Annotated in this window: 38 protein-coding genes and 1 pseudogene; 17 read left to right on the top strand and 22 right to left on the bottom strand. The window is 50.4% G+C overall.

The window, feature by feature from the left end; genetic code table 11:
* Positions 1-186, top strand: a 186-nt coding sequence (locus tag HMPREF1051_RS09810; RefSeq protein WP_196794306.1) for a transposase, incomplete at its 5' end; no start/stop codon positions are given.
* Positions 187-364: 178 nt separating this feature from the next.
* Entirely contained in the window at positions 365-694 is a 330-nt protein-coding gene (locus HMPREF1051_RS09805; protein ID WP_003767933.1) for a hypothetical protein, read from the top strand.
* Positions 695-1,110: 416 nt separating this feature from the next.
* On the opposite strand, the gene HMPREF1051_RS09800 is transcribed toward HMPREF1051_RS09805, so the two are convergent.
* The 4 genes from HMPREF1051_RS09800 to HMPREF1051_RS09785 all read right to left on the bottom strand — a co-directional run bounded on the left by HMPREF1051_RS09800 (position 1,111) and on the right by HMPREF1051_RS09785 (position 6,938).
* Positions 1,111-2,337, bottom strand: a complete 1,227-nt coding sequence (locus HMPREF1051_RS09800) for an HlyD family type I secretion periplasmic adaptor subunit (RefSeq protein WP_003756845.1) — start codon at positions 2,335-2,337, stop codon at positions 1,111-1,113.
* A gap of 92 nt (positions 2,338-2,429) precedes the next feature.
* On the bottom strand, positions 2,430-4,613 hold the full coding sequence (locus tag HMPREF1051_RS09795) for a type I secretion system permease/ATPase (protein WP_003767962.1): 2,184 nt from the start codon (positions 4,611-4,613) through the stop codon (positions 2,430-2,432).
* 39 nt (positions 4,614-4,652) lie between these two features.
* Positions 4,653-5,954 (bottom strand): TolC family protein, encoded by a 1,302-nt coding sequence (locus HMPREF1051_RS09790; protein WP_050901444.1) that lies wholly within the window; start codon positions 5,952-5,954, stop codon positions 4,653-4,655.
* 198 nt (positions 5,955-6,152) lie between these two features.
* Positions 6,153-6,938: an inositol monophosphatase family protein gene (locus HMPREF1051_RS09785; RefSeq protein ID WP_003767904.1), complete on the bottom strand. Its 786-nt coding sequence runs from the start codon at positions 6,936-6,938 to the stop codon at positions 6,153-6,155.
* 183 nt (positions 6,939-7,121) lie between these two features.
* Here HMPREF1051_RS09785 and HMPREF1051_RS09780 point away from each other — a divergent pair, with 183 nt between their 5' ends.
* On the top strand, positions 7,122-7,937 hold the full coding sequence (locus tag HMPREF1051_RS09780; RefSeq protein ID WP_036492859.1) for an RNA methyltransferase: 816 nt from the start codon (positions 7,122-7,124) through the stop codon (positions 7,935-7,937).
* A 283-nt stretch (positions 7,938-8,220) separates the two neighbouring features.
* Here the strand turns inward: HMPREF1051_RS09780 and thrB are convergent, their stop codons facing one another.
* The 4 genes and pseudogenes from thrB to lon form a co-directional block, all read right to left on the bottom strand.
* On the bottom strand, positions 8,221-9,138 hold the full coding sequence (gene thrB, locus HMPREF1051_RS09775; RefSeq protein ID WP_003756832.1) for a homoserine kinase: 918 nt from the start codon (positions 9,136-9,138) through the stop codon (positions 8,221-8,223).
* A gap of 151 nt (positions 9,139-9,289) precedes the next feature.
* Positions 9,290-9,823 (bottom strand): inorganic diphosphatase, encoded by a 534-nt coding sequence (locus HMPREF1051_RS09770; protein ID WP_003767967.1) that lies wholly within the window; start codon positions 9,821-9,823, stop codon positions 9,290-9,292.
* 279 nt (positions 9,824-10,102) lie between these two features.
* Positions 10,103-10,372, bottom strand: a complete 270-nt coding sequence (locus HMPREF1051_RS09765) for an HU family DNA-binding protein (protein ID WP_003677477.1) — start codon at positions 10,370-10,372, stop codon at positions 10,103-10,105.
* Positions 10,373-10,556: 184 nt separating this feature from the next.
* Positions 10,557-13,021 (bottom strand): annotated as a pseudogene (lon, locus tag HMPREF1051_RS09760) (endopeptidase La).
* A 199-nt stretch (positions 13,022-13,220) separates the two neighbouring features.
* Between lon and HMPREF1051_RS09755 the strand changes: the two are divergent.
* The 3 genes from HMPREF1051_RS09755 to lipA are packed head-to-tail and all read left to right on the top strand — an operon-like array spanning position 13,221 to position 15,092.
* Complete coding sequence (locus tag HMPREF1051_RS09755) at positions 13,221-13,487, top strand: YbeD family protein (RefSeq protein WP_003756826.1); 267 nt, start codon at positions 13,221-13,223, stop codon at positions 13,485-13,487.
* A 1-nt stretch (position 13,488) separates the two neighbouring features.
* Positions 13,489-14,106, top strand: coding sequence for a lipoyl(octanoyl) transferase LipB (gene lipB / locus HMPREF1051_RS09750; RefSeq protein WP_003767980.1), 618 nt, complete (start codon positions 13,489-13,491; stop codon positions 14,104-14,106).
* Positions 14,106-15,092 (top strand): lipoyl synthase, encoded by a 987-nt coding sequence (gene lipA / locus HMPREF1051_RS09745; RefSeq protein WP_003767956.1) that lies wholly within the window; start codon positions 14,106-14,108, stop codon positions 15,090-15,092. Before lipB ends, lipA begins: the two co-directional genes overlap by 1 nt.
* A gap of 59 nt (positions 15,093-15,151) precedes the next feature.
* Here the strand turns inward: lipA and HMPREF1051_RS09740 are convergent, their stop codons facing one another.
* Together HMPREF1051_RS09740 and ung are read right to left on the bottom strand one after the other, a co-directional pair.
* On the bottom strand, positions 15,152-15,649 hold the full coding sequence (locus HMPREF1051_RS09740) for a YbhB/YbcL family Raf kinase inhibitor-like protein (protein WP_003767969.1): 498 nt from the start codon (positions 15,647-15,649) through the stop codon (positions 15,152-15,154).
* A gap of 109 nt (positions 15,650-15,758) precedes the next feature.
* A complete protein-coding gene (ung, locus tag HMPREF1051_RS09735) occupies positions 15,759-16,418 on the bottom strand; it encodes a uracil-DNA glycosylase (protein ID WP_003767966.1) in 660 nt (219 codons plus the stop codon).
* A gap of 180 nt (positions 16,419-16,598) precedes the next feature.
* Between ung and HMPREF1051_RS09730 the strand changes: the two genes are divergently transcribed.
* The 5 genes from HMPREF1051_RS09730 to ruvB all read left to right on the top strand — a co-directional run bounded on the left by HMPREF1051_RS09730 (position 16,599) and on the right by ruvB (position 21,202).
* Positions 16,599-17,006 carry an NfeD family protein gene (locus tag HMPREF1051_RS09730; RefSeq protein ID WP_003767964.1) on the top strand — a complete coding sequence of 136 codons (408 nt, stop codon included), beginning with the start codon at positions 16,599-16,601 and terminating at the stop codon, positions 17,004-17,006.
* 102 nt (positions 17,007-17,108) lie between these two features.
* The gene (locus HMPREF1051_RS09725) at positions 17,109-18,068 is read left to right on the top strand and encodes an SPFH domain-containing protein (protein WP_003767900.1); all 960 of its coding nucleotides are present in this window, start codon (positions 17,109-17,111) and stop codon (positions 18,066-18,068) included.
* Between the two features lie 348 nt (positions 18,069-18,416).
* A complete protein-coding gene (locus HMPREF1051_RS09720; RefSeq protein ID WP_036492866.1) occupies positions 18,417-19,670 on the top strand; it encodes a multifunctional CCA addition/repair protein in 1,254 nt (417 codons plus the stop codon).
* Between the two features lie 120 nt (positions 19,671-19,790).
* Positions 19,791-20,099 (top strand): hypothetical protein, encoded by a 309-nt coding sequence (locus tag HMPREF1051_RS09715; protein ID WP_003767925.1) that lies wholly within the window; start codon positions 19,791-19,793, stop codon positions 20,097-20,099.
* A 71-nt stretch (positions 20,100-20,170) separates the two neighbouring features.
* Positions 20,171-21,202: a Holliday junction branch migration DNA helicase RuvB gene (gene ruvB / locus HMPREF1051_RS09710; RefSeq protein ID WP_003756801.1), complete on the top strand. Its 1,032-nt coding sequence runs from the start codon at positions 20,171-20,173 to the stop codon at positions 21,200-21,202.
* Between the two features lie 172 nt (positions 21,203-21,374).
* On the opposite strand, the gene rpe is transcribed toward ruvB, so the two are convergent.
* Positions 21,375-22,058, bottom strand: a complete 684-nt coding sequence (rpe, locus tag HMPREF1051_RS09705) for a ribulose-phosphate 3-epimerase (RefSeq protein ID WP_036492855.1) — start codon at positions 22,056-22,058, stop codon at positions 21,375-21,377.
* A 255-nt stretch (positions 22,059-22,313) separates the two neighbouring features.
* On the opposite strand from rpe, the gene HMPREF1051_RS09700 reads away from it, so the two are divergent.
* Positions 22,314-22,742, top strand: a complete 429-nt coding sequence (locus tag HMPREF1051_RS09700; protein WP_003767916.1) for a Spy/CpxP family protein refolding chaperone — start codon at positions 22,314-22,316, stop codon at positions 22,740-22,742.
* Positions 22,743-22,919: 177 nt separating this feature from the next.
* Here the strand turns inward: HMPREF1051_RS09700 and HMPREF1051_RS09695 are convergent, their stop codons facing one another.
* From HMPREF1051_RS09695 to hpnD, 9 genes are all read right to left on the bottom strand, one after another.
* Positions 22,920-23,786 carry an ATP-binding protein gene (locus HMPREF1051_RS09695; RefSeq protein WP_003767909.1) on the bottom strand — a complete coding sequence of 289 codons (867 nt, stop codon included), beginning with the start codon at positions 23,784-23,786 and terminating at the stop codon, positions 22,920-22,922.
* Between the two features lie 8 nt (positions 23,787-23,794).
* A complete protein-coding gene (locus tag HMPREF1051_RS09690; protein WP_003767898.1) occupies positions 23,795-24,424 on the bottom strand; it encodes a riboflavin synthase in 630 nt (209 codons plus the stop codon).
* A 19-nt stretch (positions 24,425-24,443) separates the two neighbouring features.
* Entirely contained in the window at positions 24,444-25,151 is a 708-nt protein-coding gene (trmB, locus tag HMPREF1051_RS09685; RefSeq protein ID WP_003767951.1) for a tRNA (guanosine(46)-N7)-methyltransferase TrmB, read from the bottom strand.
* A 517-nt stretch (positions 25,152-25,668) separates the two neighbouring features.
* Positions 25,669-27,456, bottom strand: coding sequence for a dihydrolipoyl dehydrogenase (gene lpdA, locus HMPREF1051_RS09680; RefSeq protein WP_003767965.1), 1,788 nt, complete (start codon positions 27,454-27,456; stop codon positions 25,669-25,671).
* 87 nt (positions 27,457-27,543) lie between these two features.
* On the bottom strand, positions 27,544-29,157 hold the full coding sequence (gene aceF, locus HMPREF1051_RS09675; RefSeq protein ID WP_003767927.1) for a dihydrolipoyllysine-residue acetyltransferase: 1,614 nt from the start codon (positions 29,155-29,157) through the stop codon (positions 27,544-27,546).
* Between the two features lie 240 nt (positions 29,158-29,397).
* A complete protein-coding gene (gene aceE / locus HMPREF1051_RS09670) occupies positions 29,398-32,061 on the bottom strand; it encodes a pyruvate dehydrogenase (acetyl-transferring), homodimeric type (protein ID WP_003767920.1) in 2,664 nt (887 codons plus the stop codon).
* A gap of 432 nt (positions 32,062-32,493) precedes the next feature.
* On the bottom strand, positions 32,494-33,675 hold the full coding sequence (locus HMPREF1051_RS09665; protein WP_003767960.1) for an aspartate aminotransferase family protein: 1,182 nt from the start codon (positions 33,673-33,675) through the stop codon (positions 32,494-32,496).
* A 473-nt stretch (positions 33,676-34,148) separates the two neighbouring features.
* Positions 34,149-35,492, bottom strand: a complete 1,344-nt coding sequence (hpnE, locus tag HMPREF1051_RS09660) for a hydroxysqualene dehydroxylase HpnE (protein WP_003767950.1) — start codon at positions 35,490-35,492, stop codon at positions 34,149-34,151.
* Positions 35,489-36,337 carry a presqualene diphosphate synthase HpnD gene (gene hpnD / locus HMPREF1051_RS09655; protein ID WP_003767946.1) on the bottom strand — a complete coding sequence of 283 codons (849 nt, stop codon included), beginning with the start codon at positions 36,335-36,337 and terminating at the stop codon, positions 35,489-35,491. The genes hpnE and hpnD overlap by 4 nt, the downstream gene beginning before the upstream one ends.
* A gap of 179 nt (positions 36,338-36,516) precedes the next feature.
* Here hpnD and HMPREF1051_RS09650 point away from each other — a divergent pair, with 179 nt between their 5' ends.
* The gene (locus tag HMPREF1051_RS09650; protein WP_003767923.1) at positions 36,517-37,377 is read left to right on the top strand and encodes a tetratricopeptide repeat protein; all 861 of its coding nucleotides are present in this window, start codon (positions 36,517-36,519) and stop codon (positions 37,375-37,377) included.
* 137 nt (positions 37,378-37,514) lie between these two features.
* Here HMPREF1051_RS09650 and HMPREF1051_RS09645 read toward each other — a convergent pair whose 3' ends face one another.
* Positions 37,515-37,952, bottom strand: a complete 438-nt coding sequence (locus tag HMPREF1051_RS09645) for a DUF4124 domain-containing protein (protein WP_003767931.1) — start codon at positions 37,950-37,952, stop codon at positions 37,515-37,517.
* Positions 37,953-38,148: 196 nt separating this feature from the next.
* On the opposite strand from HMPREF1051_RS09645, the gene guaB reads away from it, so the two are divergent.
* Positions 38,149-39,612 (top strand): IMP dehydrogenase, encoded by a 1,464-nt coding sequence (guaB, locus tag HMPREF1051_RS09640; protein ID WP_003767939.1) that lies wholly within the window; start codon positions 38,149-38,151, stop codon positions 39,610-39,612.
* A 65-nt stretch (positions 39,613-39,677) separates the two neighbouring features.
* On the opposite strand, the gene HMPREF1051_RS09635 is transcribed toward guaB, so the two are convergent.
* Positions 39,678-40,670: a WG repeat-containing protein gene (locus HMPREF1051_RS09635; RefSeq protein ID WP_036492851.1), complete on the bottom strand. Its 993-nt coding sequence runs from the start codon at positions 40,668-40,670 to the stop codon at positions 39,678-39,680.
* A 361-nt stretch (positions 40,671-41,031) separates the two neighbouring features.
* Between HMPREF1051_RS09635 and eno the strand changes: the two genes are divergently transcribed.
* The 3 genes from eno to ttcA all read left to right on the top strand — a co-directional run.
* The gene (gene eno, locus HMPREF1051_RS09630; protein WP_003756747.1) at positions 41,032-42,318 is read left to right on the top strand and encodes a phosphopyruvate hydratase; all 1,287 of its coding nucleotides are present in this window, start codon (positions 41,032-41,034) and stop codon (positions 42,316-42,318) included.
* 16 nt (positions 42,319-42,334) lie between these two features.
* Positions 42,335-42,613, top strand: a complete 279-nt coding sequence (gene ftsB / locus HMPREF1051_RS09625; protein ID WP_003743241.1) for a cell division protein FtsB — start codon at positions 42,335-42,337, stop codon at positions 42,611-42,613.
* A gap of 389 nt (positions 42,614-43,002) precedes the next feature.
* Positions 43,003-43,714 (top strand): tRNA 2-thiocytidine(32) synthetase TtcA (gene ttcA / locus HMPREF1051_RS09620; RefSeq protein ID WP_003767984.1); only part of this gene is annotated, 712 nt, incomplete at its 3' end.

The following is a 43,714-nucleotide window of genomic DNA, read 5'->3' as shown; positions in this document are numbered from 1 at the left end:
CGTATGGGTGTCTTACGGAAAATGGCGGAAAAATGGGGACATAAGGTATTGCCTCTTGCACCTTATTCACCTGAGCTCAACCCGATTGAGAAGGTGTGGGCGAATATTAAGCGGTATCTGCGAACCGTATTGTCTGATTACGCCCGATTTGACGATGCGCTACTGTCCTATTTTAATTTTAATTGACTATAATTTATGTAGTTTATTATTTTCTCTGTTTGATAATATGTAATGGAAGATGGGTTTCGTCAAAATGCTTTAAATACCCCGCTTGCTTTTTCAGACGACCCATCCCGCCAAATTTCCTTTTTACAAAAGCCATGAATATAATGAAATGCACCCTTTAAATAAACAGGAGTCCGCCATGTTATTGAGGAAAAGCCTTATTCCCGCCCTGTCTGCAGCACTGATACTGGGTTTTGCAACCCAACCTGCCGATGCAGCCGCCCACAAACACCATAAGCCCCACCACACTCAAACCCAAGCCAAACAAAGCAAACTGCATCCTGTCTGCAAAAAATATCTTGACCGTCGCGCTGCATGGTATAAATCCAAAGGCAACAAAGCCGAGCTGAAAGAAAACGTCAAAGCCCGGAAAGCCTTCCGCCAACTGCCGTATAAAGAACAACGCATCCAATGCCAAGCGGCTTATGAAGCATTTGATGATTTCGACCACGGCAAATTCCGTCGCTAAAACGGATAAAGGTCGTCTGAAAAAACCAAACTGCACCCAAAAGTTGGATATTCCATCCAAACATACGGGTGCAGTTTTTATGACCAAATTTACGCTTCAAATAACAAACCGCATCCCATTATTTATACAGTCTCGCAAGGCAAACTGGTGGAACAATACGCAGATGAAGGGCTTCTTTGCGGTATTAAACGAAATACTCCTACCGTTCAGGAGAATTGACGGTGGACGAATATGATTATCTGGATTACTGCATCTGGGAGCGTTACAGTTTGAAAGTGAAAAAAGCTGGATCCTGTCGTATACAGAATCCAGCTTATATAGAGCGCCTAAATAGGGGTTTATGAACGTCCAAGATTTGGACGCAGCCCGGTTTTTCAGACGACCTTTTGACTGTTAAGCAAGTTTGATTCGGAAAATTAACGCTCGCTCAATGCCTGTTTCATACGGGTAATCGGTTTGATCAGGTATTGGAAGATGGTTTTTTCGCCGGTTTTAATATCCACTGTGGCAACCATACCCGGAATAATCGGCATGTCTTTACCGTTTTTGTCTTTCAGGGCGTTGTTCTCAGTTTGGACAATGACTCGGTAGTAAACTTGGTTGGGGTCGAGTTTCAAGTCATTGGCGCGGCTTTGCATGGAGTTGCTGACGGTATCTGCGCCGACAAGGGTAACTTTGCCTTCCAATCCGCCATAGATGGAGTAGTCATATGCGCTGACTTTGACCAGTGCGGGCTGTCCTGCGCGGACGAAGGCGATGTCTTGCGGACGGATATAGGCTTCGACAAGGAGTTTGTCATCAACGGGGACGATTTGCATGATTTCTTCGCCCGGGTTGACTACGCCGCCGATGGTATTGATTTTGATGTTTTTGACGATGCCGCGCATGGGGGAGCGGATTTGGGAGCGGTCAACCGGGTCGGCGCGCATTGCCATGTTTTCTTTGGATTGCGCCAGCTCGGATTCGGATTGCACAAGTTCGTTGTTGGCATCTGTCCTGTAACGGTTGCGGCGTTCGGCAATTTGCAGGGTCAGATCGCTGGATTCGCGGCGCATTTTGAGGAGCTCGACTTCGGACATGACACCTTGTGCCACCATAGGTGCAGTAATGGCGATTTCGCGATCAAGTGCCGCTTTGCTTTGTACCAGACTTTGTACGGCATCGGTCATGGCTTGGCGGCGGGCGTTATATGCGGCGGTTTCGCGGCGGCGGAGTTCGGGGCTGACGCTGTTGGGGAACGTGAGTTTGCCGCCGTAAGCTTCGGCTTTCAGGCGGGCGATAGTGGCCTCGAGGTTTTGGACTTTGGCCTCGCTCTCGCGCAATACGGCAAGGCTGCGCGTATCGTCGAGCTTCAGCAGGATTTGGTCTTTTTCGACCAAATCGCCTTCCTTAACCATCATTTGGGTAATGACGCCGGCGTCCAGACTTTGGATGACTTGTTCGCGGCTGCTGGGGATGACGTTGCCGTTGCCGCGGGTTACTTCTTCGACGGTGCTGTTGTATGCCCATACGACAAAGACGACGAGCAGCAGGAAAAACAGGATGATGACCCAAAATTGGCCGCTGTGTTTTTCTTTTTGCAAGGCTGCATTCAAATCGTTAATGAGATGCAGGTCTTTGGATTTAACGTTGTTTTCGCTCATAATGATGAATCTTCGGTATCTGTTTGTTGTTTTCAAAGAGGTCGTCTGAAACGCTTTCTGCTTGTGTTTTCAGACGACCTTTTCCCTTTTTGTCATGCTTGCGCCGCTTCGCCAGGACGTTGGTTTTCCTGCGCTTGTTGTGCTGCTTTGACTTTGTTTTGCTCGTTTTGCATCAGTTTTTGCAAGACTAAATCGCGCGGGCCGTCCATAACGACTTTGCCGTTTTCCATTACGATGATGCGGTTAACGATTTGCAGCACTTGCGGACGGTGGGTCACCAAAAGCATGGTGCGGTTGCGTCCCCAGTGGGCGATCGCGTTCAATGCCATGCGTTCAGTACCTTGGTCGAGGCTGGTTGTCGGCTCGTCCAAAAGAACGACTTTGGGGTCGCGCAACGTCATGCGTGCGAGGGCGATGATTTGTTTTTGACCGCCGGACAGACCCAAGCCGTCTTCACCCAAAGGCATATCCAAGCCTCTCGGGTGGTTGCGGATGATTTGGTCCAGACCGAAACGTTTGAGTGCGGTCAGTAGGTCTTGGTCGGTCGAATAGCTGTCGGTACGCGCCAAATCCATGTTTTCGCGCAATGTTCCCAAGAAAAGGCGTGGAGATTGGCTAAACAGAAGGACTTGGTTCCGCAGGAAATTCGGATCAAGTTGGCGCATATCGACGCCGTCGAGGGTTACGTTGCCTTTTTCGGTGTCGTACAGACCGCTCGCCAGCTTCAGCATGGTACTTTTACCGCTGCCGATACGTCCGAGGATACCGACTTTTTCACCGGGTCGGATGTTGATGCGCAACTCGTCAACTGCGTTGTTGCTTTCGTTTTTGTATTTGAACGTTACGTTTTCAAAAGCGATATTGCCTTGAACGTTGTCCAAAGTAATGTATTTGCGTTCGGGGCTGCGTTCGATCGGACGGGAAACAATGTCGTTCACGCCTCTTAACGCCAGCTTCGCCTGTTGGAAGCGGGTAGCAAGGCCGGCAACTTGAGCCAACGGCGCTAACGCGCGGCCGGACAGAATAACGGAGGCAATCAGCGCACCCATGGTAATCCGTTCCGCATGGTTGTCGGCATGAATCAGATAGGTACCGACAACGACCAAAAAGACAGTATTGAGCTGCTGCATGGCAACGGCGAAGTTGACCATGAAGTTGCTGGTATCTTTAACTTTAATGGATGAAGCGGAGGTTTTAGCGGTGTATTCGTCCCAACGTTGTTGCGCCCATGAAGTCGCGTTGTTGGTTTTCAGGGTTTCGATGCCTTCAATGGCTTCTACGGCAAGGCCTGAACGTTGCGAGCTTTCTTTCATGGATTCGTTAATGTGGCGCGACAAGGGGCGCTGGACGATGAAGCCGACAATGACGACAATCGGAATAATCGCCAAAGGAACCAATGCCAGTTTGCCGCCGACTATCGAAATAACAAAGATAAACAGCAACAGGAACGGCAAGTCCACCAAAGTCAACAGGCTCGCGCTGGTCATGAATTCGCGTACGGATTCAAATTCGCGCAGGTTGTTGGCGTATGAACCGGACGAAGCGGGACGGTCAGCGAGACGCAATGCCATCACGCGGCGGAACAAGGCAGAGCTGATAATCAGGTCGGCCTTTTTACCGGCGATGTCGGTCAAATGGCCGCGTATCATCTTGGCGGCAAATTCAAACAAAATGGCGAGGACAACGCCGATACTCAAAACCCACAGGGTTTCATAGGCTTGGTTGGGAATGACGCGGTCGTACACGTTCATGACATACAACGAGCTGACCAAGGCGAGGAAGTTGATGATGACAGTCGCCAAAATCACTTGATAGTAATAGCTGCGGAAACGCCAAATGACTTTCCAAAACCATGCTTTGGGAAGGTGGTATTCAGGCAGTTCGGAACGCGTGTCCGCTGCCATTTTGGGCTTGATAAACCAGCAGTAACCCAGATACAGACCGGAAAGCTGGTCATGATCAAGCTGCTGCTCCAAGCCATCTACCTGACGGATATGATATTTTCTGTTTCGACCCGAACCTTCGATATTAGTAATAACGGCAGCCTCTTCGTTGTGAAGAATGATCATCACAGGAACGGCAAGCGATGGAATGTCTTCCAGATTGCGCTTGGACAATGTGTTTTCAAAGCCGTGGCTGCGCAAGACTTCGACGAGGGAATGATAGTTGACATTGAGTTTTTTATCCCGCACCACCTCTGCCGTCAGCGCGGCTTCTGACACAGGCGCCCCTAAGAGACGGGTAACCAACACAATATGTTCAATAATTGCTTTCATGATAATTCGCGTAATGAGTAATGATGTTAAGATTTTATGTTATTGCTTCAAGCCTGCCCAATTCGCCATTTGCGCCTGCGCAGCCAGATAATCCAACGCGGCATCGCGGAAGTCGTTGCGCGCCGAAATGTTTTCCTGCTCAATGCTGGACAATTCGTTGTATGCGCCCAAAACGTCGGTCAGCGTGCGGCGGGCGATTTTGAATTGCAGCTCGTAAGTTTTAACCACGTCTTTTTGAGCGGCAATATGTTGCGCGGCAATATCAGCACGGCGTTCGCTCTCGCGCATGTCGATTTCGGCAGTTTGGGTTTTTTCGGTGATGTCGCGCATAATCTGCTCGGATTTCGATTCGGCGGCAATCAGGGCATCGGCATTTTTCTGCACATTATGGCGCGCGGCAACGTCTAAGACATTCCATGCCACATTTAAATAAAGCTGTCTGTTGTCGCGGTTCGCATTACCTTCCAGATTCACGGCGGGCAGGCGCTCTGCTTTGGAAACGTCCAAATCTGCCTTCACGCTGTCGCGTTCTGCCACCTGCGCCCGATAGGAAGGATTGGTATTGTTATCGGCTGTTTTGAAACGGCGGACCAATGATTCCGCGCTGTCGTTGGCAAACGGATCTTCCAAATCCTCTGCCGTCAACTGCCGTCCGGTGTAGCGGGACAAACGGCTCAACGCCAATTCCATCGTGCGTTGTTGTTGCGCGATGGATGATTCGACCTGCAACAGGCGCGCACGCGCCTCAATGAGTTCGGAACGGCGACCGCTGTCGTATTTCACGATAATGTTCAAATCCTTCAGAAGATTATTGTGTCGGACTAAGCTCTGACGGTTGATGCGCAGGATTTCTTTCGCGCGCAATGCGGTCAAATAGAGTTTGCCGATGTCGCTGCCCAGACGTTCCTGATTTTCGAAATAACGATGATGGTAGTATTGCTCTCTGTTTTTATCGCGCCGTACCGCCGCATTGATGGCGCCCCATGAATATACATTCAAAGTTCCGCGTATGCCGACACCGTCATTCATATCGTTGCTGGAATATTTGTTTTTCTGCGCCAAAACTTTGGTACCTGTCAGCGTCAACACGGGATAATGGCGCGCACGGGTAGCCTTCGTCGTACTTTTGGCCGAATCTTCGGTTGCTTTCGCTTCCTTCACAATCGGGTCGGACACCATGGCATCCCTTAAAATAGCCTGCAAAGGATAAGCCTGCGCCGTTGCCGCGCATACTGCCGCGCACACCGCGGCAGCAATTTGCCCGGTGCGGAAAACGGATGTCTTGGGACGATTCAAAAAAGATTTTTTCTTCATATTATTCACAACAATACGGTTCGTCATTTATCAGATTGGCAGAGGGGTGGCCTGTTGCAAATCAATTCTTTGAGCATATTATCATTAATCGGAATCCCTGTTTTCAGATTGCGATAAAAGGTAGTTATCTGCTCCTGAAAGTAACACAGATGATATTCCTACTATTGCTAAATCACGACACCGTATTAAAAACGAGCAAAAGGTCGTCTGAAAACGACCTCCTGTTTACAGATGTCCGCCAATGATTTGCAACATTTGCGCCAGCACTTTCGGATTGGCTGCCACAATATCGCCGCTTTCCAGCCAGCCTTCATTGCCGGACATATCGGTAACGATACCGCCGGCTTCCTGCACAATCAGCGCGCCTGCGGCAATATCCCAAGGTTTGAGGTTGAACTCGAAGAAACCGTCCAAACGGCCGGCCGCCACGGCGCACAAATCCAACGAAGCCGCGCCTTCTCTGCGGCCTCCGGCCGTTTTTGCCAAAAAGTCTTTCAAAATAGCCAGATACTTGTCCATCATGCTTTGATCGACAACAGGGAAGCCGGTACCGATCAAGCAGCGGTTCAACTCAATGCGGGAAGAAACGCGGATACGGCGGTCGTTGAGCAACGCGCCTTTGCCGCGCGAAGCCATGTAAACATCGTTGCGTTCAGGTGCGTACACCAAAGCTTCCTGCAACACGCCTTTGTGCAGCAGTGCCATAGAAATCGCATATTGGGGATGGCCGTGTAAGAAGTTGGTCGTGCCGTCGAGCGGATCGATAATCCATTCGTATTCCGCGGAGGCTTTACCGTGAGAACCGCCTTCTTCGCAAGTGATTTTGTGATGCGGATAGGCTTCTTTAAGCGCTTCCACCAAAATCATTTCAGAATTGCGGTCAACGTCGGAAACGAAATCGTTAAATGCCTTGCTGTCAACTTTGACGGCATCCAGATTGCCGCTTGCGCGGATCATCATCTGCCCGGCTTTACGGGCGGCTTTGAAAGCGGTATTTAAAAACGGATTCATGGGTTTTCTTTCTAAATCAGGTAAAATACCGTCCGGCGCATCTGCACCGGACGCAACGTTTGTACGTTTCCGACGTTGTTAAAGAACATTTCAGACGACCTCTCAAGCCCAAAGGCGAAAGGTCGTCTGAAAACAAAAAGATGGCGCATTATACCCGATTCCCGAACAAACCGAAAACAAAACATGACTTCAGCCAAGCCCGAATTGCCCGACTATCTCGGCAACATCCGCATCATCCTCACCCGCACCAGCCATCCCGCCAATATCGGCTCCGCCGCCCGCGCCATGAAAACCATGGGGCTGCACAAACTCACCATCGTCGCCCCGAATTTGATGTCCACGCCGATGACCGGGCAACCGCCCGTTTTCAACCCCGAAAACCCGCAAGATTTCCAACTGCCGGAGGAAAGTTTCATTCTCGCTTCCGGCGCGGCAGACGTATTGCACAACGCCGTGATTGCTGCCACGCTCGACGAAGCCCTCGCCGACACCACGCTCGCCTGCGCCCTTACCAGCCGCCGCCGCGAAATCACCGCGCCGCTGCAAACCCCGCGCGAACTGGTTCCCGAATTATTGCAGGCGGCACAACGCGGAGAACAAGTTGCCCTCGTCTTCGGCAACGAAACCTTCGGCTTAAGCATCGAAGAAGTACAGGCATGCAACCGCCTGATGACCATCAACGGCAATCCCGACTATTTCTCGCTCAACCTCGCCCAAGCCGTTCAGGTCGTGTGTTACGAAATCTTCAGTCAGACCGATATGCCCATGACCCACCTGCAACAGGAAGACCACGCCGCCACCCACGAGCAAATCAAAGGCATGGTCGCCCACATGGAAAGCGTCATGGACGATATCGGCTTCTTCAACCGCCGCAACAGCGAACGCCTGATGCGCCGTATGCAAAGCCTGTTCGGCCGCGCCAACACGCAAACCGAAGACATCGACATCCTGCGCGGCTTTTTCAATACCGTCAGCCATCGCTTGAAGAAGAAAGACTGAAAAGGTCGTCTGAAAAATAAAACTGCACCCTAAAAGTCGGACATCCCATCCAGCTTCGGGTGCAATTTTAAGACCAAATATATAGTGGATTAAATTTAAATCAGGACAAGGCGACGAAGCCGCAGACAGTACAGATAGTACGGAACCGATTCACTTGGTGCTTCAGCACCTTAGAGAATCGTTCTCTTTGAGCTAAGGCGAGGCAACGCCGTACCGGTTTAAAGTTAATCCACTATACATTACATTTCAAATACCAAGTATTAATTCACTACCTGCATATGCATCAATTCAAACTCAGCAACAAATCTCTAAAAGCATTGGGATCTTTAATAAACGTCATTTCACCGGTTTGCGGAAAGTGAAAGTCTAAAAGACGCGACACCCAGAACCGGATACAGCCCGCTCTTTGGGCAATCGGGAAATATTCGCGTTCTTCATCAGACAAAGGTCTGATGCTTTCGTACCCCCTGATAAAAGCGTCTTGTAAGGAACTATCCAGCTTATTCTCCGCTGTTCTTGCCCAGTCATTGACGGCAATGGCCAGGTCATACATAAAATTTCCGTTGCAGGCATAGTAAAAATCGATAAAGCCCGCCACCTTCTCCCCATCCAATAAAACATTATCCTTAAACAAATCGGCATGGATAATGCCTGAAGGCAGATGATTACCCAGATTACCATCTAAATCAGCAATCTCCTTTTGCAGTAAAGCCGCGTCATCTTCGCTCAATACCGGCAAAAGCTGACTGCAAGCATCATGCCACCAACGGTCGTAACGCGGATTAGCCATTTTTTGCGGGAAACTCTGTCCGGCAATATGCATTTTTGCCAACATGGCCCCTGTATTGAAGCATTGCATTTCCGTTGCCCAGCCGGTATCCGAACCATTCAGGCAAGTAACCAGACAGGCAGGTTTGCCTACCAAGACAGAATCCAGCTTACCATCCTTGCGTACAATCGGAGCAGGACAAGCCACGCCATTGCTACTCAGATGCCGGCTCAATTCCAGAAAAAACGGCAACTCCTCTTGCTTCAATACCTCGAATACCGTTAAAACGTAACGCCCCGTCGTGGTGGTCAAAAAATAATTGCTGTTTGTAATCCCCTGCGCAATTCCCTGCAACGATACAAAGCCGCCCAAATCGTATTGGGTCAAAAACGCCCGCATTTCCTCATCAGAAACACTTGTATAGACAGACATAGTGCAAACCTATCAATAGAAAATATAAGGGGCAATCATACCAAAAAATTCCCCTGCCAAACAGGCAAACGCCAAGCTCGCGCCATAGTCATAAAAAACAAAAAGGTCGTCTGAAAATATTTTCAGACGACCTTTTGCTTGTTGATCTCAATTAAGCTTGTTTATTCCAACGCTCAATCGATTCTTTAATGACTTGTTTCGCTTCTTCAACATCACCCCAGGATTCGACTTTGGTCGTACCTGCTTTTTTCAAGTCTTTGTAGTGGTTGAAATGGAATTCGATTTGCTTGATTAATTGTTGCGGCAAATCAGATAATGTTTTGTACGCATTGCCATTGTTGCGGTCATCGGCAGGAACACAAACGATTTTATCGTCAACCTCGCCGTCATCAACAAATTTCATCACGCCAATGACGCGCGCTTCCAGAAAAATGCCGGTAGCCAATGGCTGCTCTGTCACCAGCAATACATCCAATTCATCGCCATCTTCGTCTAAAGTCTGAGGGATAAAACCGTAGTTTGTAGGTTTGGAAAAAATTGCAGGTTCAACACGGTCGAGTTGGAAAGCCGCTAATTTGCGGTTCCATTCGATTTTATGATTGCTGCCCGCAGGAATTTCATTCACAACATTAATAATGCCGCTATCGACATCACCCGGCGTCAAGATTTTATTAAAATCTGCCATTTTGCGCTCCTTATAAACAATTGCAAAAGTTAAACGCCGAAAGTATAACAAACAAAAGACATTTCTGGAAATGTCTCGCTTTCCGCCTAATTCATGACGGCAAAATTCTTCCGAACATCTCAAAACCATGAACATAACGGCACAAGGCAGCATTGCTCACAAATTTTATTCGATTTATTTCTAGATTTATTTCTATGTTAAATGTACAAAAACAGCACAAAATAAAAATCGACTCCTATATCAGAGTCGATTTTTATCAGGCTTAATGCCTATCTATGCTTACAGGGCATCTTTCAATGCTTTACCGGCACGGAATTTAGGAGTTTTAGCAGCAGCGATGGTCAGAGGCTCGCCGGTTTTAGGGTTGCGGCCTTGACGTTCTGCGCGTTCACCAACGTAGAAAGTACCGAAACCGACCAGAGTTACGGTGTCGCCTTTTTTCAGAGCGTTGGTTACAGCATTGGTAGTGGCATCCAGAGCTTTTTGGGCGGCAGCTTTAGAAATGCCGGCTTCTTGAGCAATTGCTTCGATCAATTCAGACTTATTCACAATCAGTCCCTTCCTATCGTTGAAAATAATGAAATGCCCGAATACTCGGGGCTTCGTACTTTTGAGTACCTTTGCGCTTTATAGCAATTCTGAAAATACCGTGTCAAGCAAAAAATGCGGAATTGCCCTATTTTACAGGCTTTCAAGGCAAACCCGCATCTTTTGCAACACATTTTTTACAAAATCAGTGTTTGGTCGCTTTCGCCCTTGACTTAGGCTTGGCGGTTTCAACCTGTGCCTCTTCGGTACTTAAAGGCGCAACCCAAGGTGTCGGCTGGCTTTCCAATCCCAAAGCGAGGACTTCGTCTATCCATTTGACCGGATGGATGGTCAGGCCGGTTTTCACGTTTTCAGGGATTTCTTCCAAGTCTTTGACGTTGTCTTTCGGAATCAGGACGTGTTTGATGCCGCCGCGCAAGGCAGCCAACAGTTTTTCCTTCAAACCGCCGATTGGCAAGACTTCGCCGCGCAGGGTGATTTCGCCTGTCATCGCCACATCGGCGCGCACCGGAATTTTGGTGAAGGCAGACACCATCGCCAAGGTCATGGCGATACCTGCACTCGGACCGTCTTTCGGCGTTGCGCCTTCGGGAACGTGAACATGGATGTCTTTTTTCTCGTAAAAATCAGGAGCCAAACCCACTGATTCTGCACGGGAACGGACAACGGACCATGCCGCAGACACAGATTCCTTCATCACGTCGCCCAACTGGCCGGTACACTGGATCACACCCTTGCCCGGCAACGCCACGGCTTCGACAGTCAGCAATTCGCCGCCGACTTCCGTCCACGCCAAACCGGTAACCTGTCCGATGCGGTTTTCACTTTCGGCAACGCCGTAATCGAAGCGGCGCACACCCAAGTAGTCATGCAGGTTTTTCTCATTGACTTTAATCGCTTTAGGCTTGGCTTTGCTGGTTTTCTTGGTTTCAGACGACCTCTTCTTATCTTCGTTCAAGGTAATCTGCATCACCACCTTACGGCAGATTTTGGCAATCTCGCGATCAAGCGAACGCACACCGGCTTCACGGGTGTAATAACGGATGATATCGCGTACCGCGCTTTCTTCGACTACCAATTCGCCTTCTTTCACGCCATTGCGCTTCATTTGCTTCGGCACGAGATACTGCATGGCGATATTGATTTTCTCGTCTTCGGTATAGCCGGACAAACGGATGATTTCCATGCGGTCGAGCAACGGGGTCGGAATGTTCAAGCTATTAGATGTGGCGATAAACATCACATCGCTCAAGTCGTAATCCACTTCCGCATAATGATCAGCAAACTTGTTGTTTTGCTCAGGATCGAGCACCTCAAGCAACGCGCTGGCGGGATCGCCTCGGAAGTCGCTGCCCAATTTGTCGATTTCGTCGAGCAGGAACAGCGGATTCTTCACGCCTGCCTTAGCCATGTTTTGCAGGATTTTGCCGGGCATAGAGCCGATTAATAGGTACGGCGGTGGCCGCGGATTTCGCTTTCGTCGCGCACGCCGCCCAAAGCCATGCGGACGTATTGGCGGCCTGTTGCTTTGGCAATGGATTCGCCCAAAGAGGTTTTACCCACCCCCGGAGGACCGACCAAACACAGAATCGGACCTTTGAGTTTGTCCATACGTTTTTGGACGGCGAGGTATTCCAAAATCCGTTCTTTGACTTTTTCCAAGCCATAGTGGTCGGCGTTCAACACCAAATCGGCTTTGGCGATGTCTTTGCTGACACGGGATTTTTTCTTCCACGGCAGCTCAAGCAAAGTATCGATGTAGTTGCGTACCACGGTGGATTCCGCAGACATAGGCGGCATCATTTTGAGTTTTTTCAGTTCAGACAGACATTTCTCTTCGGCTTCTTTGGTCATGCCCGCTTCTTTGATTTTTGCTTCCAACGCATCCAGTTCGCCGCGTTCGTCTTCTTCGCCCAATTCTTTCTGAATCGCTTTCACTTGCTCGTTCAGATAATACTCGCGCTGGGATTTTTCCATCTGGCGTTTGACACGGCCGCGGATGCGTTTTTCGACCTGCATGATGTCCAGTTCAGATTCCAACTGGGCAAGCAGAAACTCCATACGGCCAATAATGCCGAAAGTTTCCAAAATCTGTTGGCGCTGCTCCAGTTTCAACTGCAAATGCGCCGCAATCGTGTCCACCAAACGGCTGTTATCATCGATACCATTGATGGTATTGATGATTTCGGCAGGGATTTTTTTATTCAACTTGGCGTATTGGTCAAACTGGGTAAGCAGCGTGCGGCGAATGGCTTCAATATCGGGATTGTCCGCATCCGCATACTCGTTGACAGCTTCAACATGTGACAGGAACAGTCCGCCACTCTCTTCAATGGTCAACACTCTGCCGCGCCGGATACCTTCGACCAACACTTTTACCGTGCCGTCAGGCAGCTTCAACACCTGCAAAACCTGCGCGACCGTACCTGTACGGTGCAAATCGGACGCCGTCGGATCTTCGGTGTTCGGGTCGATTTGCGCCAGCAAAAACACCGGATCGTCATTCGCCATTGCCGCTTCCAATGCCGCAATGGATTTCGGGCGGCCTACAAACAGCGGCAGCACCATATGCGGATAAACGACGACATCGCGTAAAGGCAGGGTTGCCAGTGCGCTGTATTCCTCAAAATGTTTTTCTTTTGTCGGCATATTGTTCTCTACTTGGTAATAAATTCGGAATGTGCCTTAAATTGGGATGGAAAAGCGTATTTCAAGACTTGAAAAAGCCGATGTACGCTTCTATTTTTATCGGCAACTTTTTGCGATAAAATACACGCCGTTCGAGGTCGTCTGAAAGGCTGGAACTTTTCAGACGACCTCTCGGCATACAGCACATCAGGAGTCAGCCATGACCGACCAAACCTCACTCATCGAATTCCCCTGCCAATTCCCCATCAAAGTCATGGGCAACGCGCATCCCGAATTTGAAAAAAATATCTTGGAAACCGTCCGCCAGCACGCGCCCGATACCGAACCCCACCACATCACCACCCGCCAGAGCAGCAAGGGCAACTATACCGGCGCAACCGTCAAAGTAAACGTCGAAAGCAAAGAACAACTGGACAAAATCTACCGCGCCCTGACCGATCACGAAATGGTGAAAGTGGTGTACTGATATGAAAATCGTGCAGAAAGGCATGGTCGAGTACCAACCGACTTTCGAAGCCATGAAAGCGTTCAACGCAGCCCGCGACGAACATACCGAAGACGAATTATGGGTGGTCGAGCATCCGCCCGTCTTCACACAAGGTCTAGCGGGCAAACCCGAACACCTCCTGAGCCGCGACGACATACCCGTTGTCCAAATCGACCGGGGCGGGCAAATCACTTATCACGGCCCCGGTCAGTTGGTCATCTACACCATGATCAACTTCAAACGCCGCAAAACCAGCGTCCGCAACATCGTTTCCGCGCTTGAAAACAGCATCATCGCCACGTTGGCGGAATACGGAATCGAAGCGGCGGCAGACCCGAAACGCCCCGGCGTTTATGTCGGTGAGCGCAAAATCGCCTCACTCGGCTTGCGCATCAAAGACGGTTCCGTCTATCACGGTCTGGCATTAAACGTAAACATGGACTTAAGCCCGTTTACCCACATCAATCCCTGCGGCTATGCCGGCATGGAAATGACACAAATCGCGGATTTTGTCCAACCCTGTCCCACCTTGGACGAGGTTGCACAAAAACTGACCGCACACCTCGAGACACAACTCACACCGAAAGCGAACAATTAATGAGCGAAATCAAAGTTGACGATCCCAAACGCGGCGTCAAACTCAAAGGCGCGGACAAAACCGCCCGCATCCCCATCAAAGTCGTCCCCCTTCAGGAAAAACTGAAAAAGCCCGAATGGATACGCGCCAAGCTGCCTTCACGCAAATTCTTTGAAATCAAAGACATTTTGCGCGAACAAAAAATGCACACCGTTTGCGAAGAAGCCTCCTGCCCGAATATCGGCGAATGTTTCAGCAAAGGCACAGCGACCTTCATGATTATGGGCGACATTTGTACCCGACGTTGCCCGTTCTGCGACGTGGGACACGGCCGCCCGAATATGCTTGACCCCGACGAACCGAAACACCTCGCAGAATCCGTCAAAGCCATGAACCTGCGTTACGTCGTCATCACTTCCGTTGACCGCGACGACCTGCGCGACGGCGGCGCACAGCATTTCGCCGACTGCATCAAAGCCATCCGCGAAACCAGTCCGAACACCAAAATCGAAATCCTCGTTCCCGACTTCCGCGGCCGCTTGGACATCGCGCTGAAAATCCTTGCCGAAACCCCGCCCGACGTGATGAACCACAACTTGGAAACCCATCCGAGCCTGTACAAAAAAGCCCGTCCGGGTGCCAACTATCAGCATTCCCTCGACCTGCTGCGCCGCTATAAAGAAATGATGCCGCACATCCCGACCAAATCCGGCATCATGGTCGGCTTGGGCGAAACAGACGAAGACGTGCGCGAAATCATGCGCGATATGCGGGCGCACAATATCGAGATGATTACCATCGGCCAGTACCTCCAGCCTTCAGACGGACACCTGCCCGTCTTGCGCTACGTCACGCCCGACCAGTTCAAAGTCTTTGAAAAAGAAGCATACGAACTGGGCTTCACCAACGCCGCCATCGGCGCCATGGTCCGCTCAAGCTACCACGCCGACGAGCAGGCTGCCGAAGCATTGCGCGAAAGTCATGGCGGCGGTTGCGGTCATCACTGATAACAAAAGGTCGTCTGAAAATTTTCAGACGACCTTTTTTCAAACAAGCGGCTTAGGCTTTATACATCATATGTTCCCATTACGCTTGCGCTGTCCAAGATATGTCCCTGCATGGCGAAATGCAGGTCGTTGAAGCGGAAGCCGCGCGGCAGGTTTAATAAGGTGTCGAGTGCGTAAACGATGAGTTCGTAGCGGTGGCGGCAGTTGGGCGGATACATGCCGCCGTAGCCTGTGGCCTCTTCGATGTCCAACTTGCCCAACAGGCTCGCCCAGCTGTTTGCGCCTTGCGTGTAGTCGGTGGCGGTCAGGCTTTCGTTTTCGGCGACGGAGGTACGCTTGAGGTCGGCAATCAGCCAGTGTGTCCACACGAATCCGCTGGCGGTAATGGCGTCTTTGTCTTCCAAAACGACGGCGAAGGATTTCGTGCCTTCGGGCGCGCCGCTGATTTCAAAGGGAATGGAATAAGTCGGCATATTGTTCGGACTAAACTGACTGCCGCGCTTGCCGTATTTGTCTTCAAATTCGCCGTTGACAATGGCTGAAGTCGTTACCTGCATAGTGTTCTCCTGTGGGGTTGGGGAAGGGGTCGTCTGAAAAAGGAAGGCTTGTTCAGACGGCTGGTGGATTGTCCGGTTTGCCGGGCCGCCGTTTTCAGACGACCTGTTTTTATACCTGCCAGTCTATCGGCGTTATGCCTTTTTCCTGCAAATAGGCATTGGCGCGGGAAAAGTGTTTGCAGCCGAAAAAACCGCGATAGGCAGACAGCGGCGAGGGGTGCGGCGCGCTGAGGACGAGATGGCGGCTGCGGTCGATAAACGCGCCTTTTTTCTGCGCGTGGCTGCCCCAAAGCATGAAGACGACGTGTTCACGGTTTTGGTTGATTTGGTTGACCACTTCGTCGGTAAAGCGTTCCCAACCCAATGTGGCATGGGAATGCGCCTGTCCCGCGCGGACGGTCAGTACGGTATTGAGCAGTAAAACGCCCTGCTCCGCCCAATATTGCAGATAGCCGTGTTGCGGGATACGGAAGCCTTCGATGTCGTCCGCCAGCTCTTTGTAAATATTGGCCAACGAGGGAGGGACGGCGACGCCTTCGCGGACGGAAAACGCCAGCCCGTGCGCCTGTCCTGCACCGTGATACGGGTCTTGCCCCAAAATCACGACTTTGACGTTACCGAATTCGGTTGCTTTAAAGGCGTTGAACACGTCTTCGGCAGGCGGATAGATAATCCTCCCCATGCCGCGCTCTTTCTTGACGGTTTCGATGATGTGTTGGAAATAGGATTCGGACTTTTCCGAGCCGATTGCTTCGTGCCAAGTTTGCATATTGATGCCTTCATGATCGTGAAAAATGATTATAACGCAGCAAAATGGAGATGACGCCTTTTCTGCCGACCTTCCATTTCCTCCGGACGTATCAAATAAAATATTGTCATGATTGAATTGTCAGTCAGCCTTTGTACCGTTATGATTGAGTCTGTCCCACCCGAATCTTAAGGAATCTATATGACTACTTGGTTTATCGTTGCCGCCGCCGTCCTGATTGTCGAGCTGTTTGTCGGTACTGTATATCTCTTGGTTGTCAGCGCGGCTTTGTTCGGCGCGGGATTGGTGTATTGGCTGACCGGTAATACTTCGATTGCCGTCGCTGCGGCAGCCGTTTTATCCGCCGTCGGTATCTGGGTGGTACACAGTAAATTCAAAAAAACTGCGCCCCGCCAAGAATTGAACGATGATTTGGACATCGGACAGACCGTTCAAATCCTCCGCCGCCTTCACGGCGATTGCTATGAAGTTTCGTATCGGGGAACGTACTGGCAGGCACAGGCTGAAAATGCCGATGCCGTTCAGACGACCTCTACCGCCATGATTACCGGTAAAAACGGTAATGTTTTACTCATTCGTTTTAATTGATTGATAAAATCGAAAGGAGCATCATAGGCGAATTAATTACCCTTCCTGAAAATATTCACCTATTAATATTAATTTTTGCTCTCACCGCATAAGGAAAAAACAATGGAATTTTTATACAGTTTCCCCGTCATCCTGTTGCTTGTCGTTGTAATTTTCGGCTTCAAAGCCTTTATCGTCGTGCCACAGCAGGAAGTTTACGTCGTTGAACGCCTCGGCAGATTTCACAACGCGCTGACCGCCGGTCTGAACATCCTGATTCCTTTCGTTGACCGCGTCGCCTATCGCCACTCGCTCAAAGAAGTGCCTTTGGACGTTCCCAGCCAAGTCTGCATCACCCGCGACAACACCCAGCTTACCGTTGACGGCATCATCTACTTCCAAGTAACCGATCCGAAACTCGCTTCTTACGGCTCCAGCAACTATATCATGGCGATTACCCAACTTGCCCAAACCACGCTGCGTTCGGTTATCGGCCGCATGGAGTTGGACAAAACGTTTGAAGAACGCGACGAAATCAACAGCATCGTCGTTTCCGCGCTCGATGAAGCGGCAGGCGCATGGGGCGTGAAAGTATTGCGTTACGAAATCAAAGACTTGGTTCCGCCGCAAGAAATCCTGCGTTCTATGCAGGCGCAAATTACCGCCGAACGTGAAAAACGCGCCCGCATCGCCGAATCCGAAGGCCGCAAAATCGAGCAAATCAACCTTGCCAGCGGTCAGCGCGAAGCGGAAATCCAACAGTCCGAAGGTGAAGCGCAAGCCGCCATCAACGCGTCAAACGGTGAAAAAATCGCCCGCATCAACCGCGCACAAGGTGAAGCCGAAGCCCTGCGTCTGGTTGCCGAAGCCAACGCCGACGCCATCCGCAAAATCGCCGAGGCAGTCCGCTCAGAGGGCGGCTCAGAAGCCGTCAACCTGAAAGTTGCCGAGCAATATGTCGCCGCCTTCAGCAATCTGGCAAAAGAAAGCAACACGCTGATTATGCCTGCCAACGTCGCCGACATCGGCAGCCTGGTTTCAGCCGGACTGAAGATTATCGACAGCAACAAAGCGGCAAAATAAACCTTACGTTTTGCCACAAGGTCGTCTGAAAACGAGTGCAACGCGTTTCGCTACCATAAACAGCGGATTTCGCCAAACCGTTTTTCAGACGACCTTTATTCACATGATGGCAGACAGGATGCCCATCTGACCAAGCTTCAATATAGTGGATTAAATTTAAATCAGGACAAGGCGACGAAGCCGCAGACAGTACAGATAGTACGGAACCGATTCACTTGGTGCTTCAGCACCTTAGAGAATCGTTCTCTTTGAGCTAAGGCGAGGCAACGCCGTACTGGTTTAAAGTTAATCCACTATACATTCTGATTGTTACCCAAGACCAATTCAATGACTCAGAAAACACACACCATCAAAACCTACCTCGTCGGCGGCGCCGTCCGCGATTATCTTTTGGGTTTGCCCGTCAAAGACCGAGACTGGGTGGTCGTCGGCGCTGACGCACAAACCATGCTGGCGCAAGGCTTCCAGCCGGTCGGCAAAGATTTTCCCGTGTTCCTCCACCCCGAAACCCACGAAGAATACGCCCTCGCCCGCACCGAACGCAAAACTGCCAAGGGCTATGCCGGATTCAGTTTTCACGCCGACAAAGACGTTACGCTGGAGCAGGATTTGATGCGCCGCGACCTGACCATCAACGCGATGGCGCAGGATTCAGACGACCTCATCATCGACCCCTTCGGCGGGCAACAGGATTTGGCGGCGGGCATTTTGCGCCACGTCTCGCCCGCTTTTGCCGAAGACCCCGTCCGCATCCTGCGTACCGCCCGCTTCGCCGCGCGCTACGGGTTTGAAATCGCCGAAGAAACCATGAAACTGATGCGGCAGATGGTGGAAAACGGCGAAGCGGACGCTTTAGTTGCCGAACGCGTCTGGCAGGAGTTGGCGAAAGGTTTGATGGAAAAAAATCCCCGAAAGATGATTGAAGTGTTGCGCGAATGCGGCGCGCTCAAAGTCTTGCTGCCCGAAGTCGACGCCCTTTTCGGCGTACCGCAACGCGCCGACTACCATCCCGAAATCGACAGCGGCATCCATACCCTGATGACGCTGCAACGCGCCGCCGATATAGGTCTGAGCCTGCCCGAACGCTACGCTGCCCTGCTGCACGATTTGGGCAAAGCCAAAACCCCGCCCGAAATCCTGCCCAAACACCACGGACACGACCTTAATGGCGTCGAGCCCGTACGCGAAGTCAATCAGCGGCTGCGCGCGCCGAAACATTGTTCCGAGCTTGCCGAACTTGTCTGCCGATGGCACATCATGTTCCACCAGGTCGAGCAATTCAAAAACAAAACCATCTTAAGCGTCCTGAAAAAAACCGATGCTTTCAGACGACCCGAACGCTTCGCCGCCGCCCTGAACGTCTGCATTGCCGACAAACAAGGTCGTCTGAACCGCGAAAACGCTCCCTACCCGCAACGCGCGCACTGGCTCGCCCTACTTGAAGCCGCCAACCAAGTGGATTCGGGCAAAATCGCCGCCGAATGCCGCACACAGGGAAAAGCGCACCTTATCGCCGAAGAAATCGACCGGGCGCGGTTGGCTCAAATCGCCCCGCTGCAAAAAGCGTATCAGGCGGCGCAAGACAAAACAGAAAGACATTAAAATGCCCAATGCAGCGACTTTTAAAGTTTTGAGGACGATACCCAACCCAAGCTTTGAAACAGCCGCCGCCATATCCGCTATAATCTGCCTCTCAGCCATTCCGTTCCAAATATAAAAATCATGATCCTACAAACCGATTTATTGCCTAAAATCAACAACGAAGATTATCAACGCCTCATCCTCAAACACAGCGTAGAATTCAGCGAAGGCGAAATCCGCCTGCTGAACGAAATCCTCGAAAAATTCACCTTCGACGTCGTTCAGGCTCAGGCATTGGCGCAGGCGGTGATGCAGCAGGTGCGCTTCGACCCCAACGCCTACCACATCGACAGCGACGACGAAGACACCACAGGCATCTGCCCCCACTGCATCAACCCGCCCATGCCGCCCCTGCGCGATTACCTCGTTTGGCGCGAAACACGCGGCTAAACCCCTTTCAAAAAGGTCGTCTGAAAGCGGCAAACCGATTTTCAGACGACCCCAAACCCACCGGAAAACCCATGCTGCAAACCGACAACCTGACCGCCGCCCAGCCCCAGCGCATCATCACCGCCCAAAGCATCTCCTCGCAGGAAGAGTTGCTCGAACGCGCCCTGCGCCCTAAAACGCTGGACGACTATATCGGGCAAGACAAAGCCAAAGAACAGCTCGCCATCTTCATCCAAGCCGCCAAAAAACGCGGCGAAGCCCTAGACCACACCCTGCTCTTCGGCCCGCCTGGGCTGGGCAAAACCACATTGGCACACATCATCGCCAAAGAGCTGGGCGTCAACCTGCGCCAAACCAGCGGCCCCGTCCTCGAACGCGCCGGCGACCTTGCCGCCCTTCTGACCAACCTCGAGCCGCACGACGTATTGTTTATCGACGAAATCCACCGCCTCAGCCCCGTCGTCGAAGAAATCCTCTACCCCGCGCTCGAAGACTACCAACTCGACATCATGATAGGCGAAGGCCCTGCCGCCCGTTCCGTCAAAATCGACCTACCGCCCTTCACGCTCGTCGGCGCAACCACCCGCGCAGGTATGCTGACCAACCCTCTGCGCGACCGCTTCGGTATCGTTGCCCGCTTGGAGTTTTATCAAAATCAAGACCTTGCCACTATTGTCAGTCGTTCCGCGCAATTACTGCAACTCGACATGGGCGAAGAAGGCGCGATGGAAGTCGCCAAACGAAGCCGCGGCACGCCCCGCATCGCCAACCGCCTGCTGCGCCGCGTACGCGATTTTGCCGATGTGAAAAACAACGGCGTAATTGATGCTGCCATCGCCGATGCCGCTTTAAGCATGCTGGATGTGGACGCGCAAGGTTTGGACGTCATGGACAGAAAATTCCTCGAAGCCATCCTGCACAAATTCAGCGGCGGTCCCGTCGGCCTTGATAATGTTGCCGCCGCCATCGGCGAATCCACGGACACCATCGAGGACGTTATCGAACCCTACCTCATCCAACAAGGCTTCCTGCAACGTACCCCCCGCGGCAGAATGGCCACCGAACGCACCTACCTGCACTTCGGCTTGAAAATGGAAAAATAAGCGTATTGAAATGAAGAAAGGTCGTCTGAAACCGGATTTGTGGTTTTCAGACGACCTTTTGTTATCGGCGTAGTTGGTGCGGATAGGCTTCAAGGCAGAGCAAGGCAATCCATCCCGAAATGGTATAAATGGTATAGAGATTGAGAAACGATTTGCCATGCAGTTCAGCACATTAGGCCACAGAAGCCAATTCTTTCCTCATGGCATCAATCACCGCCTTATAGTCCGGCTTGCCAAAGATGGCGGAACCTGCCACAAAAGTATCGGCACCCGCCGCCGCGACGGCAGCGATATTGTCGGTTTTAATACCGCCGTCCACCTCGATGGCGATGTGCCGTCCGCTTTGCGCTTCGTACCGATCCAACATCGCCCGCACTTGACGGATTTTTTCAAGGGTATGCGAGATGAAGCTTTGTCCGCCGAAACCGGGGTTGACCGACATCAACAATACCATGTCCAACCTGTCCAATACATTTTCCAAAACGTAGGCGGGAGTGGCCGGATTCAACACCAATCCTGCCTGACAGCCCGCATCTTTAATCAGGCTGAGGCTGCGGTCGATATGGCGGCTGGCTTCGGGATGAAACGTGATAATCGACGCCCCTGCTTTGGCAAATGCCTGAATCAGATCGTCAACGGGTTCGACCATCAGATGCACATCAATCGGCACGGTGGCATAAGGCTTCAACGCCGCGCAGACCATAGGGCCGAAAGTCAGATTCGGCACATAATGATTGTCCATCACGTCGAAATGAATCAAATCGGCTCCCGCTTCGATAACTTTCGTTACTTCTTCACCCAAACGGGCAAAATCGGCGGATAAGATGCTGGGCGCAATACGGAAATTGTGGTTCATAGAAATCCAGTCGGATGGTGTGGTTTGATAAACGGATAATTTTTCGTATTCTACCACCAACGCCTCACGCAACACTAACTATGCATTATTAATATTTAACAAAAGTAAGCATATGCATAAATAATTATAGGTTAAGGATATGTTTTGTCAGAAATAAAATAAAGATATGAAGTTAACAAAAGTTAACTGGAGGGATACTGCCTTTCACACGCTAATCGGGTATATTTGCGCGGTTACGGAAACTAGGAAAACGCTGTGTCTGTCGGATTCAAATCTTATTTACCCCTCTGTGCATTATCGGTTGCGCTGCTGACAGCTGTCGGTCAAGCGCACGCCGGCCCCCAATATATTAAGCTGGACGATTTTCAAGCCAATTGCGACATCCGCTCCCTTAATCTGACGCAAGACCAACACAATGCTTTGCGCCGTATCCGTAATGATTACAAACAGGCATCGGACAAAGCATACCGTAAACTCGTCCGCACAGACCGTAACCGCCGCCAAGTCATTATGAAAATCCTTGCGGCAGATAATTTCGATCAAAATAACGCCCGCGATTATGTCGAAACCCGCTACTTATCGAGTATGGATTTCGCTGTCGAAGAATTGGAAATCCAACACCGCTTCTACCACCTGCTCAATCCGCGCCAACGCCAGATTTGGCTCTCTTCCTGCCTTCGCTGACATCTCGCTTTCCTGATTGGTCCGTACAAAAAGGTCGTCTGAAATCCTGTTTCAGACGACCTTTTAAACGATATGGCGATTCAAAGCGATGCGGCCGGAAGAAATTGAACCGGAAAAAGCTTTCCCTACCCTTATCCTCCCGCAGATTTCAGTACGGCAGACCTATTTCCCAAAAACTCAATCCAAAACCCGTTGTTCCGGCAAACGCCCTGCCCAATCGCACGCAAACTGCCAAGCCGAACGCCCCGAGCGGTTGCCGCGCATTTGAGCCCATTGCAACGCCGCCTTGCGCGCCGTTTCATCAAAATCCACGCCGAAGTCGCCCATCCAATTTTCGACCGCTTGGAGGTAGTCGTTTTGATCGAACGGATAAAAACTTAACCACAAACCGAAACGGTCGGACAGGGAAATTTTTTCCTCAACAGCTTCTTTTTGATGAATTTCGCCGCGTATGCCCGTTGTTCCAATATTTTCGTCCATATATTCGGGCATCAGGTGGCGCCGGTTGGACGTCGCGTACACCAACACGTTGCTGCATCTTTGCGACAAACCGCCGTCCAATGCGGTTTTTAGGGCTTTGTAGGTTTCATCACCGGTTTCAAACGATAGGTCATCGCAGAATACGATGAATTTCTCGGGACGGTCTTTTAGCAAGGAAAGCAGCGCGGGCAGGCTGACCAAATCGCTCTTATCTACTTCAATCAGACGCAGCCCTTGCTCGGCATATTCGTGCAACAAGGCTTTGACCAACGAGGATTTACCCGTTCCGCGCGAGCCGCTCATCAAAACATTATTCGCGGAGCGGCCTGCCAAAAACTGCTCGGTATTACGTTTGAGCTTTTCGGTTTGCGTCCCGACGGCAGCCAGACGGTCAAGCGGGAATGTATGCGGGTTTGGCAGGCTCTCCAAAATCCCTTTTTTACCGACGCTGTGCCAACGGTAAGCCAAAGCGTTCCAGTCGGTTTTGCCGGGTTTTTCGGGCAGTACCAAATCAAGACGGTCCAAAACGGAATAGGCTTTTTGCAAAAAGGCGGCAAGTTTCATATGTGCTCCTATTGTCCTGATATAGCAGGATTTTGCTGCGCCATCACGCGCATCACGGTATCGACAACGGCTTGGGTTTGCGGATCGATTTCGATATTGATGACGTCGCCCTCTTTCCGGCTGCCAAACAAAGTGCGCGTCAAAGTTTCCGGAATCAGGTGGACATTGAATTCCGTTTCGGTAACGTCGCCTATGGTCAGGCTGCAACCGTCCAAGCCGACAAAGCCTTTGCTCAAAATATAAGGTTTGAGCTCGGGTGGCAGTGCAAACCATACCGTGCGGTTAAACTCGCTGCGTTCTATCCGCGTAATCTGCGCAGTCGTCATGATATGCCCGCTCATGACGTGTCCGCCGATTTCATCGCCGAAACGGGCGGCACGTTCGAGGTTGACGGCATCTCCCGTTTTCAGACGACCCAAATTGGTCTTTTCCAAGGTTTCTTTCATCAAATCAAAGCTGACCGTATCGCCGTCGATTTGGGTAATGGTCAGGCAGCAGCCGTTGTTGGCGACGGATGCACCGATTTGCAGATGCTCGGTCATCTCATCGGGCAGTTTGACGACATGGGTACGGAAATCAGCGGACGGTTCGCGGATAGCGATGATTTCGCCGACACCTTGGACGATACCTGTAAACATGGGAGATTCTCCAATCGGTTTATTTGATGCGTTTGAAAACCAAATCCCAAACGCCGTGCCCCAAACGTTTGCCGCGGGCTTCAAATTTCGTTTCGGGACGGTAGTCGGGCGTAGGCGCGTAATCAGCGGCGGTATTTTGCAAATTGTCAAAACCGCTCAACACTTCCAGCATCTGCTGCGCGTATTCTTCCCAATCGGTCGCCAGATGGATATAACCACCGACTTTCAGCTTGGGCAGCAGTTTCTGCACAAACGGCGTTTGCACCAAGCGGCGTTTGTTATGGCGTTTTTTGTGCCAGGGGTCGGGAAAGAAAATGTGGATGCCGTCGAGCACGTCGTCTGAAAGCATATTTTCGACCACTTCGACCGCATCGTGCCGCATCACGCGGATATTGCCGATGTGTTCTTCTTCAATCAATTTCAAAATGTTGCCGACGCCGGGACCATGTACATCAATCGCCAAAAAGTCGGTATCAGGCAGGCGCTTGGCGATTTCAACAGTCGCCACGCCCATGCCGAAACCGATTTCCAACACCTTGGGACGGTCGCTGCCGAAACGCTGATTCAAGTCCAACACGGAATCTTGGTAATCGATGCCGAATTGCGGCCACATCGTATCAATGGCACGCTGCTGCGCCGCAGTCATATGCCCTTGACGCAACACAAAGCTGCGGATGGAGCGTTTGTGCGCTTCAGGAACGGTGGAATCCGGAGTTATTTCGTTCATAAATCATTTCTTGTATCTGATAAAACTGGGGAAAGGTCGTCTGAAAATCTGCGATATGGTTTCAGGCGACCTCTGAATGTATGGGGTCAACCGTTAAACGGTTCGGTTTATCGTTGATGAATAAGCATGAGACAAGCTGCTGACAGTATCAATCCTGCCGAACTCGTTTGTTTGCTGTTTTAAAGCATGACTAAATGGCTCACTTGGAGCTTAGGCACGCATTCTTGTTCATTCATTATATAGTGGATTAAATTTAAATCAGGACAAGGCGACGAAGCCGCAGACAGTACAGATAGTACGGAACCGATTCACTTGGTGCTTCAGCACCTTAGAGAATCGTTCTCTTTGAGCTAAGGCGAGGCAACGCCGTACTGGTTTAAAGTTAATCCACTATATCGTTAATGAAATCACTATCACTGACAATATTCTGTTTGACGAAAAGGTCGTCTGAAAGATTCAGACGACCTTTGACTGATAAATGCAATATCAGCAGTTTAATTCAACTGACTGAATACACTTATTTTTTCTTTTGAGCCGGCAGGTCGGTACAAGTACCCAGCGCCACTTCGGCAGCCATACCGATGGATTCGCCCAAGGTCGGGTGCGGGTGGATGGTTTTGCCGATGTCTTCAGCGTCGCAGCCCATTTCGATGGCCAGACAGATTTCGCCAATCATATCGCCGCCGTTCGGACCGACGATACCGCCGCCGATGATACGGCCGGTTTCGGCATCAAAAATCAGCTTGGTGAAGCCGTTATCGCAACCGTTGGCAATCGCACGGCCGGAAGCCGCCCACGGGAAGTTGGCTTTGGTGATTTTGCGGCCGGATGCTTTGGCAGACAATTCGGTTTCGCCAACCCATGCCACTTCGGGAGCGGTGTAAGCCACACCCGGAATCACGCGTGCATCGAAGTAAGCTTTGTGTCCGGCGCAGTTTTCAGCGGCAACGTGACCTTCATGAACGGCTTTGTGTGCCAGCATAGGCTGACCGACGATGTCGCCGATGGCGTAGATGTGCGGCACATTGGTACGCATTTGTTTGTCGACTTCGATGAAGCCGCGATCGGTTACGGCAACGCCTGCTTTTTCGGCGCTGATGAGTTTGCCGTTAGGCGCACGGCCGGCGGCAACCAATACAGCATCGTAGCGTTGCGGTTCTTTCGGCGCGTTCGCACCTTCGAAGGTAACGTAAACGCCGTCTTCTTTCGGCTCGACTGCAACGGTTTTGGTGTTGATCATGATGTTGTCAAAACGGTATTCGTTTTGTTTTTGCCATACTTTTACCAAATCGCGGTCTGCACCTTGCATCAGGCCGTCCATCATTTCAACGACGTCAAGGCGTGAACCCAGCGTGCTGTAAACCGTACCCATTTCGAGGCCGATGATACCGCCGCCGATAATCAACAGCTTGCCCGGTACTTCTTTCAGAGCCAAAGCGCCACTGGAATCGATGATGCGCGGATCTTCAGGGATAAACGGCAGCTTGGTTACGCGGCTGCCCGCTGCGATGATACAGTTTTTGAACGCAACGATTTTTTTCTCGCCGGTAGGCGTAGCTTGCTCGTACACGTCGCCAGTAGTCAACGACACTTCCAAGTGATGCGGATCCAAGAATTGACCATCGCCTTGGATAACGTCCACTTTACGGCCTTTTGCCATGCCTGCCAAACCGGTAGTCAGGCGGGAAACCACGCCTTCTTTGTAGCCGCGCAGCATGTCGATATCGAGTTCAGGCTCGGGGTATTTGATGCCGTTGGCAGCCAAGTGGCGCACTTCGTCAATAACGGCAGCGTTATGCAACAAGGCTTTGGAAGGGATACAGCCGACGTTCAAGCAAACGCCGCCCAAGGTTTTGTAACGCTCAACGATGGCAACTTTCAGACCTTCATCGGCTGCGGCAAATGCAGCGGAGTAACCGCCAGGACCGCCACCCAATACGACTACGTCGTACTCAGCATCGGCAGAACCGCCGAATTGCGCCGCTTGCGGTGCAGGAGCGGCAGCTTTGGGGGCTTCTTGCGCAGGGGCAGCAGCAGGTGCTTCGGCTTTAGGAGCGGCAGTCGCGCCTTCGGCTTCAACGACTACAATCAAGCCGCCTTCGGAGATTTTGTCGCCGACTTTAACTTTGACTTCTTTGACCACGCCCGCAACTTCGGCAGGCACGTCCATCGTCGCTTTGTCGGTTTCCAAGGTAATCAGGGTATCGTCAACGGCGATAGTGTCGCCTACGTTCACTTCAACCGCGATAATATCTACATTTTCGTGTCCGCCAATGTCGGGCACTTTCAATTCAACTAAGCTCATGTCTAATCTTTCTGAATGATATTCGGACTTCTGTTTTCAGACGACCTGTCAGGTTGTTTGCCGAAGGTCGTCTGAAATACGCTCGGATTACAGGGTAATACGGCGGAAGTCTTTCAACAGGTTCGCCAGGAATACGGTGAAGCGCATACCAGCGGCACCGTCGATGACGCGGTGGTCGAAGGACAGGCTCAACGGACACATCAGGCGTGGAGCGAACTCTTTGCCGTTCCAAACCGGTTTGATTTGGGATTTGCACACGCCCAAGATAGCAACTTCAGGTGCGTTCACAATCGGAGTAAAGCCTGTACCGCCGATGCCGCCCAAGCTGGAAATGGTAAAGCAGGCGCCTTGCATTTCTTGCGGTTTGAGCTTGCCTTCGCGGGCTTTTTTAGACAATTCGGTCAGCTCTTGGCTGATTTCTTTCAGACCTTTTTGATCCACGTCTTTGATTACGGGAACAACCAAGCCGTTCGGCGTATCAGCTGCGAAACCGATGTTGAAGTAGTTTTTCAGAACCAGATTATCGCCATCCAAAGAAGCGTTGAATTCTGGGAAGGCTTTCAGCGCGGAAACAGAGGCTTTGATGATGAACGCCAACGGAGACAGTTTCACGCCTTCACGTTCCCACTCTTTGTTCAGCTGTTTGCGGAATTCTTCCAGTTCGGTCATGTCCGCTTCTTCGTGAACGGTAACGTGCGGAATGACTACCCAGTTGCGGGACAGGTTTTGACCGGAAATTTTCTTAATACGGGACAATTCTTTAACTTCGACATTACCGAATTTGGAGAAGTCCACTTTAGGCCACGGCAGCAAGTCCAGACCGCCGCCCAAAGATGCGCCGGCAGCAGCAGGTTTCGCCGCACCGCCTTGCATTACAGATTTCACAAAGGCTTTAATGTCGTCGCCCATGATACGGCCTTTCAAGCCGGTACCCTTGACTTGACCCAAATCCACGCCCAATTCGCGCGCCAGTTTGCGCGCGGAAGGACCGGCGTGTGCTTTGGCGAAAGCGGCTTCGTCGATTTTGGCAGCGGCAGGTGCAGGTGCGGCAACAGGAGCCGGAGCGGCGGCAGGCGCGGCAGCCGGAGCAGGTGCTGCTGCCGGTGCGGCGGCTTGGGCAGGCGCGGGAGCGGCGGCAGAACCGGCGGTTTCCACTTCGATAATGGCAGTACCTTCGGATACTTTGTCGCCGACTTTCAGGAATACGGCTTTAACGACACCAGCGGCAGTACAAGGTACGTCCATAGTCGCTTTGTCGGTTTCCAAAGTAATCAGCGTGTCGTCTTCAGCAACAGTGTCGCCAACTTTAACTTCAACGGCGATTACATCTACATCAGTATGACCGCCAATATCAGGAACGGCTACTTGAACGGTTGCACCGCCTGCGGGAGCGGCAGCGGGTACAGCGGCAGGCGCAGGTTGTGCTTCAGCCGCAGGAGCCGGAGCAGCCTCAGCAGCGGCAGCACCGGTTTCAACGGTCAGAATTACGCCGCCTTCGGAGATTTTGTCGCCGACTTTGACTTTCACTTCTTTCACAACGCCTGCTGCATCGGCAGGTACGTCCATAGTGGCTTTGTCGGTTTCCAGTGTAATCAGGGTGTCGTCAACGGCGATGGTGTCGCCCGCTTTGACTTCTACTGCGATGATATCGACGTTTTCATGACCGCCGATATCGGGTACTTTGATTTCTACGATACTCATTTGAGTTCCTTTGATGATTTCGGTTTGAGGTCGTCTGAAAAACAGTTTCAGACGACATCACTTATGTTTTCCGGCACGGATAACCATTTCCAGAGCAGCCTTTCTGCACTTCGAGCTTTTTGCACGACTTGCGCCCGCTGCTTGTTAACTGGAAGTTTATCCGTTATACAAACCGTCAACGTATTCTTGATTCAGACGACCCCGCAAGCAAATTGACTTTGAGGTCGTCTGAAAACAGGATTAGCGTTTCCAGCTTGGAGCCACGTCGGCATTGATGCCGTATTTTTCGATGGCTTGCTGAACGGTTTCTTTGCTGACTTTGCCTTGTTCTGCTAATGCGCTCAATGCTGCCACGGCAACGTTGTAGCGGTCCACTTCAAAGAAGCGGCGTAGGTTGGCACGGCTGTCGGAACGGCCGAAACCATCGGTACCCAAGACATGGTAGTCGTTCGGGATGTACGCGCGGATACGGTCGGCATAGCTGCGGATATAGTCGGTAGCGGCGATAACCGGACCATCATGACCTTGCAGTTGAGAGGTCACGAAAGGCACTTTTTCAGCTTCCAGCGGATGCAGGCGGTTGAAACGTTCTGCTTCGATGGCATCGCGGTGCAACAGGTTGAAGGACGGGCAAGACCAAATATCTGCTTCTACGCCGAAGTCGGCTTTCAACAATTCGGCACCGGCAATCACTTCTTGCAGGATGGTACCGGAACCCATCAATTGAACTTTCTTGTCGCCTTTACCGCCGGCTTTCAGCAAGTACATACCTTTCAGGATGTCTTGTTCCACGCCTTCGGGCATATCCGGGTGAGTGTAGTTCTCGTTCATCAAGGTGATGTAGTAGAACACGTCTTCATGGTTGACGTACATACGGCGCAGGCCATCATGTACGATAACGGCCACTTCATATTGGAAGGTCGGATCGTATGTTACGCAGTTCGGGATCAAATCAGCTTGAATGTGGCTGTGGCCGTCTTCGTGCTGCAGGCCTTCACCGTTCAAGGTCGTACGGCCAGCAGTACCGCCCAAAAGGAAGCCGCGCGCGTGCATATCGCCGGCTGCCCATGCCAAGTCGCCGACGCGTTGGAAACCGAACATAGAGTAGTAAATGTAGAACGGAATCATCGCGAAGTCGCTGTTGGCATAGCTGGTCGCCGCTGCAATCCAGTCAGCCATCGCGCCTGGCTCGTTAATACCTTCTTGCAGGATTTGACCGTCAACAGACTCTTTATAGAACATCAATTGGTCTTTGTCTTGCGGGGTGTATTGTTGGCCTTTCGGATTCCAAATACCGTATTGTCGGAACATACCTTCCATACCGAAGGTACGGCTTTCGTCAGGAACGATAGGTACGACGCGTTTGCCAATTTTTTTGTCTTTCAACAGAGTAGACAAAATGCGGACAAATGCCATAGTGGTCGAGAATTCACGGTCGCCGCTGGATTTCAGTTGAGTCTCAAATGCAGACAACTCAGGCACTTCCAGAACTTCTTGGGTAGGCTTGCGTTGAGGCAGGTAGCCGCCCAAAGCTTCGCGGCGTGCGTGCAGGTATTTGTACTCTTCACTGTCGGGAGCAAAAGTCAGGTAAGGCAGATCGCCGCTGTCGATTTGCTCGTCGGTAACCGGAATGTCAAAGCGGTCGCGGAATTGTTTCAGAGACGCTTTGTCCATTTTTTTGGCTTGGTGGGCAACGTTTTGACCTTCACCGGATGCACCCATACCATAACCTTTAATGGTTTTTGCCAAAATTACGGTAGGTTTGCCGTCTGCATGGTTAGCTGCGCGGTCATAAGCGTTGTACACTTTTTGAGGGTCGTGGCCGCCGCGGTTCAATGCCCAAATTTCGTCATCGGTCATATCGGCAACCAATGCTTTCAATTCAGGGGTATTGAAGAAGTGTTCGCGCACGTACGCGCCGTCTTTGGATTTGTAAGTTTGGTAGTCGCCGTCCAAACATTCTTCCATGCGTTTGCGCAGGATGCCGTCTTTGTCTTTTGCCAAGAGGCGGTCCCAACGGCGACCCCAAATGACTTTGACAACATTCCAGCCGGCACCGGCAAAGTTGCCTTCCAATTCTTGGATGATTTTGCCGTTACCGCGGACAGGACCGTCCAAACGTTGCAGGTTACAGTTGATGACGAAAATAAGGTTGTCCAAACCTTCGCGTGCTGCCAATGCGATGGCGCCTTGCGATTCAGGTTCATCCATTTCGCCGTCGCCGCAGAAACACCATACTTTACGGCCTTTGGTTTTTGCCAGGCCGCGGGATTCCAAGTATTTCAGGAAACGGGCTTGGTAAATCGCCATGATCGGACCCAAACCCATAGATACGGTCGGAAATTGCCAGAAATCAGGCAGCAAGTGCGGATGAGGGTAAGAAGGCAGACCATGTCCGTCCACTTCCTGACGGAAATTATTCAGTTGGTCTTCAGTCAGACGGCCTTCAACGAAAGCGCGGGCATAGATGCCTGGAGAAACGTGGCCTTGGAAGAATACCAAATCACCTTCTTCGCCTTCGCCTTTAGCCTTCCAGAAGTGGTTGAAACCCACTTCGTACATGGTTGCTGCGGATTGGAAAGATGCGATATGACCACCCAGCTCCAAATCTTTTTTACCGGCGCGCAATACGATGGCGGCGGCGTTCCAGCGCACGAATGCACGGATGCGGTGTTCGATGTTTTGGTCGCCCGGAATGCCTTTTTCGTCTTCAACCGAAACGGTATTCAAATACGGGGTGGTTGTGCCGTGAGGCATACGGACGCCTTTATCGCGGCTGTATTTAACCAGATGCTCCAACAGGTATTGTGCGCGTTCGCTGCCTTCGTATTCTAGAACTGAGCTTAACGCGTCCAACCACTCTTGGGTTTCAATCGGGTCAACATCGTGTAATTGGGTGGACATAGTATCTATCCTTATGTTGAGTGTTATTCAATGACAGAGGGTTATACCCCTAATGTTTTCGTTTGCGAAAATTGATATACAAAAACGAAAATTCCTAAAATTAAATCAAACGCAAAACCACAATTACCCTAATATTATCAATTAATTAAAAATAAAATTGAAAATAAAGGGCGCAATGAGTCATTTATTTGAATTTATTCCGCCTCAAATCGTATCAGTAATTGGAATAACTGGCAAATTACAATTTATAACATCGGTTTTATTCTGAACAATGGGCATATGGATTTGATTAAATTCTGATCGTTTTTAAACAAAAAAGAAAATTTTTAGATTGATTATTTTCTAAAACCAACAAACGGTCGTATTTTCCATTATCCGTCGAATAGAAATACTTCATCAAATTTGTTAACAGTTAAATAAAATCAATCAAATTCAGACGAGCCATTCCGTTAATGCAGCCTCCAAGCGTTTCAGCCCTTCTGCCATATCTTCATCGTTGAGCAGCAGGCTGGGGGCGAAACGGACGACATCGGCTCCGGCAACCAATACCATCAAGCCGTGCTTCAGCGCGGCGGCAGTAATTTCTGAAGCGCGGCCTTGGTATTGGTCCGCCAGCACGCAGCCGATGAGCAGCCCCATGCCGCGGACTTCTTTAAATACGCCGGTTTTCTCGCCTAATCCCCGCAAGGTCGTCTGAAATTTTTGTCCTTGTTTTTCCACGTGCGCCAAGGTTTCGGGCGCGTTGATGATGTCGAACGCGCGGCTGCCGACGGCGCACGCCATCGGATTGCCGCCGAAAGTCGAACCGTGCGTCCCCGGCCCGAAGGTCGGGGCGATTTTATCGGTGGTCAGAATCGCACCGATGGGGAAGCCGCCACCCAATGCTTTGGCGGAGCTGATGATGTCGGGCGTAATGCCGTAATGCTCGTAGGCAAACAGTTTGCCCGTATGCCCCATACCGGTTTGCACTTCGTCCAAAATCAGCAATGCGCCGTGTTCATCGCACAAACGGCGCGCAGCTTGCAGATATTCCTGCGTGGCAGGCAGGATGCCGCTTTCGCCTTGAATCGGCTCGATGATTACGGCGCAAGTGTTTTCGTTGATGGCAGCTTCCAATGCGGCAATATCGTTGAACGGAACGTGGGTGATGCCTTGCGGCAGCGGCGCGTAGTCTTTGCTGTATTTGGGCTGGCCGCCGACCGATACGGTAAACAATGTGCGACCGTGGAAGCTGTTCAGGCAGGAGATGATTTCGGTTTTGTGTCCGCCAAAATGATCGCGACCGTATTTGCGCGCCAGTTTCAGCGCGGCTTCGTTGGCTTCAGCGCCGGAATTGCAGAAAAACACTTTGTCGGCGAAGGTATGCTCTACCAGCTTTTGCGCCAATTCCTGCGCGGATTTAGTGGTGTATATATTGGAAATGTGCCACAATTTTTGCGACTGCTCCGCCAGTGCGGCAACCAAATCGGGATGACAGTGTCCCAACGCATTGACCGCAATGCCGCCCGACAAGTCGATGTATTCACGGCCTTCAGCATCCCAGACGCGGCTGCCGAGAGCGCGTTCGGGAATCATGGGGGCGAATGAAAAATTGGGGGTCAGGTAGTTTTGCATCCGATTTCCTTTGCGGTTTTAAGTCTGATGTATAGTCAATGAAAGGCGTTGCTTCGTATGGTCTCGTCCGACAGGGTATGAGACATTTCCTATCTGGATTGTCTTTGAACCGAATACAACAACGCCATTGCAGATATAGTGGATTAACTAAATCAGGACAAGGCGACGAAGCCACAGACAGTACAGATAGTACGGAACCGATTCACTTGGTGCTTCAGCACCTTAGAGAATCGTTCTCTTTGAGCTAAGGCGAGGCAACGCCGTACTGGTTTAAAGTTAATCCACTATATTGAGTCAATTCGTCGATTATGCGCCGATTAAGACAATGTGTCATCCGCAGCCGGACCCAAATATTTAGATCATGCAACCACCATCAACAAAGGTCGTCTGAAAACACAGATTTAATCTGCTAAACGTTTTCAGACGACCTTTTTGCGTAACATTCACGCCAAGCTTTAGCTTTAATAGCTCAGTCAAAGCGAGGACTGAGCATCTCTATCCCTTTGTTTCAGATTGATTTCTGCCAAACACATTTCTGCCGCCGTCAAACCCGACTGTACCGCCGCTTCCAGCGTAGCCGGATAGCGCGGGTGCAGGTAGTCGCCTGCCGGATAGATGCGCCGCTGGTGCAACCAAGCAAAGTCAGGAGTGGCGAAATCGGGCATACAGGCTGTGGTCGCGCGTTTTTCGGTGATGACGCGGACGGCTTCGGGTTCGTCCAAATAAGGGCAGATGCGTTTTACATCGGCATGGACTTTCTCTGCCCATTCTTGGCTTTTGAACGCGCCGACATGGTCGGAAACGCTGATGACGGCGGCGACTTCGTTTGCCGGCAAACCGAGTGCACCACGATACACCAGCCATTGTGCCGTACCGTCGGCAAATCCGGTCAGCGGCGCGGGCAGATGGACGGGAACGGCATAGCGCAAATAGACGGTGGTAATTGAGTGGTATTGGAGATTTTGATAGGTCGTCTGAATATAGTCCGGGGTATCTTCAGGGAAAAGATGAACGGCATGATACGGCGCAACCGCAACAATAACGGCATCAAAAATCTCATCATTCACAACAACGCGTCCGTCAGGAAGGTTTTTCAGACGACCTACGCGGGTTTCAAGACGGATGTCCGCACCGCATTGCTTGAGTTTTGCCACCGCAGGCTCGGCGATGATTGCGCCCAAATCGCGCTTGGGTAAAAGGTAGTCGCTGCCGAATTTATCCGCCCATACGCCGTCGGACAAAACATTGCACAACACCCGCAAACTTGCATGTTCCAAGGGCGTATTGAGTGCGCCCCACACCAACGGCTGCCAAAATTCTGCAACCAGCCTGCGCGGGACATTGCGCTGCCGCAGCCATTGGGCAACAGCCAAATCAGCGCGCTTGCCGCGTGCGTAATGCTGCAACGCAGCCATATCGGATAACAGCCTGATTTTCAGCAAAAACGAAACGTTTTTAGCACGCAATATGCCGGTCAAAATATGCAGCGGCGAAAGAAAGTTGGTACTTTGAAACTGCAAACCTTCATACATATGCCATTGCAGCGGCAAACGGCAAAAAGCGGCTTCAGGGACGGCACCGATGTGCTCCATCAGCGTCAACACACCATGATATGCGCCGAGCAAGATATGCTGCCCATTGTCCAAAAAACTGAATCCGTCAGCGCTCCCAGCCAAAGTACGCGCCCGTCCGCCCGCCTGCCGACCGGCTTCAAACACAGTAACATCAACACGGCGCGCCAACGACACTGCAGCAGACAAACCTGCCCAGCCTGCGCCGACGACGGCAATTTTCGGGCGAAGATGCGGAGTATTCATGGCTTAAATCCGAATAACCAGGTTTTCAGGGCAATACGCTTTTTGCGCGGCGAAGGAATGGCAATTTTATAAGTCAGGACGTTTTGCGCGCCATCACGATCGATTTCGTTCAACAGCGCGTAATAAATCGCCGCCATCACCAACCCGACTTTTTGGGATTTTTTATCGGCAGCAGGCAACAGCGACATCGCCTCACGATAAGTCTCGCGAGCGCGTGAAACTTGAAAACGCATCAATTCGGCAAAATTATCCGTCGGCTTACACTGCATAATCACGCTTGCAGGTACATCAAACCGCTGCATTTCCTCCATCGGCAGGTAAATCCGACCGTTTCTCGCATCCTCGCCGACATCGCGGATAATGTTCGTCAGTTGCAGCGCAAGCCCCATCTTATCGGCGTATTCCAGCGTTCGGTCGTCTGAAAATCCCAAAATCCGCGCAATTAGGCAACCGACTACACCTGCGACGCGGTGGCAATACAGTTTTAACTCTTCAAAACTGCCGTAACGCGCCTGAACCAAATCCATCTGCATCCCGTCGATTAAGGCTTCCAATTCATATTTCGGCAGCTTGAAAGTTTCCTTAACCTGCCGCAAAGCCTGATTGACCGGATGCTCCGGCATCACGCCGCCGAATACCTTGTCCAAATCGCCGCGCCACCAGTTCAGCGTTGCCTGCGCCACATTCGGATCGGAACAGTCATCAACCACATCGTCCAATTCGCGGCAAAAAGCATACAAAACCGTTATCGCATCCCGCTTTTCCTGCGGCAGGAAACGGAAGCCCGACAAAAAACTGGAGCGGCTTTCTTCTGCCTTCTGACGGCAATAATCAAGTCCTTGCACGGCGTGTCCTAAAAATATGGTTATGAAGAACGATTTTATCGGGATTTGGGGAATTGTGGCAATTTCAGACGACCTTTCATCCCTATATTGTTCAAATCGTCCATATTTGATTTACTTCATTTTTAAGACAAGTTAATATAGACAATCGACTCTCCTAATACCAACTATATTTTATAGTCATGAACATTACGTCTAAAACACTTATCCTAACCATCCTGCTTTCCATCTCAGAAATGCAGGCTTATGCGGCAAAACCACATTACACTCCGCGTCACAATATCTCTCAAAACAGTGAAAACCAAGCCTTCCGATTGATTCAAGAAATGGCGAAACAGGGGGACACCCGCTCTCAGCTTGACTTAGGCACTATGTACGCAAAAGGCATCGGCACGACGCAGGATTACGAGCAGGCTAAATACTGGTTTGAAAAAGCGGCGCACAACGACAACGCCGAAGCGCAATTCAATCTTGGAATTATTTATTACGAAGGTCAAGGAACGGCACAAGACTATCGCCAAGCCAAATTTTGGTGGGAAAAGGCAGCCGAACAGGGCAATGCAGAAGCAGCATTTAATTTAGGTATTCTGCACTATGCTGGCATAGGCATTCCTCAAGACTATATACAGGCAAAAACTTGGTTTCACAAAGCAGCAGACCAAGGGGAAGACAGTGCGCAATTTTACTTGGGTTTGATGTATTACTCAGGCGAAGGCGTAGGCCAAGATTATAAACTTGCCAAGTCATGGTTTGAAAAAGCCGCCAAGAAAGGCAACGCCAAAGCGCAATATAATTTAGGCATCATGTATGCAGAGGGACAAGGCGTTACCCAAAATTATCCCAAGGCAAAATATTGGTACAAAAAAGCGGCAGAACAAGGCAATGCCAACGCCCAAAACAACTTAGGCGTTTTATACGAAAACGGACAAGGGGTAACCCAAAACTTTACCCAGGCAAAATCTTGGTTTGAAAAAGCCGCCGCCCAAGGCAATACCCTCGCGCAACATGCTTTGGAATACATTGTGCAGCAAAATCAAAACTGAACCCTGGATTTTTCCCAATACACCATTATCAATGGGTGAACCCTGTTCAATGCCCAGCGGGCAACTTTGCAAAGAAAGCTAAAACAATAAGGCATACGGTTATAACTGTATGCCTTATTTGCTGTTGCAATCCAATTTCAATTGCAATATTTATTGATATCGCTTTGATAATGTTTAATCAAATCATCACGATTGGCTGTGCGCGCACTTTCCGCAAACTGACGGTTTACGCGGGCAATCCGACAGTTGTCTTCTTTATTTTTGCGGTTTTCTTCTTCAACCTTCTTATTCTGCTCCTCAACCTGCTTATTCTGCGCCAAAATCTTCTCGTTCAGCTTAGCCTGCTGCTCTGACAGCGTCCCTTCTTGGGCATTTTCCGGTTTGGCAACTGCAGGCGTCACGTTACGGGTTCGAATATTCACAATATTCGAACGTTCCGGCTGCAAACGATTAGGCGTATCGGAGTAGCTGGTGCTGCCACTGCCGCTTTTCCATGTATAAACATTATTTCCGGCCATTGCTCCGGCAGCATACAAAACGCCAAGCAAAAATAAGGATAAAGATGATTTTTTCATTTTGTTTTCATCGTAAACGTGTTTTCAGACGACCCCATTTTACTTGATTTTTAAAAATATGTCATATTAATTCAAAAATATGCATCGTAATGGTGTCGTAAAAAAATAATCTCAAATTGCAAACAATCCGCTGTCAACAAATCTTAGCGGGTGTTATAATGCCGTGCATCTTGCACAAACTGAAAGACTGAGCATCATGCGTATCGTAGAAAAAGCCTATACTTTCGACGATGTTTTGTTGGTTCCTGCACATTCAACCGTGCTGCCACGAGACGTTAAACTTCAAACCAAGCTCACCCGCGAAATCACGCTCAACCTCCCCTTACTTTCCGCCGCAATGGACACCGTTACCGAAGCACGCCTCGCCATTTCCATGGCGCAAGAAGGCGGTATCGGCATTATCCATAAAAACATGACGCCCGAAATGCAGGCGCGTGCCGTTTCCAAAGTGAAACGCCATGAGAGCGGCGTGGTGAAAGACCCGGTAACGGTTGCCCCGACGACGCTTATCCGCGAAGTATTGGAAATGCGCGCGCAACGCAAACGCAAAATGTCCGGCCTGCCCGTCGTTGAAAACGGCAAAGTAGTAGGTATCGTTACCAACCGCGACCTGCGTTTTGAAAACCGCCTCGACCTGCCCGTTTCCGCCATCATGACCCCGCGCGAACGCTTGGTTACCGTTCCCGAAGGCACAAGCATCGACGAAGCGCGCGAACTGATGCACGAACATAAAGTCGAGCGCGTTTTGGTCTTGAACGAAAAAGACGAGCTTAAAGGCTTGATTACCGTAAAAGATATTTTGAAAACCACCGAGTTTCCAAATGCCAACAAAGACTCCGAAGGTCGTTTGCGCGTAGGCGCGGCTGTCGGCACCGGCGGCGACACCGAAGAGCGCGTAAAAGCCTTGGTCGGAGCGGGAGTCGACGTCATCGTCGTCGATACTGCACACGGCCATAGCCAAGGCGTTATCGAACGCGTGAAATGGGTAAAAGAAACCTATCCGCACATCCAAGTCATCGGCGGCAATATCGCAACCGCCAAAGCCGCTTTGGATTTGGTCGCAGCAGGAGCAGACGCCGTCAAAGTCGGTATCGGTCCGGGTTCAATTTGTACCACCCGTATCGTTGCAGGCGTAGGCGTGCCGCAACTGACCGCCATTCACAACGTTGCCGAAGCCCTCAAAGGCACCGGCGTTCCGCTGATTGCCGACGGCGGCATCCGCTTCTCCGGCGACATCGCCAAAGCTCTGGCAGCGGGCGCATACAGCGTCATGCTCGGCGGGATGTTTGCCGGTACGGAAGAAGCACCGGGCGAAATCGAACTCTACCAAGGCCGCTCGTACAAATCTTACCGCGGTATGGGTTCTCTGGGAGCAATGAGCCAAGGCTCCGCCGACCGCTACTTCCAAGATAAAACCGACAGCACCGATAAATACGTCCCCGAAGGCATCGAAGGCCGCGTTCCCTACAAAGGTCCGATTGTGAACATCATCCACCAACTGACTGGCGGTTTGCGTTCCAGCATGGGCTATTTGGGCTGCGCCAATATCGAAGAAATGCACGAAAAAGCGGAATTTGTAGAAATCACCTCCGCCGGCATGAGCGAATCCCACGTTCACGATGTCCAGATTACCAAAGAAGCGCCGAACTATCACCGCTAAGGTAAAATGAACAAAGGTCGTCTGAAACTTTCAGACGACCTTACTTACAAAAAAATTACAAATCGTTATTCCACTTCAACTGGCTTGCCTTGCTTATCAATATAAAAGAATTCATCTTCACTAAAATCTTCGTCTTTAAACATATTCTTCATATTGACAAGTGCCACACCATTTTGGAAATCATTGAAAGTACCAAATTTGAACGGGATAACCACCTTACCGGTTTTATCTAAATAGCCGAATTTGCCGTTTAATTCCGCACCAATCAAACCCTCACTCAATGAACCTAAATATTCATATTTAAAGGGGATAACTACCTTTCCCTTTTTATCGATATAACCGTATTTATCATTTTGTGAAACCCTTGCCATACCATCTTCAAAATTAGAAGCGCTTTTATATCGCGCAGGAATTACCCACTGATTTCTTTTATCGATATAACCCCATTTATCAAGAATCTGAACAGCGGCTACACCTTCATTAAAATAAAAAGCCTCTTCATATTTTGGTGGAATAACCATCTCGCCTTTTGTATTGATATAGCCATATTTATTTGTATCAGCAGTAGCGACCGCAGCGAGTCCTTCACTGAATGAATCGGCTTTAACATATTGAAATGGAATAACAACTTTACCCTTTGTATCAATAAAACCCCATTTACCTTTTTGTTTGGCAGGGGCAATGCCTTGTGAAAAATCACCAGGCATGTATTCGAATTTTAAAGGAATAACTTCTTTGCCACTGGCGTTAATATAGCCACATAAAATCTGATCTGATTTTCCTACGGTTTTACATACTGCTGCCAATCCTTCAGAAAAATCATAGGCATCATAATACTTAAGTGGAACAACAACCTTCCCTTGTCGATTAACAAAGCCATGCAAAAAAGGATTCTTCTTGTTACCCGGCTTCATAACCCTAGACAAGCCTTCTTCATTAAGGCAAAAAACCGTGCTGTAACCTTCTCTACCAGTCAATTTTGGTACTTCGCAGGTATCAGCCAGTACAATAGGCATATACACTGATGCAATGAAAGCGCCTAATAATATTTTCTTCATACATTAACCTTGTTGAAAATGATGTCTGAATTTTATAAAAAACCATATGACCTGTCCATATTCAAAAACAGTTAGCTTACTTAAGATATTTTCAGACGACCTTTCCACCTAAAACAAAGCATTTGCAGCAAGCCTCCCTGCCCTAAAATCTCAAAAACTGTTAAAATGCGAGGCTGTTTAGACGTATTTGGCTTCTTGTGCAAACCGATGTTGACGTGAAACAAACTTACAGTCGATTTCATCGCGATTCTGGTATCGCTATCGGTATAATCGCCATTGATATACTTTCAGCGGCAATCATAGGTCGTCTGAAATGTAACAAAGCTACTTTTCTTTTTTCATCCTCATTTGGAGAATATTCATGAGTGCAATCGTTGATATTTTTGCCCGCGAGATTTTGGATTCACGCGGCAACCCCACCGTAGAATGCGATGTATTGCTGGAGTCCGGCGTAATGGGCCGTGCCGCCGTACCGAGCGGTGCGTCTACCGGTCAAAAAGAGGCTTTGGAACTTCGCGACGGCGACAAATCCCGCTACTCGGGCAAAGGCGTATTGAAAGCAGTTGAACACGTCAACAACCAAATTGCCCAAGCACTGATCGGTATCGATGCCAACGAACAGTCCTACATCGACAAAATCATGATCGAGCTGGACGGCACTGAAAACAAAGGCAATTTGGGTGCGAATGCTACTTTGGCAGTTTCTATGGCTGTTGCCCGCGCGGCTGCCGAAGATTCAGGTCTGCCGCTTTACCGTTACTTGGGCGGCGCCGGTCCTATGGCTTTGCCTGTTCCGATGATGAACGTTATCAACGGCGGCGAACATGCCAATAACAGCTTGAACATTCAAGAATTTATGATTATGCCTGTCGGCGCGAAATCTTTCCGCGAAGCCCTGCGCTGCGGTGCCGAAATTTTCCACGCGCTGAAAAAACTGTGTGACGGCAAAGGTTTCCCGACTACTGTTGGCGATGAAGGCGGTTTCGCACCTAATCTGAACAGCCACAAAGAAGCCCTGCAACTGATGGTTGAAGCAACCGAAGCTGCTGGTTACAAAGCAGGCGATGATGTCTTGTTTGCTTTGGACTGCGCATCCAGCGAGTTTTACAAAGACGGCAAATACCACTTGGAAGCCGAAGGCCGTTCTTACACCAGCGCAGAATTTGCCGAATACCTTGAAGGCTTGGTTAACGAATTCCCGATTATCTCCATCGAAGACGGTATGGATGAAAACGACTGGGAAGGCTGGAAACTCCTCACCGAAAAACTCGGCAGCAAAGTACAACTGGTCGGCGACGACTTGTTCGTAACCAATCCGAAAATCCTTGCCGAAGGCATCGAAAAAGGCGTGGCAAACGCATTGCTGGTCAAAGTCAACCAAATCGGTACTTTGAGCGAAACCTTGCAAGCGGTTGACTTGGCAAAACGCAGCCGTTACGCCAGTGTAATGAGCCACCGTTCGGGCGAAACCGAAGACAGCACCATTGCCGACTTGGCAGTCGCTACCAACTGTATGCAGATCAAAACCGGCTCATTGAGCCGCTCCGACCGCATGGCGAAATACAACCAACTGCTGCGCATCGAGGAAGAATTGGCAGAAGCTGCCTACTACCCCGGCAAAGCCGCATTCTATCAACTGGGCAAATAAGAAAAGGTATTGATGTATGAAGTGGGTAACTGTTGTTTTATCCATCGCGCTTGCTTACTGCCAATACAGCCTTTGGTTTGGAAAAGGCAGTATCGGGCATACGGAAGAATTGCAGGAACAACTTTCCGTGCAGGAGGAAAAAAACCAGACGCTCACTTTGCGCAATCAGTTCCTTGCTGCGGAAGTCGATGATTTAGCGAACGGTCAAGAAGCGATTTCTGAAATTGCCCGTGTGGAATTGGGTTACGTCCAAGACGGCGAAACCTATTACCGTTTTATCGAACGCAGCCGTTAATTGCCCTGATGGGAATAAAAGGTCGTCTGAAAAAGCGTTATTCCTAAATTTTAGATATCTATAGACACCTGTTCAGACGTTTCGTACAAGCCGGTTTCTGTATACCACAGAAACCGGCTTCTATAATTTCAAAACAATATCACTCCCATCATTTCCCAAACATATGCAATCATCTATCTGTTATCAATTCATACCCGATTCCGATTCAGATATCCCATTCTCAACACGACAAAGAAATCCATCCTAGACACAAATCTTTCTATTGAGAAAAATATTGTACTTCAAATCTAAATCCGCCCCCTATTCTTTTTCTAATATGCGGTTTCCAAACGCTTTTTGCGGTACAATACCGCCCTTAAATTTTTCCTTATTTCAAAGCACAAACCGCCATGTCCAAAAAAACCAAGCAAGAATTAGAGAACAACAAACTCAACAAACGTCTGCGCCATGCCGTCGGCGACGCGATTAACGATTTCAACATGATCGAGCCGGGCGACAAAATCATGGTTTGCCTCTCCGGCGGCAAAGACAGCTACGCCCTGTTAGACATCCTGCGCCAGCTCCAAGCCAGCGCGCCGATTGATTTCGAACTGGTTGCCGTCAATCTCGACCAAAAGCAGCCGGGCTTCCCCGAAGAAGTGCTGCCGACCTATCTCGAAAGCATAGGCGTGCCGTACAAAATCGTTGAAGAAGACACCTACTCCACCGTCAAACGCGTATTGGACGAAGGCAAAACGACATGTTCACTGTGCAGCCGCCTGCGCCGCGGCATCCTCTACCGAACCGCAAAAGAATTGGGCTGCACCAAAATCGCTTTGGGACACCACCGCGACGATATCCTCGCCACTATGTTTTTAAATATGTTTTACGGCGGCAAACTCAAAGCCATGCCGCCCAAGCTGGTGAGCGACAACGGCGAACACATCGTCATCCGCCCGCTGGCGTATGTGAAAGAAAAAGATTTGATTAAATACGCCGAACTGAAACAATTCCCGATTATCCCGTGCAACCTCTGCGGCTCGCAGCCCAACCTGCAACGCCAAGTCATTGGCGATATGCTGCGCGATTGGGACAAACGCTTCCCCGGCCGCATTGAATCGA

The sequence above is a fragment of the Neisseria sicca VK64 genome, assembly GCF_000260655.1.
In the GTDB taxonomy this organism is placed as follows: domain Bacteria; phylum Pseudomonadota; class Gammaproteobacteria; order Burkholderiales; family Neisseriaceae; genus Neisseria; species Neisseria sicca_B.
Note: the sequence above shows the minus strand (reverse complement) of the source record. Positions and strands in the feature narration are given on the sequence as shown.

Coding starts and splice junctions, on each gene's coding strand:
- HMPREF1051_RS09805 (WP_003767933.1), top strand. CDS start 365: ATGTTATTGAGGAAAAGCCTTATTCCCGCCCTGTCTGCAGCACTGATA.
- HMPREF1051_RS09800 (WP_003756845.1), bottom strand. CDS start 2,337: ATGAGCGAAAACAACGTTAAATCCAAAGACCTGCATCTCATTAACGAT.
- HMPREF1051_RS09795 (WP_003767962.1), bottom strand. CDS start 4,613: ATGAAAGCAATTATTGAACATATTGTGTTGGTTACCCGTCTCTTAGGG.
- HMPREF1051_RS09790 (WP_050901444.1), bottom strand. CDS start 5,954: ATGACGAACCGTATTGTTGTGAATAATATGAAGAAAAAATCTTTTTTG.
- HMPREF1051_RS09785 (WP_003767904.1), bottom strand. CDS start 6,938: ATGAATCCGTTTTTAAATACCGCTTTCAAAGCCGCCCGTAAAGCCGGG.
- HMPREF1051_RS09780 (WP_036492859.1), top strand. CDS start 7,122: ATGACTTCAGCCAAGCCCGAATTGCCCGACTATCTCGGCAACATCCGC.
- thrB (WP_003756832.1), bottom strand. CDS start 9,138: ATGTCTGTCTATACAAGTGTTTCTGATGAGGAAATGCGGGCGTTTTTG.
- HMPREF1051_RS09770 (WP_003767967.1), bottom strand. CDS start 9,823: ATGGCAGATTTTAATAAAATCTTGACGCCGGGTGATGTCGATAGCGGC.
- HMPREF1051_RS09755 (WP_003756826.1), top strand. CDS start 13,221: ATGACCGACCAAACCTCACTCATCGAATTCCCCTGCCAATTCCCCATC.
- lipB (WP_003767980.1), top strand. CDS start 13,489: ATGAAAATCGTGCAGAAAGGCATGGTCGAGTACCAACCGACTTTCGAA.
- lipA (WP_003767956.1), top strand. CDS start 14,106: ATGAGCGAAATCAAAGTTGACGATCCCAAACGCGGCGTCAAACTCAAA.
- HMPREF1051_RS09740 (WP_003767969.1), bottom strand. CDS start 15,649: ATGCAGGTAACGACTTCAGCCATTGTCAACGGCGAATTTGAAGACAAA.
- ung (WP_003767966.1), bottom strand. CDS start 16,418: ATGCAAACTTGGCACGAAGCAATCGGCTCGGAAAAGTCCGAATCCTAT.
- HMPREF1051_RS09730 (WP_003767964.1), top strand. CDS start 16,599: ATGACTACTTGGTTTATCGTTGCCGCCGCCGTCCTGATTGTCGAGCTG.
- HMPREF1051_RS09725 (WP_003767900.1), top strand. CDS start 17,109: ATGGAATTTTTATACAGTTTCCCCGTCATCCTGTTGCTTGTCGTTGTA.
- HMPREF1051_RS09715 (WP_003767925.1), top strand. CDS start 19,791: ATGATCCTACAAACCGATTTATTGCCTAAAATCAACAACGAAGATTAT.
- ruvB (WP_003756801.1), top strand. CDS start 20,171: ATGCTGCAAACCGACAACCTGACCGCCGCCCAGCCCCAGCGCATCATC.
- rpe (WP_036492855.1), bottom strand. CDS start 22,058: ATGAACCACAATTTCCGTATTGCGCCCAGCATCTTATCCGCCGATTTT.
- HMPREF1051_RS09695 (WP_003767909.1), bottom strand. CDS start 23,786: ATGAAACTTGCCGCCTTTTTGCAAAAAGCCTATTCCGTTTTGGACCGT.
- HMPREF1051_RS09690 (WP_003767898.1), bottom strand. CDS start 24,424: ATGTTTACAGGTATCGTCCAAGGTGTCGGCGAAATCATCGCTATCCGC.
- trmB (WP_003767951.1), bottom strand. CDS start 25,151: ATGAACGAAATAACTCCGGATTCCACCGTTCCTGAAGCGCACAAACGC.
- lpdA (WP_003767965.1), bottom strand. CDS start 27,456: ATGAGCTTAGTTGAATTGAAAGTGCCCGACATTGGCGGACACGAAAAT.
- aceF (WP_003767927.1), bottom strand. CDS start 29,157: ATGAGTATCGTAGAAATCAAAGTACCCGATATCGGCGGTCATGAAAAC.
- aceE (WP_003767920.1), bottom strand. CDS start 32,061: ATGTCCACCCAATTACACGATGTTGACCCGATTGAAACCCAAGAGTGG.
- HMPREF1051_RS09665 (WP_003767960.1), bottom strand. CDS start 33,675: ATGCAAAACTACCTGACCCCCAATTTTTCATTCGCCCCCATGATTCCC.
- hpnE (WP_003767950.1), bottom strand. CDS start 35,492: ATGAATACTCCGCATCTTCGCCCGAAAATTGCCGTCGTCGGCGCAGGC.
- HMPREF1051_RS09650 (WP_003767923.1), top strand. CDS start 36,517: ATGAACATTACGTCTAAAACACTTATCCTAACCATCCTGCTTTCCATC.
- HMPREF1051_RS09645 (WP_003767931.1), bottom strand. CDS start 37,952: ATGAAAAAATCATCTTTATCCTTATTTTTGCTTGGCGTTTTGTATGCT.
- guaB (WP_003767939.1), top strand. CDS start 38,149: ATGCGTATCGTAGAAAAAGCCTATACTTTCGACGATGTTTTGTTGGTT.
- HMPREF1051_RS09635 (WP_036492851.1), bottom strand. CDS start 40,670: ATGAAGAAAATATTATTAGGCGCTTTCATTGCATCAGTGTATATGCCT.
- eno (WP_003756747.1), top strand. CDS start 41,032: ATGAGTGCAATCGTTGATATTTTTGCCCGCGAGATTTTGGATTCACGC.
- ftsB (WP_003743241.1), top strand. CDS start 42,335: ATGAAGTGGGTAACTGTTGTTTTATCCATCGCGCTTGCTTACTGCCAA.